45 protein-coding genes and 1 pseudogene are annotated in these 57,671 nt (G+C 74.3%); 21 read left to right on the top strand and 25 right to left on the bottom strand.

All coding sequences use genetic code 11. From position 1 onward, the window contains the following. Positions 1–73: 73 nt before the first annotated feature. Positions 74–637 (top strand): GPR1/FUN34/YaaH family transporter, encoded by a 564-nt coding sequence (locus tag ACZ7LB_RS06840; protein WP_471465776.1) that lies wholly within the window; start codon positions 74–76, stop codon positions 635–637. A 92-nt stretch (positions 638–729) separates the two neighbouring features. Here ACZ7LB_RS06840 and glmS read toward each other — a convergent pair whose 3' ends face one another. The 8 genes from glmS to ACZ7LB_RS06800 form a co-directional block, all read right to left on the bottom strand. Further along, positions 730–2,547: a glutamine--fructose-6-phosphate transaminase (isomerizing) gene (gene glmS, locus ACZ7LB_RS06835; RefSeq protein ID WP_471465774.1), complete on the bottom strand. Its 1,818-nt coding sequence runs from the start codon at positions 2,545–2,547 to the stop codon at positions 730–732. Between the two features lie 14 nt (positions 2,548–2,561). Next, a complete protein-coding gene (locus ACZ7LB_RS06830) occupies positions 2,562–2,819 on the bottom strand; it encodes a hypothetical protein (protein WP_471465772.1) in 258 nt (85 codons plus the stop codon). 362 nt (positions 2,820–3,181) lie between these two features. Next, positions 3,182–5,260 (bottom strand): transketolase, encoded by a 2,079-nt coding sequence (gene tkt / locus ACZ7LB_RS06825; protein ID WP_471465770.1) that lies wholly within the window; start codon positions 5,258–5,260, stop codon positions 3,182–3,184. Between the two features lie 23 nt (positions 5,261–5,283). Then, positions 5,284–6,051: an SDR family NAD(P)-dependent oxidoreductase gene (locus ACZ7LB_RS06820; RefSeq protein WP_471465768.1), complete on the bottom strand. Its 768-nt coding sequence runs from the start codon at positions 6,049–6,051 to the stop codon at positions 5,284–5,286. After that, positions 6,048–6,752: a nucleoside/nucleotide kinase family protein gene (locus tag ACZ7LB_RS06815; protein WP_471465766.1), complete on the bottom strand. Its 705-nt coding sequence runs from the start codon at positions 6,750–6,752 to the stop codon at positions 6,048–6,050. The genes ACZ7LB_RS06820 and ACZ7LB_RS06815 overlap by 4 nt, the downstream gene beginning before the upstream one ends. After that, positions 6,749–7,603, bottom strand: a complete 855-nt coding sequence (locus ACZ7LB_RS06810) for an ATP-binding cassette domain-containing protein (RefSeq protein WP_471465764.1) — start codon at positions 7,601–7,603, stop codon at positions 6,749–6,751. Before ACZ7LB_RS06810 ends, ACZ7LB_RS06815 begins: the two co-directional genes overlap by 4 nt. Next, positions 7,600–8,607: an ABC transporter permease gene (locus ACZ7LB_RS06805; RefSeq protein ID WP_471465762.1), complete on the bottom strand. Its 1,008-nt coding sequence runs from the start codon at positions 8,605–8,607 to the stop codon at positions 7,600–7,602. The genes ACZ7LB_RS06810 and ACZ7LB_RS06805 overlap by 4 nt, the downstream gene beginning before the upstream one ends. After that, complete coding sequence (locus ACZ7LB_RS06800) at positions 8,604–9,617, bottom strand: substrate-binding domain-containing protein (protein WP_471465760.1); 1,014 nt, start codon at positions 9,615–9,617, stop codon at positions 8,604–8,606. The genes ACZ7LB_RS06805 and ACZ7LB_RS06800 overlap by 4 nt, the downstream gene beginning before the upstream one ends. A 214-nt stretch (positions 9,618–9,831) precedes the next feature. Here ACZ7LB_RS06800 and ACZ7LB_RS06795 point away from each other — a divergent pair, with 214 nt between their 5' ends. Further along, a complete protein-coding gene (locus ACZ7LB_RS06795) occupies positions 9,832–11,064 on the top strand; it encodes an ROK family protein (RefSeq protein ID WP_471465758.1) in 1,233 nt (410 codons plus the stop codon). 86 nt (positions 11,065–11,150) lie between these two features. On the opposite strand, the gene ACZ7LB_RS06790 is transcribed toward ACZ7LB_RS06795, so the two are convergent. Next, entirely contained in the window at positions 11,151–12,077 is a 927-nt protein-coding gene (locus ACZ7LB_RS06790) for a DUF4429 domain-containing protein (protein WP_471465756.1), read from the bottom strand. A 312-nt stretch (positions 12,078–12,389) separates the two neighbouring features. On the opposite strand from ACZ7LB_RS06790, the gene ACZ7LB_RS06785 reads away from it, so the two are divergent. Next, positions 12,390–14,027 carry a beta-N-acetylhexosaminidase gene (locus ACZ7LB_RS06785; protein ID WP_471465755.1) on the top strand — a complete coding sequence of 546 codons (1,638 nt, stop codon included), beginning with the start codon at positions 12,390–12,392 and terminating at the stop codon, positions 14,025–14,027. Between the two features lie 142 nt (positions 14,028–14,169). Here the strand turns inward: ACZ7LB_RS06785 and ACZ7LB_RS06780 are convergent, their stop codons facing one another. Genes ACZ7LB_RS06780 through ACZ7LB_RS06765 form a run of 4 tightly spaced genes read right to left on the bottom strand, consistent with a single transcriptional unit; the run spans position 14,170 to position 20,090 of the window. Then, positions 14,170–15,330: an acyl-CoA dehydrogenase family protein gene (locus ACZ7LB_RS06780; protein ID WP_471465754.1), complete on the bottom strand. Its 1,161-nt coding sequence runs from the start codon at positions 15,328–15,330 to the stop codon at positions 14,170–14,172. Between the two features lie 4 nt (positions 15,331–15,334). After that, the gene (locus tag ACZ7LB_RS06775; protein ID WP_471465752.1) at positions 15,335–16,294 is read right to left on the bottom strand and encodes a hydroxymethylglutaryl-CoA lyase; all 960 of its coding nucleotides are present in this window, start codon (positions 16,292–16,294) and stop codon (positions 15,335–15,337) included. Beyond that, positions 16,291–18,441 (bottom strand): acetyl/propionyl/methylcrotonyl-CoA carboxylase subunit alpha, encoded by a 2,151-nt coding sequence (locus ACZ7LB_RS06770; RefSeq protein WP_471466059.1) that lies wholly within the window; start codon positions 18,439–18,441, stop codon positions 16,291–16,293. The genes ACZ7LB_RS06775 and ACZ7LB_RS06770 overlap by 4 nt, the downstream gene beginning before the upstream one ends. A 32-nt stretch (positions 18,442–18,473) precedes the next feature. After that, positions 18,474–20,090: a carboxyl transferase domain-containing protein gene (locus ACZ7LB_RS06765; RefSeq protein WP_471465750.1), complete on the bottom strand. Its 1,617-nt coding sequence runs from the start codon at positions 20,088–20,090 to the stop codon at positions 18,474–18,476. Between the two features lie 96 nt (positions 20,091–20,186). On the opposite strand from ACZ7LB_RS06765, the gene ACZ7LB_RS06760 reads away from it, so the two are divergent. From ACZ7LB_RS06760 to ACZ7LB_RS06750, 3 genes are all read left to right on the top strand, one after another. Further along, positions 20,187–20,816 carry an SACE_7040 family transcriptional regulator gene (locus ACZ7LB_RS06760; protein ID WP_471465748.1) on the top strand — a complete coding sequence of 210 codons (630 nt, stop codon included), beginning with the start codon at positions 20,187–20,189 and terminating at the stop codon, positions 20,814–20,816. Positions 20,817–21,078: 262 nt separating this feature from the next. Next, the gene (locus tag ACZ7LB_RS06755) at positions 21,079–22,236 is read left to right on the top strand and encodes an acyl-CoA dehydrogenase family protein (RefSeq protein ID WP_471465746.1); all 1,158 of its coding nucleotides are present in this window, start codon (positions 21,079–21,081) and stop codon (positions 22,234–22,236) included. A gap of 155 nt (positions 22,237–22,391) precedes the next feature. Continuing rightward, positions 22,392–23,390: a cation diffusion facilitator family transporter gene (locus tag ACZ7LB_RS06750; protein ID WP_471465744.1), complete on the top strand. Its 999-nt coding sequence runs from the start codon at positions 22,392–22,394 to the stop codon at positions 23,388–23,390. An 11-nt stretch (positions 23,391–23,401) separates the two neighbouring features. Here ACZ7LB_RS06750 and ACZ7LB_RS06745 read toward each other — a convergent pair whose 3' ends face one another. Beyond that, complete coding sequence (locus tag ACZ7LB_RS06745) at positions 23,402–24,193, bottom strand: phosphatase (RefSeq protein ID WP_471465743.1); 792 nt, start codon at positions 24,191–24,193, stop codon at positions 23,402–23,404. A gap of 83 nt (positions 24,194–24,276) precedes the next feature. Further along, entirely contained in the window at positions 24,277–26,223 is a 1,947-nt protein-coding gene (locus ACZ7LB_RS06740) for a helix-turn-helix domain-containing protein (protein ID WP_471465741.1), read from the bottom strand. Between the two features lie 162 nt (positions 26,224–26,385). Between ACZ7LB_RS06740 and speB the strand changes: the two genes are divergently transcribed. Further along, positions 26,386–27,357: an agmatinase gene (gene speB / locus ACZ7LB_RS06735; protein ID WP_471465740.1), complete on the top strand. Its 972-nt coding sequence runs from the start codon at positions 26,386–26,388 to the stop codon at positions 27,355–27,357. Beyond that, positions 27,354–29,057 carry a thiamine pyrophosphate-binding protein gene (locus ACZ7LB_RS06730; RefSeq protein WP_471465738.1) on the top strand — a complete coding sequence of 568 codons (1,704 nt, stop codon included), beginning with the start codon at positions 27,354–27,356 and terminating at the stop codon, positions 29,055–29,057. The genes speB and ACZ7LB_RS06730 overlap by 4 nt, the downstream gene beginning before the upstream one ends. Before the next feature lie 70 nt (positions 29,058–29,127). Here the strand turns inward: ACZ7LB_RS06730 and ACZ7LB_RS06725 are convergent, their stop codons facing one another. Both ACZ7LB_RS06725 and ACZ7LB_RS06720 read right to left on the bottom strand, forming a co-directional pair. After that, on the bottom strand, positions 29,128–29,976 hold the full coding sequence (locus tag ACZ7LB_RS06725) for an endonuclease I family protein (protein ID WP_471465737.1): 849 nt from the start codon (positions 29,974–29,976) through the stop codon (positions 29,128–29,130). 127 nt (positions 29,977–30,103) lie between these two features. Beyond that, the gene (locus ACZ7LB_RS06720) at positions 30,104–30,706 is read right to left on the bottom strand and encodes a hypothetical protein (protein WP_471465735.1); all 603 of its coding nucleotides are present in this window, start codon (positions 30,704–30,706) and stop codon (positions 30,104–30,106) included. A gap of 216 nt (positions 30,707–30,922) precedes the next feature. Between ACZ7LB_RS06720 and ACZ7LB_RS06715 the strand changes: the two genes are divergently transcribed. From ACZ7LB_RS06715 to ACZ7LB_RS06700, 4 genes are all read left to right on the top strand, one after another. Continuing rightward, positions 30,923–31,477: a GNAT family N-acetyltransferase gene (locus ACZ7LB_RS06715; RefSeq protein ID WP_471465733.1), complete on the top strand. Its 555-nt coding sequence runs from the start codon at positions 30,923–30,925 to the stop codon at positions 31,475–31,477. Positions 31,478–31,594: 117 nt separating this feature from the next. Beyond that, positions 31,595–35,314, top strand: coding sequence for an ABC transporter ATP-binding protein (locus ACZ7LB_RS06710; RefSeq protein WP_471465731.1), 3,720 nt, complete (start codon positions 31,595–31,597; stop codon positions 35,312–35,314). 95 nt (positions 35,315–35,409) lie between these two features. Continuing rightward, on the top strand, positions 35,410–35,799 hold the full coding sequence (locus ACZ7LB_RS06705) for a hypothetical protein (RefSeq protein WP_471466057.1): 390 nt from the start codon (positions 35,410–35,412) through the stop codon (positions 35,797–35,799). Positions 35,800–35,875: 76 nt separating this feature from the next. Further along, entirely contained in the window at positions 35,876–37,300 is a 1,425-nt protein-coding gene (locus ACZ7LB_RS06700) for a S28 family serine protease (protein WP_471465730.1), read from the top strand. Positions 37,301–37,469: 169 nt separating this feature from the next. Here ACZ7LB_RS06700 and ACZ7LB_RS06695 read toward each other — a convergent pair whose 3' ends face one another. Continuing rightward, on the bottom strand, positions 37,470–39,314 hold the full coding sequence (locus ACZ7LB_RS06695; RefSeq protein ID WP_471465728.1) for a glycoside hydrolase family 3 protein: 1,845 nt from the start codon (positions 39,312–39,314) through the stop codon (positions 37,470–37,472). 147 nt (positions 39,315–39,461) lie between these two features. Then, on the bottom strand, positions 39,462–40,379 hold the full coding sequence (locus ACZ7LB_RS06690; protein WP_471465727.1) for a LysR family transcriptional regulator: 918 nt from the start codon (positions 40,377–40,379) through the stop codon (positions 39,462–39,464). 93 nt (positions 40,380–40,472) lie between these two features. Here ACZ7LB_RS06690 and ACZ7LB_RS06685 point away from each other — a divergent pair, with 93 nt between their 5' ends. Together ACZ7LB_RS06685 and ACZ7LB_RS06680 are read left to right on the top strand one after the other, a co-directional pair. Further along, the gene (locus tag ACZ7LB_RS06685; protein WP_471465725.1) at positions 40,473–41,516 is read left to right on the top strand and encodes an EamA family transporter; all 1,044 of its coding nucleotides are present in this window, start codon (positions 40,473–40,475) and stop codon (positions 41,514–41,516) included. A gap of 175 nt (positions 41,517–41,691) precedes the next feature. Then, positions 41,692–42,786, top strand: coding sequence for a DUF2637 domain-containing protein (locus ACZ7LB_RS06680; protein WP_471465724.1), 1,095 nt, complete (start codon positions 41,692–41,694; stop codon positions 42,784–42,786). On the opposite strand, the gene ACZ7LB_RS06675 is transcribed toward ACZ7LB_RS06680, so the two are convergent. Both ACZ7LB_RS06675 and ACZ7LB_RS06670 read right to left on the bottom strand, forming a co-directional pair. Next, positions 42,770–43,567: a sugar phosphate isomerase/epimerase family protein gene (locus ACZ7LB_RS06675; RefSeq protein ID WP_471465722.1), complete on the bottom strand. Its 798-nt coding sequence runs from the start codon at positions 43,565–43,567 to the stop codon at positions 42,770–42,772. The genes ACZ7LB_RS06680 and ACZ7LB_RS06675 overlap by 17 nt on opposite strands. Before the next feature lie 11 nt (positions 43,568–43,578). Continuing rightward, positions 43,579–44,574, bottom strand: coding sequence for a ribokinase (locus ACZ7LB_RS06670; protein WP_471465720.1), 996 nt, complete (start codon positions 44,572–44,574; stop codon positions 43,579–43,581). 277 nt (positions 44,575–44,851) lie between these two features. Here ACZ7LB_RS06670 and recD2 point away from each other — a divergent pair, with 277 nt between their 5' ends. Both recD2 and ACZ7LB_RS06660 read left to right on the top strand, forming a co-directional pair. Further along, positions 44,852–47,101 (top strand): SF1B family DNA helicase RecD2, encoded by a 2,250-nt coding sequence (gene recD2 / locus ACZ7LB_RS06665; protein WP_471465718.1) that lies wholly within the window; start codon positions 44,852–44,854, stop codon positions 47,099–47,101. Between the two features lie 263 nt (positions 47,102–47,364). After that, positions 47,365–48,654, top strand: a complete 1,290-nt coding sequence (locus ACZ7LB_RS06660; RefSeq protein WP_161225861.1) for a citrate synthase — start codon at positions 47,365–47,367, stop codon at positions 48,652–48,654. A gap of 741 nt (positions 48,655–49,395) precedes the next feature. On the opposite strand, the gene ACZ7LB_RS06655 is transcribed toward ACZ7LB_RS06660, so the two are convergent. The 3 genes from ACZ7LB_RS06655 to ACZ7LB_RS06645 all read right to left on the bottom strand — a co-directional run bounded on the left by ACZ7LB_RS06655 (position 49,396) and on the right by ACZ7LB_RS06645 (position 52,567). Continuing rightward, on the bottom strand, positions 49,396–51,711 hold the full coding sequence (locus tag ACZ7LB_RS06655; protein ID WP_471465716.1) for a heavy metal translocating P-type ATPase: 2,316 nt from the start codon (positions 51,709–51,711) through the stop codon (positions 49,396–49,398). Positions 51,712–51,842: 131 nt separating this feature from the next. After that, positions 51,843–52,082, bottom strand: a complete 240-nt coding sequence (locus tag ACZ7LB_RS06650; protein ID WP_161225863.1) for a heavy-metal-associated domain-containing protein — start codon at positions 52,080–52,082, stop codon at positions 51,843–51,845. Positions 52,083–52,366: 284 nt separating this feature from the next. Then, positions 52,367–52,567, bottom strand: a complete 201-nt coding sequence (locus ACZ7LB_RS06645; protein ID WP_161225864.1) for a helix-turn-helix transcriptional regulator — start codon at positions 52,565–52,567, stop codon at positions 52,367–52,369. 613 nt (positions 52,568–53,180) lie between these two features. Here ACZ7LB_RS06645 and ACZ7LB_RS06640 point away from each other — a divergent pair. Then, positions 53,181–53,285, top strand: a pseudogene (locus tag ACZ7LB_RS06640) (5-deoxy-glucuronate isomerase); the annotation flags it as partial. A gap of 220 nt (positions 53,286–53,505) precedes the next feature. Further along, positions 53,506–55,008: a CoA-acylating methylmalonate-semialdehyde dehydrogenase gene (gene mmsA, locus ACZ7LB_RS06635; RefSeq protein ID WP_471465714.1), complete on the top strand. Its 1,503-nt coding sequence runs from the start codon at positions 53,506–53,508 to the stop codon at positions 55,006–55,008. 155 nt (positions 55,009–55,163) lie between these two features. On the opposite strand, the gene rdlB is transcribed toward mmsA, so the two are convergent. After that, complete coding sequence (gene rdlB, locus ACZ7LB_RS06630) at positions 55,164–55,556, bottom strand: rodlin RdlB (protein ID WP_161225866.1); 393 nt, start codon at positions 55,554–55,556, stop codon at positions 55,164–55,166. 261 nt (positions 55,557–55,817) lie between these two features. On the opposite strand from rdlB, the gene rdlA reads away from it, so the two are divergent. From rdlA to ACZ7LB_RS06615, 3 genes are all read left to right on the top strand, one after another. Beyond that, complete coding sequence (gene rdlA / locus ACZ7LB_RS06625; RefSeq protein WP_471465712.1) at positions 55,818–56,210, top strand: rodlin RdlA; 393 nt, start codon at positions 55,818–55,820, stop codon at positions 56,208–56,210. A gap of 288 nt (positions 56,211–56,498) precedes the next feature. Next, positions 56,499–56,726 (top strand): chaplin ChpD, encoded by a 228-nt coding sequence (chpD, locus tag ACZ7LB_RS06620; protein WP_471466055.1) that lies wholly within the window; start codon positions 56,499–56,501, stop codon positions 56,724–56,726. Positions 56,727–56,880: 154 nt separating this feature from the next. Next, a partial coding sequence (locus ACZ7LB_RS06615; RefSeq protein WP_471466054.1) for a chaplin occupies positions 56,881–57,671 on the top strand: 791 nt, incomplete at its 3' end.

The raw sequence follows: 57,671 nt of genomic DNA, 5'->3' as shown, positions 1-57,671 counted from the left end.
GTACAGGTGTTTGGTCCCTTGTAAGGGGCATATAAGGCTCACCACAACTGCACATGGACGAAGGGAGCCCGCCGTGGACCAGCACGTCTCCGCGGGAAGCACCACCACCATCGTCGGCCGACTCGCCCTGGGGGTCACCCTGTTGGCCTTCGGCCTCGGCCACACCGCCGTCATCGACGGCGTCACGGCGGGCGACGCCGTGACCCTCGCCCGCCATGTCGGCGGCATCGCGCTGTTCCTCGTCGGGCTGCTGGCCCTGCGCGACCGCGACACCGCCTCCGGCACGGCCTTCACCGCCTTCGGCGCGCTCTGGTTCACCTGGGCGTCCGCCGCGTCCGGGGGCGGGGTCTCCGCCAACGCGGTGGGGCTGTTCCTGCTCCTGTTCGCCCTCGTGGCCCTCTCCCTCGCCGCCGCCGGCGGGGACCCGCTGTCGCGGGGCGGCCACGGGCTGTTCGCCGTGTCCCTGCTGCTGATCGCCCTGGCGTTCTTCTCCGAGAGCACGGCCCTCGCCAAGGCCGGCGGCTGGTTCGCCGTCGCCGCCGGGGCGGTCGTCTGGTACTCCGCCACAGCCGCCCTCGCCCACTGGCCCACGGCGCTGCCGCGGGGCCGGGCGGGGCGCCGGGCGACGGCGGTGTAACCGGCCGCCGCCCCGGGCGGCCGCCCGCGGGCCCCGGGTGCCGGTGGCGCACCCGAGGCCCGCGCGCTCCGTGCCCGCCCGGCGCGGAACGGCTACTCCACCGTCACCGACTTGGCGAGGTTGCGCGGCTTGTCGATGTCCCGGCCCAGGGCCAGCGCCGTGTGGTAGGCGAGGAGCTGGAGCGGGATGCCCATGAGGATCGGGTCCAGCTCGTCCTCGTTCTTCGGGACCACGATGGTGTGGTCGGCCTTCTCCTGCTCCCGGTGCGCCACGGCGAGGATGCGGCCCTCGCGGGCCTTGATCTCCTCCATGGCCGCGCGGTTCTTCTCCAGCAGGTCGTCGTCCGGCACGATCGCGACCGTCGGCAGGGCGGGCTCGACCAGGGCCAGCGGGCCGTGCTTCAGCTCGGAGGCGGGATAGGCCTCGGCGTGGATGTAGGAGACCTCCTTGAGCTTCAGGGACGCCTCGCGGGCGACCGGGTAGCCCCGCACCCGGCCGATGAAGAGCATCGAGCGGGCGTCGGCGTAGAGCGCGGCCAGCTCCCTGATCTCGTCCTCGCGCTCCAGCATCTCCGCGATCTGCGCCGGGAGCCGGCGCAGGCCCTCGATGATCCGCCGGCCGTCGCGCACCGACAGGTCGCGGGTGCGGCCCAGGTGCAGGGCGAGCAGCGCGAAGGCGACCGTCGTGTTGGTGAAGCACTTGGTGGACACCACGCACACCTCGGGCCCGGCGTGCACGTACATGCCGCCGCCGGCCTCGCGGGCGATCGCCGAGCCGACCACGTTGACCACGCCGAGCACCCGGGCGCCCTTGCGCTTCAGCTCCTGCACGGCGGCCAGGACGTCGTAGGTCTCGCCGGACTGGGAGACCGCGACGTACAGCGTGTCCGGGTCGACGACCGCGTTGCGGTAGCGGAACTCCGAGGCGGGCTCGGCGTCGGCGGGGATGCGGGCCAGCTCCTCGATCATCTGGGCGCCGATCATGCCCGCGTGGTACGAGGTGCCGCAGCCGAGGATCTTGACCCGGCGCACCGCGCGGGCCTCGCGGGCGTCGAGGTTGAGGCCGCCCAGGCGCACGGTGGAGAAGCGGTCGTCGATCCGTCCGCGCAGCACCCGGTCCACGGCCTCGGCCTGCTCGTGGATCTCCTTGTGCATGTAGGTGTCGTGGCCGCCCATGTCGTAGGAGGCGGCCTCCCACTCCACGGTGGTCGGCTCGGCGGTGGTGCTGGTGCCCTCGGTGGTGTACGTGCGGAAGTCCTCCGCGGTGAGGGTGGCCATCTCGCCGTCGTCCAGGGTGACTATCTGCCGGGTGTGGGCCACCAGCGCGGCGATGTCCGAGGCGACGAACATCTCCTTCTCGCCGATGCCGAGGACGACCGGCGAGCCGTTGCGGGCGACGACGATCCGCTCGGGGAAACCGGCGTGCAGCACGGCGATGCCGTAGGTGCCCTCGATCAGCCGCAGCGTCTCGCGGACCTTGTCCTCCAGCCTCTCCGCCTCGGACCGGGCGATGAGGTGGACGAGGACCTCGGTGTCGGTCTCGGAGGCGAACACGACGCCTTCCGCCTCCAGCTTGCGGCGCAGCTCGGCGGCGTTGTCGATGATGCCGTTGTGCACCACCGCGACCCGGTTGTCGGCGGACATGTGCGGGTGGGCGTTGACGTCCGAGGGGGCGCCGTGGGTGGCCCAGCGGGTGTGGGCGATGCCGGTGGTGCCCTTGAAGCGGGCCGGGACCCGGGCCTCCAGGTCCCGCACCCGCCCCTTGGCCTTGACCATCTTCAGCCCGGCCGCCTTCGGCGAGGTGACGACGATGCCCGCGGAGTCGTAGCCGCGGTACTCCAGCCGCTGCAGACCCTCCAGGAGCAGGGGCGCGACGTCACGCCTGCCGATGTATCCCACGATTCCGCACATGTGCAGGTATTCCCTCAGCCGTAGACGATGCGGCGCAGTTGACGGAGCGACAGCTCCGGGGGCGCGACCGCGCGGTAGCGCAGTTCCGCCGCGACCCGTTCGAAGATCGTCGCGTTCACCAGGCCCTGCGCCTGCAGCTCGCGGTGACGGCGACGGACGTACTCCACGGTCGTCTCGTCGAAGTAGGCGAGCACGTCCTGGACCACCCGCAGCGCCTCGCCCCGGCTCAGGGGGGTGGACCGCGTCAGGTGATCTACGAGTTCGTCGTGCACCCGCTAGATCCTGGAGTAATGAAAGGTTCTTTCGCAAGAATCCTGCCCGATTTCGGGCAGAGGTGGGGGGCCGGACTGCGCCGAGGGCCTCCGCAGGGGTCCTCCTCGGACCTCCGGAGCCTCCCCGGTCCGTGGGAACACCCCCGGACCTCCGGGAATCCTCCGTCTCCTTCCGGGCCGGATCCGGAACCGGGGCCCCGCGCCCGGGAACCCCGGAAGGGGGCACACGGCGGTGTGCCCCCTCCCCGGTGCCGGACCCGTCGTCCGGGGCGGGCGGCCCCGGCGCGGCCCGGCACCGCTCCCCGACCGGGACCGGGACGGAACCACGCGCGCGACGCGCCGGGGGACGGCGCGTCACGCCCTCACAGGAGTGCGCGCGCGGCGTCCGCCACGGCCTCCGCGGTGATCCCGAAGTGCGCGAACAACTCGTCGGCCGAGGCGCTGGCCCCGAACTCCTCCACGCAGACCGCGCGTCCGTCCAGTCCCAGCAGGTCGTACCAGCCCTGGCTGACCCCCGCCTCGACGACGACCCGCCGCCGCACCGAGGGCGGCACGACCGCGTCGCGGTAGGCGGCGGGCTGCTCGGCGAACCACTCCCGGCACGGCATGGAGACCACACGGGCCCGGATGCCGTCCTCCGTCAGCGCGCGGGCCGCCTCGACGGCGACCGCCACCTCGGACCCGGTGGCGATGACGACGACGTCGGGATCGCCCTCCCCCCGTCCCGGGGTCTCGTAGCGCACATAGCCGCCGCGCACCGCCCCCTCCGTCGGCCGCAGCCCGTCCCCGTCGTCCGGCAGGACCGGCAGGTCCTGCCGGCTGAGGCTGAAGCCCACCGGGCGACGCCGCTCCCCGAGCGCCTTCCACAGGGTGAGGGCGGCCTCGTTGGCGTCCGCGGGTCGCACCACGTCCAGCCCCGGCACGGCCCGCAGCGAGGCGAGGTGCTCCACCGGCTGGTGCGTGGGTCCGTCCTCGCCGAGACCGATCGAGTCGTGCGTCCACACGTAGAGGGCCGGCAGCCCCATCAGCGCCGCCAGCCGGACGGCCGGCCGCATGTAGTCGCTGAAGACGAGGAACGTCCCGCCGTAGGGGCGGCTGACGCCGGAGAGGGCGATGCCGTTCATCGCCGCGGCCATGAAGTGCTCCCGGATGCCCCAGTGGATCGTCCTGCCCGCCGGATCGGCGCCGGGCAGCGGGCTGGCGGCGGGGAGGAACGAGGACGCCGCGTCGACGGTGGTGTGGTTGGAGTCGCCGAGGTCCGCGGAGCCGCCCCACAGCTCCGGCAGCCGGTCCGCGGCCTCGCGCAGCGCCCTGCCGAACGCCTTCCGGGTGGCGACGGGGGAGCCCGGGGCGAACACCGGGCGCGCTTCCCCGAAGCCGTCCGGGAGCCGCCCGCTCCTGACGCGGGTCAGCAGGGCGTCGAGGTCGGGACGGTCCCGGGCCCAGCGGCCGAAGGCGCCCTCCCACTCCTCCCGTGCCCTCCGGCCCCGCTCCCGTGCCGACCGGGAGGTCCACTCGGACACCTCCGCCGGCACGGCGAAGGCGGCTTCGGGATCGGCTCCCAGGAGCGACTTCGCCTCGCGGACCGCCCGCGCGCCGAGGGCGGAGCCGTGCGAGGCCGCGGTGTCCTTCGCGCCGGGGACGGGCCAGGCGATGGTGCTGCGCATCACGATGATCGACGGCCGGGAGGTCTCCGCCGTGGCGGCCTCCAGCGCCTCCGACAGCCCGCGGACATCGATGTCACCGTCCGCGGCCAGGGCCACGCTCCGGACGTGCCAGCCCTGGGCGGCGTAGCGGGCGGCCACGTCCTCGCTGGTCGCCAGTGCGGTGCTGCCCTCGATCGATATGCGGTTGTCGTCGTGGACCACCACGAGGTTGCCGAGCCCCTGGTGGCCCGCGAAGGCGGCGGCCTCGGCGCTGACGCCCTCCTGGATGTCGCCGTCGGAGCAGAGCACGAAGACGCGGTGGTCGAAGGGGCTGGTGCCCTCCGGGGCGTCGGGGTCGAACAGCCCGCGCTCCCGCCGGGCGGCCATGGCCATGCCCACGGCGGTGGCGATGCCCTGCCCGAGCGGCCCGGTCGTGGTCTCCACACCGGGTGTGTGCCCCCACTCCGGGTGGGCCGGGGTGAGGCTGCCCTTCTTCCGGTAGCGGCGGAGGTCGTCGAGGGTGAGGGGGTAGCCGGCCAGGTGGAGCTGTATGTAGAGGGTGAGGCTGGAGTGGCCGCAGGAGAGCACGAAGCGGTCCCGGCCCGGCCAGCCGGGGTCGGCCGGGTCGTGCCGGAGGAAGCGGTGGAAGAGGAGATGGGCAGCGGGGGCCAGGGAGACCGCCGTTCCCGGATGGCCGTGGCCCGCCTCCTCGACGGCGTCCATGGCGAGGACCCGGGCGGTGACGACGGCCCGCCGGTCCTCGTCGGTCCAGCGGAAGGGGGCGGGGGCGGTCACGGACCGCTCCCCGGCCGGGTTCTCTACCACAGCGTGTATCCGCCGTCCACGACCAGGACCTCGCCCGTGACGAAGGAGGAGGCGGGGCTGGCCAGGTACAGGGCCGCCGGGGCGATCTCGGAGGCCTGTGCGTACCTCCGCATCGGCACCTCGTCGATCCAGTAGTGCCGGTACTCGGGGCGGTCGATGTCGGAGATCTCGGTCTTGGTGTATCCCGGCGCGATCGCGTTCACCCGCACCGAGTGCGGCGCCCACTCGGCGGCGAGGGACTTGGTCATGTGGTGCACACCGGCCTTGGAGACCGCGTAGGGCGCGTGCCACTGGGGCCGGTTGATGATCATTCCGGACATGGAGCCGACGTTGACGATCGCCCCCGCGCCCCGCCCGACCATGGCGGCACCGAAGACCTGGCTCGCCTTCCACACCGCGTCCAGGTTGGTGGCGAGCACCCGGTCCCAGTCCTCGTCGCTGAGGGACAGGGACTCGCCGTGGACGCCGATCCCGGCGTTGTTGACGAGGATGTCGACCGGGCCGAGCCGCTCGGTGACCCCGTCGCGCAGGGCGGTCAGGTCGGCCCGGCTGGTGACGTCGGCCCTCATCGCCATGGCCTCGGCGCCGGCGGCGACGAGTTCGGCGACGGCGCGCTCGTTGCGCTCCTCGTCCCGGCCCGCGATCGCCACGGCGGCGCCCGCCTCGGCGAACGCCGTGGCGATCGCCCTGCCGATGCCCCGGTTCCCTCCCGTGACGACGGCGACCTTGCCGTCCAGGCGGAAGCTGTCCAGTACGTTCATGCGGTGCGCTCCTCGATGGGGTGGTCCGGGCCGGCCGCGGAGACGACGCGCAGGACGCGGTCGGCGCGGTGCCCGGTACGGCCGATCAGCTCGGCGTTGGTCTGGTCGGAACCGTGGGAACGGTCGTGCGCCTCCTCGGCGGACCGCCCGTACGCCATGTGCCGGGAGACGAGGCGCCGCAGGCGGGTCTCCTCCCCGGGCTCCAGGAACCAGCAGGTGTCGAGCAGTCCGCGCACCTGGCCCCACGGCCCGTCCTCCACCAGGAGGTAGTTGCCCTCGGTGATGACGAGGGGGACCTCGCGGGGGACCGGCACGGCACAGGCGATGGACTCCTCCAGGCTCCGGTCGAACTGGGAGGCGTAGACGACGTCCTCGTCCCCGGCCCGGAGCCGGCGCAGGAGGCTGACGTACCCGGCGGCGTCGAACGTGTCGACCGCGCCCTTGCGGGGCCGTCTGCCCAGCCGGTCCAGCTCGGCGTTGGACAGGTGGAAGCCGTCCAGGCCGACGAGGGCGGCCCGGTCGCCCAGTGCCGAGGCCAGGACCTGGCCCAGGGTGGACTTGCCCGAGCCCGGCGCGCCGACGATGCCCAGGAGGGTGCGCCGCCCGGGGACGATCAGCGAGCGCGCCGCGGCGACGAGGGCCTCGGTGCCGACCTCCTCCGCCTCGGGCGGGGTGCCGCCGGTACCTCTGTCGCGGCTCATCGCCGCTCTCCCTTCTGCTCCGCCGAGGTCCCCGCCGGACCGTCGGCCGGACGGGTGTGCGCGCCGCCGGTGTGGACGGGGTCGGGTTGTTTGGCCCCGGTCATGATCGCGACGGCCTCCTCCATGGAGATGTTCTGCGGCTCGACGAGCGCGATGCGGCGCCCCAGCCGGTGGATGTGGATGCGGTCGGAGACCTGGAACACGTTGGGCATGTTGTGGCTGATGAGCACGACCGGCAGGCCGCGGTCCCGCACGCGCAGGATGAGGTCGAGGACCTGGTTGGTCTCCCGCACGCCCAGGGCGGCCGTCGGCTCGTCCATCACCACCACCCGTCGCGCCCACGCGGCGACCCGGGCGACCGCGACGGCCTGGCGCTGCCCCCCGGAGAGGGTCTCCACCTTCTGGGCGATGGACTGCACCCGGATGCCGAGTTCCGCCATCTGCCGGGCGGACTCGTGCCGCATCCCGCGCCGGTCGAGCTGCCGGAACACGGTGCCCAGCACCCCCTTGCGGCGCTGCTCCCGGCCCAGGTAGAGGTTCTGCGCGATGTCGAGGGCCGGGGCGACGCCCAGCTCCTGGTAGACGGTCTCGATGCCGGCCCGCCGCGCGTCCAGCGGGTTGCGGAACTGCACGGGCTCCCCGTCGAGCCGCAGGGTGCCCGAGTCGGGGACGACCGCGCCGGTCAGCGACTTGATGAGGGTGGACTTGCCCGCCCCGTTGTCGCCGATCACCGAGAGGATCTCGCCGGGACGCAGGTCGAAGTCGCAGTCGTCCATGGCGACGACGTGCCCGTAGTGCTTGGTCAGCCCGCGTGCCTCCAGCACGTTGGCCGTGGGGTCGGTGGCCTTCACCGCACCTGCCTCCTTCGCACGAGGCGGTCCACGCCCACCGCGACGATCACCAGGACGCCGGTCGCGACCTGCTGGTAGAGCGAGTCGATGCCCGCCTGGGTGAGGCCGTTCTGGAGCACCGTCACGATCAGCGCGCCGATGAGCGTCCCCACGACGCCGCCCCGGCCCCCGAAGAGGCTGGTGCCGCCGATGACGACCGCGGTGATGCTGTCGAGGTTGCCGTTCACGTACCCGCTGGGATCGGCGGTCGGCGTGCGGCCCAGCGCCTGCCACGCCGCGAGGGCGTAGACCAGCCCGGCGACCACGTACACGCTCAGCAGGACCCGCCGGACCTTGATCCCGGCCAGCTCGGCCGACCTCGGGTTGTCGCCGACGGCGTAGACCCGCACCCCCCAGGAGGTCTGGCTGAGGGCGTATCCCAGCAGCGCGGTGAGCCCGATCCAGAGCATCACCCCGTAGGTGATGGTCACCCCGCCGATCACCGGTCCGTCGTTCAGCGCGGTGAGGAAGCCGGAGGTGATGGGGTAGCTCTGGGAGTTGGTGTAGAGGCGCGCCGCGGCCATGACCACCGACATGACGCCGAGCGTCACGATGAACGGCGGCAGCTTCAGCCAGGACACCAGCGCGCCGTTGACGGCACCGAGCGCCAGGCAGACCAGCACACCGAGCATGGCCGCGAGAACGGGGTCGTGGCCGACGGCCATCTTCCCGATGACCACGGAGCCCAGCACCATGATGGCGCCGTTGGCGAGGTCGATCCCCGAGGTCAGGATGATCAGGGTCTGGCCGAGCGCCAGGGTGCCGACCACGACGGACTGCTGGGCGATCAGCGCCAGGTTGTCGGGGTTGAAGAAGGTGGTGGTGGTGAGGCTGAAGACGACGACCGCGACCACGAGGGCCAGCAGCGGCCCGAAGATCTGGTGGGCGACCAGGCCGCGCAGGTCCCGCCGCGGGTGGAGGGGTGCCTCCAGCGCGGCGACGTCGGGTGCGGACGGGCCCGTCACTTCGGTCCCCAGCAGTGCTCAAGACCCCATTCCGAGGTCTCGGAGGGGAGACCCTCCACCGGGCTGTCGGTGATGAGCGCGGTCCCGGAGTCGATGACGCCGCCCTTCGGCTTCGTCCCGTCCTCCAGGAAGGCGGCGACGGCCTCGACCGCCTTCTCGCCCATGCGGTCCGGGAACTGCATGGCCGTGGCGCCGATCACGCCCTTCTTGACGTCCTGCACACCGCTGCACGCGCCGTCGACCGAGACCAGCACGGTCTTGCCGCTCAGGCCCTTGTTCCCGATGGCGGTGTGGGCGCCGCGGGCGGCCGGCTCGTTGATCGTGTACACCACGTTGATGTCCGGGTGCGCCGACAGCAGGTTCTCCATCTCCTGCTGCCCGGTGTCCTCGGTCCCCTTGGTCAGGGCGCTCCCGGCCAGGGCGGACTTGGAGATGCCGTAGCCGGCCAGGAAGCCCTCGTGCCGGTCCGCCGCCGGGCCGTCCGAGAGGTCGAAGTCGAGCATCGCGACGCGCGGCTTCGCCGGCGAGGAGGCCTTGGCCCACTGGCCGATGAGCTTTCCGGCGGCGACGTTGTCGGTGGCGAAGGTGGCGTCCGCGACGCTCTCGGGGCTGAGCGGCGCGTTGACCGCGAGGACCAGGATGCCCTGGTCCTTGGCGCGCTGGAGGACCCCGTTGAGGGCGGTGGCGCTGGCCGGGGTGACGACGATCGCCTTCACCTTGTTGGCGATCATGTTCTCGATGGCCGTGACCTGTGTCGCGGAGTCGCCCGGCGTCTTGGCCTCGGCCTTCATGACCTTCCAGCCCTTGGCCTTGGCGGCGTCCTCGGTCGCCTTCTCCAGCGTGCCGAAGAACGGGTTGCTGAGGTTCAGGGCGACCACGCCGATGGTGGGCTTCCCGTCGGAGCCGGCCCCGCCGTTCCCGCCGCAGGCGACGGCGGCGAAGGCGACGGCGAGGGTGAGGGCCGAAACCCTGAGCCCGGTGGAGCGAGGAGCACATCTGACGTTCTTCATTGACCCGGTCCTCATTGGTTGGCGCCGCCCGTCGTGCCCCATGGGCTCCCGATGTCCTGAGATCGGTCGGTACGACGGGATGTTGCGTTGATGCTGCGCATGATTAGGTTTTCTGTCAAGCATAAGTCTGGGATTTATGCGTGCTGACTGACATAATAAAGTCGTTGGCTGTGCTGATCGCTGATGGGCCGATCACTGAGGGAACGGGAGCACGATGACCGGTAGAACGCCTGCGGCCACGCCGGGGTCGGGGCCCTGGCACCCCGACGACGGACCGGGCCGCATTCTCGAACTGATCACGAGCGGCCGGGCGCGGACGCGCAGCGGCATCGCGCGGATCACCGGGCTCTCGCGGTCGACCGTGGGCCAGCGGCTCGACGCGCTGTTCGAAGCCGGTCTGGTGCGGGAGGGCGGGGCCAGCACATCGGCGCGGGGCCGTCCCTCGCGCGCGCTCCACCTGAACGAGACCGCGGGCATCGTCATCGCCGTCGACATCGGCGAATCGCGCACCCGCGTGGCGGTCACCGACCTGGAGGCGAGGGTCCTCGCCGACGCCGTGGAGCCGCTCGCCCTGAGCGAGGGCCCCGAGGCGCTGCTCGGCAGGATCACGGAGACGGTGCACGAGGTCGTCCGGGACGCCGGTGCCGGGGGGAGGCCGATCGCGGGCATCGGCTTCGGGCTGCCCGCCCCCGTCGACTACGAGGCCGGGCACGTGCTCGGCTGGTCCATCATGACCGGCTGGGACACCTATGACATCCGCGCCCACCTCCGCGCCGACTGGCCGGTCCCCATCCTCATCGACAACGACGTCAACCTGCTCACCCTCGCGGAGCACCGGCGCTTCTGGAGCGACCGGCGGAACCTGCTCTACATCAAGGCCGGGACCGGGGTCGGCAGCGGCATGGTGATCGACGGCCGCGTCCACCGGGGGAGCCAGGGCGCGGCCGGGGACATCGGGCACGCGCACGTGAGCGGATTCGGGGACCCCCAGTGCCGCTGCGGCAACCAGGGGTGCCTCGAATCACTCGTCGGCGGCTGGGCGCTGGCCCGCGACCTCGGCGGCGGCCGTCCCGGCGAGGAGGGGGACGCCCGCTCCGTCGTCGAGCACGTCAGACGTGGCGACAGCCGCGCGATCGCCGCGCTCAGGAAGGCCGGCCGGGTGCTGGGCGAGTCCGCCGCCTACGCCACCAGCCTCCTCAACCCGGACGTCATCGTCCTGGGCGGGCTGCTCGGCACCACGGGGGGCCATCTGATGGCCGGTGTCCGCGAGGTCGTGTACCAGCGCTCGCTGCCGCTGGCCACCCGGCAGTTGCAGATCGTTCCCACCCGGTACAAGTCCCATGCCGGGATCACCGGGGCGGCCTACCTCGTGCGCGACCACGTGCTGGCGCCCGCCACGCTGGACTCGGCGCTCGCCGCGGGCAGTTCGCCGTTCCCCGCGCCCTGACACCGGCGCGTCACCGCGCTGCGGCGGCACCCGGGGGCCGGCGGGGGTGAGCGGCGCGGAGGCGGGGCCCGGGGCCGCCTCCGCGGCTACATGCGCCGCAGCACCGCCCGCTTGGCCGCCGTGAACTCCTCGTCCGTCAGGACGCCCGAGCGGTGCAGGTCGCCCAGTTCGCGCAGGCGGCGCAGCAGGGCGTCGTGGTCGGCCTCGCCGGGCGGGGCCGCGGGAACCGCCGGGCCGGGGGCCGGGGTGCCGGGCCCGGTGGCGGCCGGGGCGGCGGTCCCGGTGGCCGGCGGGTCCGCGGGCGCCGGGCGGCGGGCGGGGTGGGGGAGGCGGGCCTGGACGGCGGCGGCCACCAGCGCCATCAGCGGGTCCTTGCGGAAGCCCCACAACTCCACCGCGTTCGGGTCGTACTTGGGCGGCACCTTCGCCGGCACGCCCCGCACGGTGAAGCGCAGGTGCCCGTTCTCCAGGCCCGCCGACGGCCGCCACTCCACGCCGGTGATGTCCGCCAGCGCCAGGGTCCGCGGGCCGCCCGCCGACTTGGCGTCCTCCGCCTGCCACTTCCACTCCAGGCGCACCACCTCGCCGTCGAAGCCCGCCGTCCCGTCACCGGCCGACACCGACAGGGGCACGGACGGCCCCGGCAGCAGATAGGAGTCGACCGGGTCCGGGGGGACGCCGTCCAGCAGCAGGGCGTTGCGGACCTCGTCCACCAGGTACTCCGCGACGCCGTGGCGGTCGGGCTCCACCGCCAGTTGGTACGGGTCGTGCGGCTCGGCCAGCCGGCCGCCGGTCGCCAGCAGCAGCGGGTCCGCGCCGTCCCGCAGCCGCAGCCGCAACCGGCCCGAGCGGCGGCCGTGTTCGAACGAGAGGCCCGCCAACGCGGCCAGTGGGACGGTCAGTTCCCCCAGCTCCCGGCGGAGCGGTCCGACCCCTCTCTCGCGGCCCGGCGTGAGCCGCAGCGCCTCGCCGTCGAAGACCCAGGTCCCGTCCCGCTGGATGATTTCCGCCATACGGAGATTGTTCCACCGCTTCCGCGCGGGGCCGTTGACGGGGGAGAGTGGTCCATACCAGTCGGGCCCCGCCGACGGTCCCGGCCGCCGCACCACGGCGGCGGGCCCCGCGGCCGGTCACCGCCCGCCGTGTCCGCTCGACCGAGCGCGCCCCGCCCGCACCCCTCTCCGACGCCCCCGACCCGTACCCGCACCCGGCCGCCCCGGCCCGTCCGCACCGGCCCCGCCCGCCACCGTCCGTCCCGTTCCACCCGTTCCACCGCTCCACCCCGTTCCGATCCATCCGTTCCCCCTCTCGTGAAGGGAGTGCGTGTGAGCCCGCTTCTCCGGCGCCGCGACACGACCCCCCGGACGTCCCGCCTCCTCGGCGCGCTGCTGCTCGTGGCCGCCGCCGGGGCGCTCGCCACCGGAGCGGTGCCCACCGGGGGCACCGCCGACGCCGCGTCCGCCCCCCGGGCACCGGGCCTGACCCCGCTGGACCGGGTGATACCCGCGCCCGCCGCCGTCCGCCCCGCGGGCGGCCCGTACACCGTCACCCCGGGCACCCACATCCGCGTCGACGGCGACCCGGAGACGCTCCGGATCGCCGAGTACCTCGCGGACGTCCTGCGCCCCTCCACCGGCTTCCGGCTCCCCATCACCGACCGGGGCTACGGCGGCATCCGGCTCCGCCTGGCCGACGGCCCCCACGGCGCCGAGGGGTACCGCCTCGACAGCGGACCCGACGGCGTCGTCGTCACCGCGGGCAAGCCCGCCGGGCTCTTCCACGGTGTCCAGACCCTGCGCCAGCTCCTGCCCGGCACCGTCGAGGCGGACACCGTCCAGCTCGGCCCCTGGAGGGTCGCCGGCGGCACCATCGAGGACACCCCGCGCTACGCCTGGCGCGGCGCCATGCTCGACGTCTCCCGGCACTTCTTCGGCGTCGACACCGTCAAGGAGTACATCGACCGGCTCGCCCTCTACAAGATCAACAAGCTGCACCTGCACCTCAGCGACGACCAGGGCTGGCGCATCGCCGTCGACTCCTGGCCCCGCCTGACCAGCCACGGCGGCTCCACCGCCGTCGGCGGCGGTGCCGGCGGCTTCTACACCAAGGCCGACTACCGGGAGATCGTCCGCTACGCCGCCTCCCGCCACCTGGAGGTCGTCCCCGAGATCGACCTGCCGGGCCACACCAACGCGGCCCTCGCCTCCTACGCCGAGCTGAACTGCGACGGCGTCGCCCCGCCGCTGTACACCGGCATCAAGGTCGGCTTCAGCTCGCTGTGCGCCGAGAAGGAGGTCACCTACGACTTCGCCGAGGACGTGGTGCGCGAGCTGGCCGCCCTCACCCCGGGCCGCTATCTGCACATCGGCGGCGACGAGGCGCACTCCACCAGCCACGACGACTACGTGACCTTCATGGACCGGGTGCAGCCCCTCGTCGCGAAGTACGGCAAGACCGTCGTCGCCTGGCACCAGTTGTCCGGTGCCACCCCGGCCAAGGGCGCCCTCATCCAGTACTGGGGGATGGACCGCACCGGCGACCCCGAGAAGGCGCGGGTCGCCGAGGCCGTGAAGAACGGCGCCGGGCTGATCCTGTCCCCGGCCGACCGGACCTACCTCGACATGAAGTACACCAAGGACACCCGGCTGGGTCTGTCCTGGGCCGCGCTGGTGGACGTCCGCCGCGCCTACGACTGGGACCCGGGGGACTACCTGCCGGACGTCCCCGCCTCCGCGGTCACCGGGGTGGAGGCGCCGCTGTGGACGGAGACCCTCTCCGAGCCGGACGAACTGGAGTACATGGCCTTCCCGAGGCTGCCCGGGATCGCGGAACTCGGCTGGTCCCCGGCCGCGACCCACGACTGGGACGCCTACAAGGTGCGGCTCGCCGCGCAGGGCCCCCGCTGGGAGGCCATGGGCATCGACTACCACGCCGCCCCGCAGGTGCCCTGGCCCCGCGACTGACGGCGGGCCGCCCGCCGACGGGACGGGGGCACCGGCGGTGTGCGCCGGTGCCCCCGCCCGGGGCGGGACCGCCCCGCGTGCGGTCCGCCGCCTCCCGGGTGCGCCAGGGGGGCGGTTCGGCCCGCGAGGGGGACGGGCCCTCCTAGCCGGTCAGGCCCAGTTCGCGGGCGATCAGCATGCGCTGGACCTCGCTGGTGCCCTCGCCGATCTCCAGGATCTTGGAGTCCCGCCACATGCGGGCGACCGGGTACTCGTTCATGAAGCCGTACCCGCCGTGGACCTGAGTGGCGTCCCGGGCGTTGTCCACCGCGACCGTCGAGGAGTACAGCTTCGCCAGGGCCGCCTCCTTCTTGAACGGCTCGCCCGCCACCAGCCGGGAGGCCGCGTCCCGCCAGGCCAGGCGGGACGTGTGGGCCTTCATCTCCATGTCCGCGATCTTGAACTGGATGGCCTGGTTGGCGCCGATCGGCCGCCCGAAGGCGTGACGCTCCTTCGCGTAGCGGACCGACTCGTCCACACATCCCTGCGCCAGCCCCGTGGCCAGCGCGGCGATGGCGATGCGGCCCTCGTCCAGGATGCGGAGGAACTGGGCGTAGCCCCGCCCCGTCTCGCCCACCAGGTTGGCCGCCGGGACCCGCACGTCGGCGAAGGACAGCTCCCGGGTGTCCGAGGCGTTCCAGCCGACCTTGGAGTACGGCGCCGCCACCGTGAAGCCCGGGGTGCCGGACGGCACCAGGATGGCGGAGATCAGCGGCCGCCCGTCGGGCTTGCGGCCGGTCACCGCCGTGACCGTCACCAGACCGGTGATGTCCGTGCCCGAGTTGGTGATGAAGCACTTGGTGCCGTTGATCACCCACTCGCCCGACGCCTCGTCCAGCCGGGCCGTCGTCCGGGTCGCGCCCGCGTCCGAACCGCCGTCCGGCTCGGTCAGGCCGAACGCGCCCAGGACCTCGCCGGAGCACAGCCGCGGCAGCCACTCCCGCTTCTGCTCCTCGGTGCCGAACAGGTACAGCGGCATCGCGCCCAGTGAGACCCCCGCCTCCAGGGTGATCGCCACCGACGAGTCGACCCGGGCCAGCTCCTCCAGGGCGATGCCGAGCGCCAGGTAGTCCCCGCCCATGCCGCCGTACTCCTCCGGGAACGGCAGCCCGAACAGCCCCATCCGGCCCATCTCGCGCACGATCTCGTACGGGAACTCGTGCCGCTCGTAGTAGTCACCGATCTTGGGCGCCACCACGTCGTGGGCGAACTCCTCCACCGTGCGGCGGAGTTCCTCCAGTTCGGGGGAGAGCTTGTGGTCCATGTCGTCACTGCTCCTTGTGGGAGTCGGCGCGGGCGAGGGCGCGAACGGTGCGGGACGGGCTCGGCCGTCCCAGGTGGGCGGCCATCCAGACGCTCGTGGCGACCAGACGGCCGAGGTCCACCCCGGTGTCGATGCCGAGGCCGCGCAGCATCCACACGAGGTCCTCGGTGGCGAGATTGCCGGTGGCGGACTTGGCGTAGGGGCAGCCGCCGAGGCCGCCCGCGGAGGCGTCGACGGTGGTGACGCCGTGCCGCAGCGCGGTCAGGGTGTTGGACAGCGCCTGCCCGTAGGTGTCGTGGAAGTGGACGGCGGTCCGCTCCACCGGGACCCCGGCCCCGGCGAGCGCCGTCAGCAGCGCGGAGACATGGCCCGGGGTGGCCACGCCGATGGTGTCGCCGAGGCTCAGCTCGTCGCACCCCATGTCCAGCAGGGCCCGGCACACCGTCACCACCTGCCCGACGGGGACGGGACCCTCCCAGGGGTCGCCGAAGCACATCGACAGATAGCCCCGGACATGGCCGCCGGCGTCCCTGGCGCGCGCCACCACCGGCGCGAACATGGCCAGCGCCTCGTCCACGGTGCGGTTGAGGTTGGCCTTGGCGAAGGACTCCGTGGCGCTGGCGAACACCGCGACCCGGCGGGCACCGAGCGCCAGGGCCCGGTCCAGGCCCCGCTCGTTGGGCACCAGCACCGGCAGCTCGACGGGCAGCTCCGCGATCTCGGGGAAGAGCTGCTCCGCGTCGGCGAGCTGGGGCACCCAGCGGGGGTGCACGAAGCTGGTCGCCTCCACGGTCGTCAGCCCCGTCGCCGCCAGGCGGCGGACGAACTCCGCCTTCACCGCCGTCGGCACCACCGCCTTCTCGTTCTGCAGGCCGTCGCGGGCGCCGACCTCGTGGATGCGGACGCGGGAGGGCAGGCCCTCGGCCGGCACGGCCATGGGCAGGCCAAGCCCGGGGGCGTTCACGCCGTCTCCTTCTCGGGGGTGCCGGGGGACGCCGCCTCCGGCGCCGGTGCCGCCTGCGCCACCGGTACGGCCCGTGCCGCCGGGTCCGCCTGCGCCGCCGGGCCCGCCGGGCCGTCGTCCGGGGCGGCCGCGGCCACCGGGGCGACGACCGCCAGCACCTGGTCCATCGCCACCGTCGTGCCCGGCGCCACGTCCAGCTCCGCGACCGTCCCGGCGTGCGGCGCGGAGATCACGTGCTCCATCTTCATCGCCTCCACCACCAGCAGGCTCTGCCCCGCCGCGACCTCGTCGCCGACGGCGACCTTCACCACCGTCACCGTGCCCGGCATCGGCGCGGTCAGCGAGTCGGCGCCCGCGTGGGCGGCCCGGCCGAGCGACGCGGCGACCGGATCGTGGTCGCGCACCTCCCAGGAGTCGCCGTCCCGGGCGAGCCAGGTGCCGTCCGGCAGCGCCGCGAAGGTGTGGGCCACGCCGTCGAGCCGGAAGACGTACTCGCCGCCGCCGGGCAGCGGGGTGATCTCCGACGCGCTCAGCGGCTCCGGCGCGCCGTCGGGCAGCACCTCCAGGCCCCCGTCCCGGGTCCGGCGCACCCGCACGGTGACCGGGTCGCGGCCCGGCACCCGCAGCGGGTGCGCCGTCCACGCCGGCTCCGCGCCCAGCCGCCAGCCGTCCCCGGCGGCGAACGGATCGGCCCAGCCGCCCGCCTCCCCGGCGCCCGCCGCCGCCCGCCGGCGCAGCAGGGCCGCCGCCGCGTACACCTCCTCGGGGACCCCGTCCGGCACCAGCGCGTCCACGTCCCGCTCGACGAGCCCCGTGTCCAGCTCGCCCGCCACCACCGCCGGATGGGCGAGCAGCCGCCGCAGGAACCCGGCGTTGGTCGGCACGCCCAGCGTCACCGTGTGCGCCAGCGCCGCCCGCAGCCTGCGCAGCGCGGTCGCCCGGTCGGGGCCGTGGGCGATCACCTTGGACAGCATCGGGTCGTAGAGGCTGCCGACCTCGGTGCCCTCGCTCAGTCCCGAGTCGGTGCGCACCCCCTCGCCCCGCGGCTCGCTCAGCCGCAGCACCGTGCCGCCGGACGGCAGGAAGCCGCGGGCGCCCTCGCGCACCGACACCGTCTCCGCGCACAGCCGCGCCTCGACCGCGTGCCCGGTCAGCCGGACGTCCTCCTGGGCGAACCCGAGCGGCTCGCCCGCCGCCACCCGGAGCTGCCACTCCACCAGGTCCAGGCCCGTGACCAGCTCCGTCACCGGGTGCTCGACCTGGAGGCGGGTGTTCATCTCCATGAAGTAGTACCGGGACGGGTCGCCGCCCGGCACGATGAACTCCACCGTGCCCGCGCCCCGGTAGCCGCAGGAGCGGGCCGCCTGCACCGCCGCCCCGCCCATCGCCTCCCGGGTCGCCGGGTCCAGGAGCACGCTGGGCGCCTCCTCGACGAGCTTCTGGTGCCGGCGCTGGAGCGAGCACTCGCGCTCGCCCAGGTGCACCACCCCGCCGTGGCCGTCCGCGAGGACCTGGATCTCGATGTGCCGGGGCCGGTCGATCCACCGCTCGACGAGCAGCGTGTCGTCGCCGAAGGAGGCGCGGGCCTCGCGGCGGGCCGCGGCGATCTCGTCGCCGAGCGCGGCGGCGTCCCGCACCAGCCGCATGCCCTTGCCGCCGCCGCCCGCCGACGGCTTCAGCAGCACCGGCATCCCGATCTCCCGGGCCGCGTCCGCCAGTTCGGCGTCGCTCAGGCCGCTGCCGCTGGAGCCGGGCACCACCGGCACCCCGGCCGCCCGCACCGTCTCCTTGGCCCGGATCTTGTCGCCCATCAGGGCGATGGCCGCGGCCGGCGGGCCGATGAAGGCGAGCCCCGCCTCCTCGCAGGCCCGCGCGAAGTCCGCGTTCTCCGCCAGGAAGCCGTACCCCGGGTGCACGGCCCGCGCCCCGGTCCGGGCGGCGGCCTCCAGCAGCCGGTCGGCGCGCAGATAGCTCTCCGCCGCCGCGGGCGGGCCGATCCGCACCGCGGTGTCGGCCTCCCGCACATGCCGGGCGTCCGCGTCGGCGTCGGAGAAGACCGCCACCGAGCGCACGCCCATCGCGCGCAGCGTCCTGATCACACGCACGGCGATCTCGCCGCGGTTGGCGACGAGCACCGTGTCGAACATCGGACCGCTCGGGTGTCCCATGGGTCCCCTCCTCACATCCGGAAGACGCCGAACTGGGGGTCGCCCAGCGGCGCGTTGGCACAGGCGGTCAGGGCCAGGCCCAGCACCCGGCGGGTGTCGGCGGGCTCGATGATCCCGTCGTCCCACAGCCGGGCGGTCGCGTAGTAGGCGCTGCCCTGGCGCTCGTACTGGGCGCGGACCGGCGCCCTGAACGCCTCCTCCGCCTCCGCGGGCCACTCCTCGCCCCGGCCCTCCAACTGGTCCCGCTTCACCGTGGCCAGCACGGACGCCGCCTGCTCGCCGCCCATCACGGAGATCTTGGCGTTGGGCCACATCCACAGGAACCGGGGCGAGTACGCCCGCCCGCACATCGAGTAGTTGCCCGCCCCGTACGACCCGCCGACCACCACCGTCAGCTTCGGCACCCGGGTGCAGGCCACCGCCGTCACCATCTTGGCGCCGTGCTTGGCGATGCCGCCCGCCTCGTAGTCCCGGCCCACCATGAAGCCCGAGATGTTCTGCAGGAACACCAGCGGGATGCCGCGCTGGTCGCACAGCTCCACGAAGTGCGCGCCCTTCTGGGCCGACTCGGAGAACAGGATGCCGTTGTTGGCGACGATGCCGACCGGATGGCCGTGGATCCGGGCGAAACCGGTGACGAGGGTCTGCCCGAACTCCGCCTTGAACTCCGCGAACCGCGAGCCGTCCACCACCCGCGCGATGACCTCCCGCACGTCGTAGGGGGTGCGCGAGTCCACCGGCACCACCCCGTACAGCCCCTGCGGGTCGGCCTTCGGCGGGGCGGCGGGCCGCACCTCCCAGGGCAGCGCCCCGCGCGCGGGCAGCGTGCCCACGATGTTCCGCACGATGCGCAGGGCGTGCGCGTCGTCCTCCGCGAGGTGGTCGGTGACGCCCGAGACCCGGGAGTGCACCTCGCCGCCGCCCAGCTCCTCGGCCGTCACCACCTCGCCGGTGGCCGCCTTCACCAGCGGCGGACCGCCCAGGAAGATCGTCCCCTGGCCGCGGACGATCACCGCCTCGTCGCTCATCGCCGGGACGTACGCGCCGCCCGCCGTGCAGGAGCCGAGGACCGCGGCGATCTGCGCGATCCCGGCGCCCGACATCCGGGCCTGGTTGTAGAAGATCCGCCCGAAGTGCTCCCGGTCCGGGAACACCTCGTCCTGCATCGGCAGGAACGCGCCCCCGGAGTCCACCAGGTAGAGGCACGGCAGCCGGTTCTCCAGCGCCACCTCCTGGGCCCGCAGGTGCTTCTTCACCGTCATCGGGTAGTAGGTGCCGCCCTTGACCGTGGCGTCGTTGGCGACGATCACGCACTCACGGCCGCCGACCCGCCCGATCCCGGCGATCACCCCCGCCGCCGGCGCCTGCCCGTCGTACAGCCCGTCGGCCGCGAGCGGCGCCAGCTCCAGGAAGGGCGAGCCCGGGTCGAGCAGGGTGTCGACGCGGTCGCGCGGCAGCAGCTTGCCGCGCGCGGTGTGCCGGGCCCGCGCCCGCTCCCCGCCGCCGAGCCGGGCCGTCGCGAGCCTGGCGCGCAGCTCCTCCACGAGGACGCGGTGCGCCTCCTCGTTGGCCCGAAAGGCCTCCGACGCGGGATCGGCCGCGCTCGTGAGCTCCGGTGCCTCGTGCATCCTGCGGTCCCCTCACCCAGTGGTCACCCGTTAATGAGCGTTAACCCCTTTCCCCCAGGTTAACGAGCGCTAACCTCCCTGTCTAGAATCGGACCCATGGCCACCAGAACCGACGCCCCGACCCGCCGCGAGCAGATCCTCAAGGAGGCCGCGCGGCTCTTCGCCGAGCGCGGGTTCCACGGGGTCGGGGTGGACGAGATAGGCGCCGCGGTCGGCATCAGCGGCCCCGGCCTGTACCGCCACTTCCCCGGCAAGGACGCGATGCTCGCCGAACTGCTGGTCGGCATCAGCGGTCAGCTCCTCACCGGCGCGAAGCGGCGCCTGGCCGAGGCCGAGGGGGCGGCCGGCTCCGGCCCGGGCGCCGGCGCCCGGCCGGGACCCGGGGAGGTCCTCGACTCGCTGATCGAGGGGCACATCGACTTCGCGCTCGACGACCGTCCGCTCATCACCCTGCACGACCGGGAGCTGGACCGCCTCCGGGACACCGACCGCAAGCTGGTGCGCCAGCTCCAGCGGCAGTACGTGGAGCTGTGGGTGGGGGTGGTCCGCGAGGTCTACCCGGAGGTCGCCGAGCCGTCCGCCCGGTCCGCCGTCCACTCCGTCTTCGGCCTGCTGAACTCCACCCCGCACCTGGGCGGCTCCGGGTCCCTGCCGGGGCGCGAGGCGACGGCGGCGCTGCTGCACCGGATGGCGCGGGGGGCGTTCGCGGCGGTGGCCGGGGACTGAGCCCGCGTCCGGCGTCCCCGCGTCCGGTTCTCGCGCCCGGTTCCTGCGCCCGGTTCCTGCGCCCGGTTCCCGCGCCGGGGTCCCACGCCGGGCGTCCCCGGTCCGGCGTCCCGCGTCCGGGGTTCCGGGTCCCGCGTCCGGCGTCCGGCGTCCGCCGGGGGGAGGGTGTCGTCGCGCCCCGTCCGCCCTGGACCTTTGGTGCTACCCGCCGGTACCGTGGGGTCTGAGCAAGCGCTTAGACACGTACCCGGGAGGTGGCGCCGTGCGCCGTACGGTGTTCAACGAGGACCACGAGGCGTTCCGGGAGACCCTCCGCGCCTTCATCGAGGCCGAGGTCGTCCCCGTCCACGACGCGTGGTTCGCCGCCGGCCAGGTCCCCCGCGAGTTCTACCGCCGGCTCGCCGGACTCGGCCTCTTCGGCATCAACGTGCCCGAGGAGTACGGCGGCGCCGGACTCGACTCCCACACCTTCGAGGCCGTCCAGTACGAGGAGACCGCCCGCGCGGGCGTCTCCTTCGGCGGCTCCGGCGTCCATGTGCTGCTCGGCCTGCCCTACCTCAAGTCCCTCGCCACCGACGAGCAGAAGCGGCGCTTCCTGCCCCGGTTCGTCACCGGCGAGGAGATGTGGGCCATCGCGATGACCGAGCCCGGCACCGGCTCCGACCTCGCCGGCATGAAGTCCACCGCCCGGCTCTCCGAGGACGGCACCCACTACGTCCTCAACGGCGCCAAGACCTTCATCACCGGCGGCGTCCACGCCGACCGGGTCATCGTCTGCGCCCGCACCGCCGCCCCCACCTCCCAGGACCGCCGCCACGGCATCTCCCTGCTCGCCGTGGACACCCGCTCCGAGGGCTACTCCGTCGGCCGCAAGCTCGACAAGCTGGGCCTGCGCACCTCCGACACCGCGGAACTGGCCTTCACCGACGTCAAGGTCCCCGTGGAGGACCTCCTCGGGGAGGAGAACCGGGGCTTCCACTACCTCGGCGCCAACCTCCCCTCCGAGCGCTGGGGCATCGCCTTCAACGCCTACGCCCAGGCCGCCGCCGCCGTCCGGTTCACCCAGGAGTACGTGCGGGAGCGCACCGTCTTCGGCCGGACCGTCGCCGACTTCCAGAACACCAAGTTCGAGCTCGCCGCCTGCAAGGCCGAGGTCGACGCCGCCCAGGCCGTCGCCGACCGGGCCCTGGAGGCCCTCGACGCCGGGGAACTGACCGCCGCCGAGGCCGCCGGGGCCAAGCTGTTCTGCACCGAGGTCGCCCACCGCGTCATCGACCGCTGCCTCCAGCTCCACGGCGGCTACGGCTACATGAACGAGTACCCCATCGCCCGTCTGTACGCCGACAACCGCGTCAACCGCATCTACGGCGGCACCAGCGAGGTCATGAAGATGATCATCGCCAAGGACATGGGGCTGTGACCGGCGGGGCGTGAGCGCCCACCCCGGCGGCTTCCCCGCCCGGGCGCCGTCCCGGACGGGGGAGCCCGCCCCGGGCCCCCGGCCGAACAGGCGCCGGCCGGCGCGGTCCGTCTCCGGGCGGGCGCCCCCCGCGGACCTCGGGAACACTGGGCGGCATGACCGAACCAGCGGCCGCGGCCGGGGACGGCGGGAGCGCCTCCGGCCGCGGGGACGGCGAGAGCGTCCGCACCGTGCTCGTCGCCGCCGCCGCCAACCTGGGCGTCGCCGCGGCCAAGGCCGTCGCCGGAGCCGTCGGCGGGTCCAGCGCCATGCTCGCCGAGGCCGCCCACTCGGTCGCCGACACCGTCACCGAGGTCCTCCTGCTGGCCTCCCTGCGGCGCGGCACCCGCCCGCCCGACGAGGAGCACCCCCTCGGCCACGGCCCCGAACGCTACGTCTGGGCCCTGCTCGCCGCCGTCGCCACCTTCGTCGGCGGCGCCGTCTTCGCCCTCTACGACGGGATCCACGCCCTCACCCACCGCCGGACCCCCGGCGACCCCCTCGCCTCCTACCTCGTCCTCGCCGCCGCCCTCCTCCTGGAGGGGCTCTCGCTGCGCACCGGGCTCCGGCAGGCGCGCGGCGAGGCCCGCCGCCACCGGCTGCCCGTCCGCGGCTATCTGCGGCGCACCCCCGACACCGCCGTCAAGGCCGTCGTCCTGGAGGACTCCGCCGCCCTCGCCGGACTGCTCCTCGCCGCCGGCGGCCTGCTCGGCGGGCAGCTCACCGGCTCCGGCACCTGGGACGGCGTCGCCTCCCTCTGCATCGGCGCCCTGCTCCTGCGCGTCGCCTGGGTGCTCGGCCGGTCCAACGCCGGGTTCCTCATCGGCCGCGCCCTGCCGCGCCCCGTACGGGACCGTGTCCGGGCCCTGCTGACCGCCACGGAGCACATCGAGGCCGTACTCGAACTCACCACGCTGGTGCAGGGCCCCCGGGAGGCGCTCGTCGCCGCCAAGGTCGACTTCCGCGACGCCTCCACCGCCGCCCAGATCGAATGGGCCTGCGAACGGGCGGAGCAGCGGCTGCGCGAGGAGTTCCCCTTCGTGCGCCGGGTCTACCTCGACCCGACGCCCGGCTTCGCGCAGCGCCGCTCGGAGGGGCTCAACCCCTGGCCCTGACCGGCCCGGGACTACGCCCCGAGCCCCGCCTCCGTCAGCAGGAACGCCGTCATCGGGTCGTAGTGGCGGGGGCTCACCACGTGGTCGTCCAGCGGCACCGCCACCTGGAGGGTGCCCTCCGACTCGGCCACGAACAGCGCCGGGTCGTTGCAGTCCGCGTAGCCGACGGAGTCGACGCCGTGCTGGGCCGCGTACCCGGCCCAGCCGTGGTCGGCGACCACCAGGTCCGGCAGCGGGCGCCCGGCCCGCTCAAGCCCCGTCAGCACGGCCTTCATCGGGCCGCCGGAGTGGGTGTGCCACAGCGAGGCGCCGTGCTCCAGCACCGCCACGTCCGCGAACTGCTGCACGTATCCCTCCTCCGTCGTCAGCCCCTCCGGGATCACCACGATCTCGCAGCCGGCCGCCCGCAGCGCCGCCGCCGTCGCCCGGTGCACGTCCAGCAGCCCGCCCGGGTGCCCGGTGGCGAACAGCACCCGCTGCCCGCCGTCCGCCGCCTTGCGCAGCCGCGCCGCCATCCGCTCCAGGGCGGCCACGGTCAGCTCCGGGTCGATGGTGTCCTGCCCGTACCGGTACTCCGGGTCGTCGTTGACACCGACCCGCTCCGCCATCACGGCGAGCACGTCCTGCTCGTCGCTCCAGCGCCCGCCCAGCTCCAGGCCGAACCAGAAGTTGCGGTCGCCGTTCGCCAGCCTGCGGTAATGGTCGAGGTTGTTCTCGCGGGGAGTGGCGACGTCGCCCGCGATACGTGTTCTGACGAGGTGCTCGGTGAGTTCGGCGCGGCTGGGTGTCCCGGGTATCGGCATGGCTCCATTGTGGGGCAGCGGGCCGCGCGAGTCCCGGGCATGCCACAGGCCGTGACGGGCGCCCGCCCGGCCCGGCGCCCCGCTCACCGCCGGCGCAGCGCGAACCACAGCTCCGTACGGACGTCCATGTCGTCCAGGTCCGCGCCGAGCAGCACCGCGCAGCGGGCCACGCGCTGCCGCACGGTGTTGCGGTGCACGGACAGGGCCACGGCCGTGCGGTCCCAGCTCCCGTGCAGCGACAGCCAGGCGCGCAGCGTCTCCACCAGCGTGGGGAACGCCTCCAGCGGGGCGAGCAGCGCGCGGGCGTACGCCTCCGCCTCGTCGTCCGGGACCAGCCCGGCCAGACCGGTCCGCCCGGTGTGCCGCACCACCGCCGTCCGCCCGGCCCTCGCCCGTGCCAGTGCCCGCCCGGCCTGCACGTCGCCCGCCGCCCAGTCCCGCGCCGCCACGGGCGCGCTGACGCCCAGCGTCCAGCCCGGCTGGGCGGACGGCCCCTCGGGAGCACCGTGAGCGGCGGCCGTGCCGGTGGTGCCGGTGGTGCCGGAGGGCGCGGGCGGCGTGCCGGGCGGCGGGGTGGTGCCGGAGGGGGCGGAGGTGCCGGACGGCGCGGAGGGGGCGGTGGTGCCGGAGGCCGCGGTGGTGCCGGACGGGTCGGGCTCCACGGTGTCCCCGGTGCCCCGGGCGGCGGCCGTGCCCTGCCGTCCGGACCCGCGGGCCGGGACCAGCAGCCGTACGACCTCACCGGCCCGGTCCACCAGCGACGTCCCCAGGGCGGCCCCCAGCGCCGCCGCCGGCACCGGGCCCGCGTCCCCCGCGTCGGAACGGGCGTGCACCACGTACCAGTCCCCGTCCGCCCCGCCGTCGAGCAGCGGCGCCACCTCCTCGGGCCGCGCCCCCAGCAGCAGCCGCACCAGCGCCGACGACGAGGCCCCGCCCGCCCCGCCGAACCGCTCGCCCGCCGGTCCGGTCAGCAGGGAGAGCAGGACGGCGGCGACCGAGGCGAGCGCGTGGTCCCCCGGCTCCCGCCGCGGAGCCGCCACGGACCCCGCCCCCCGCCCCGGCACCACGACCCCGAGCACGCCCCCCTGCCCCGCGCCGAGCCCGTACGCGGCGAGCCGCGCGCCCGCCGCCCCGTCGGCCGCGGTCGACACCGCCCCGTCGGCCACCCGCCGCACCAGCGCCGCCAGCGCGCGCCCCACGGCGTCCCCGCCGTCCCCGCCGTCCCCGTTTGCCCCGCCGCCTCCGTCCGCTCCGCCGTCCCGGGCCCCTTCGGACGCCGGGACGGAAGCCTCCGGGGGCCCGGACCGCCCGGCGGTCCGGCCCGCCGCGTCCCCCGTCCCGGACGTTTCCTCCGTCTCCGTCTCCGTCTCGTCCGCCGCCCGCCCGGGCCGCCGGGCGCCGCCCGCGCCGCCCGCCCCGGCCTCCGGACCCGGGCCGCGCCCCGCCGAGGCCAGCGGCACGCCGTCCGGGGAGTACAGGACGGTCCGGCCGTCCAGGAGCGACGCGAGACGCCGCAGTACCGCGGACACCGGATCCGGCCGCGACGCCGCGGCGGCCAGGCTCCGCTGCGCCTCCGCGACCCGGCGCACCTCCGCCAGCCCGGCCCGGGTCATCAGCCGTCCCACCGCGCGCGCCACCCCCGAGAACGTCGTCCCCGGCGGCACCTCCACCAGCGGCAGCCCCCGCTCCGCACAGGCCGCCACCAGCGCCTCCGGCACCCCGTCGTGCACCGGGGTCACCCCGAAGCCGAGCGCCGCCCCGCCCGCCGCGACCACCCGGGCCACGTACCGCGCGCAGGACGCCCCCGCGTCCCCCGCCGACGGCACCCAGGCACCGGCCGTCAGCAGCAGCTCCCCGCCCAGCAGGTACGGGCCGGGGTCGGCCATCTCGGAGGCGTGCGCCCCGTGCAGCGCCACCCCCGCGGCCGGCGGCCCGGCGAGCCGCCGCAGCCCCAGCTCGTCACGGGCCAGCAGGTCCGCCAGGGACACCGGGGAGGCGGGAGGACCCTGCGGCCCGGCCGATGCCGACATGATGGATGATTCCTCCCGTACGCTGGTGAATGGTGGAGGAAACATACATTTCGCGGCCCCCGCCCGGCCGCCTAGGGTCGGTCCGGAACCGCCGTTGCGGCCACCGCCGAGGCCGCACGGCAGCAGGACACACACGGCGAAGCGTCAGAAGGAAGGCAGCGCATGACCCCCCACGAGACCCCCCGCGGCCCCGTCGACTCCTCCCGCGTCCCGCGCTACGCCGGCCCCGCCACCTTCGCCCGGCTGCCCCGCCTGGACGAGGTCGGCACCGCCGACATCGCCGTCGTGGGCGTCCCCTTCGACTCCGGCGTCTCCTACCGGCCCGGCGCCCGCTTCGGCGGCAACGCCGTCCGCGAGGCCTCCCGCCTCCTGCGCCCCTACAACCCGGCCCAGGACGCCTCCCCCTTCGCCCTCGCCCAGGTCGCGGACGGCGGCGACATCGCCGTCAACCCCTTCGACATCCACGAGGCCGTCGAGACCGTCGAGGCCGCCGCCGACGACCTCCTCGGCACCGGCGCCCGCCTGATGACCCTCGGCGGCGACCACACCATCGCCCTGCCGCTGCTGCGCTCCGTCGCCAGGAAGCACGGCCCCGTCGCCCTGCTCCACTTCGACGCCCACCTCGACACCTGGGACACCTACTTCGGCGCCGAGTACACCCACGGCACGCCCTTCCGCCGCGCGGTCGAGGAGGGCATCCTCGACACCTCCGCCCTCTCCCACGTCGGCACCCGCGGTCCCCTCTACGGCAAGCAGGACCTCACCGACGACGAGAAGATGGGCTTCGGCATCGTCACCTCCGCCGACGTCTACCGGCGCGGCGCCGACGAGGTCGCCGACCAGCTCCGCCAGCGCGTCGGCGACCGCCCCCTCTACATCTCCATCGACATCGACTGCCTCGACCCCGCCCACGCCCCCGGCACCGGCACCCCCGAGGCGGGCGGCATGACCTCCCGCGAACTGCTGGAGATCCTGCGCGGACTCTCCTCCTGCAACGTGGTCTCCGCCGACATCGTCGAGGTGGCCCCCGCCTACGACCACGCCGAGATCACCGCGGTGGCCGCCTCCCACACCGCCTACGAACTGACCACCCTCATGTCCCGCCGCGTCGCCCTGGAGAAGAGCGCGCGGTGACCCACCACCACGACCGGGTCCCGCGCCCCACCGCCGCCCGGACCGGGGCCGCGCCCGCCCCGCCCCCCGGCCGCACCGGCGCGGACCTCGTCGTGGAGACCCTGGCCGCGCTCGGCGCCACCACCGTCTTCGGCGCGCCCGGCCGCGACGAGCCGGCCACGGCCGATGCCCTGCGCCGCTGCGGACTGCGCCTCGTCGCCCTGCGCACGGAGTACGGCGCCGGGTTCGCCGCCGGCGCCCACGGCCGTCTCACCGGCGAGGCGGCGCCCCTGCTGCTCCCCGCCGGGCCCGGCGCGCTGATGTCCCTCCCCGCGCTCCAGGAGGCCGCGGCGGCCTCGGCGCCGGTGCTCGCGATCAGCGTCCGGACCCCCTCCGGCGCGGGCGGCGGACACCACGGTGTGCCGCGCACCCCGCCCGGCGGGGACACCTCCTTCCACGGCGTCGTGAAGTCCGTCCACACCGTCCGCGCCGCCTCCCAGATCCCGTCCGCCGTCACCGACGCCTGGCGCTCCGCGCTCACCGCCCCGCACGGCCCCGTCCGGGTGGAGATCCCGCCGGACGTCCTGCTCGCCCCGACGACCCTGCCCGTGATGACGGCGGCCGACGCGACCCCCGGCGAACTGCCCCCGCGCGGGGAACTCGTCGCGGCCGCCGCCCACCTGCTCACCCACGCCGCCCGCCCCGCGATCATCGCCGGGGGCGGCGTCCTGCGGGCCGACGCCTCCGGCAAGCTGCGGCGGCTGGCCGAGCGCCTCCGCGCCCCCGTCGTCACCACCCCGGGCGGCGCGGGCGCCTTCCCGTGGACCCACCCCCTGTCCCTGCGGTCATGGGCGGACGACCGCCCCACCGCGGAGTTCCTGGAGGACGCCGACGTCCTTCTGGTCGTCGGCTCCGGCCTCGGCGGACCCTTCCGCGGCCACCACGGGTTCACCCCGTGCGGGCGCCTCGTCCAGATCGAGGCCGACCCCGGCAAGCTGGAGTCCCACCATCCCGCCCTCGGCATCCACGCCGACGCCCGGCTCGCCCTCCAGGCCCTCCTGGAGGCCGTCGGCGAACGCGACGATCCCGCGGCCCCCGACCGTGTGCGCGCCGTGCTCGACGCGGTCCGCGTCCTCCCGGCCGCCCAGGACCCCGCCCCGGAGCGGGAGGTGCTCGCGGCCGTCCGCGACGCCCTCCCGTCCGGTGCCCCCTCCTTCTGGGACGTGACGCCGCTGACCGACCGGGCCCGCTCCGGCTTCGACCCCCGCGGCGCCGACACCCTGCACACGGCCCAGGGCGCCGGCGGCCCCGGTCACGCCCTCCCCGCCGCCCTCGGCGCCGCCGCGGCCGACCCCACCCGCCCCGTCCTGGCCGTCTCCGGCGACGACGGCGCCCTGTACTCCGTCGCCGAACTCGCCACCGCGCGCCGGTACGGCCTCGACGTCACCTGGCTCATCGTCGACGACGGTCCGGACGCCCCCCGCCCCGGGGCGGCGGACGCCCCCGGCCCCGGGGCGGCGGACGCCGGCGGACACCCGGCCGCGCCGGAACCCCCCGGCCCCGACTTCGCGGCGCTGGCGGAGTCCTTCGGCGTGCCCGCGGTGCGCACGGCACCCGAGCGCCTGGGAGCCGACCTCGCGACCGCCCTGGCGGCACCGGGCCCCTCGGTGGTCGTGCTGCCCGTCGCCCTGCGGACGCCGGTTCCCGCGCGCCGGGAGTGACCTCCCGGGCCGTGCCGGTGGCGGAGCCGCCCGGGCGGGACGCGTGGCACGGGCGGCAGCGTCCCCGCCGCTACCAGATCGCCCCCACCCACTCGGGGTGGTCGACGAACGGGTTGCGGTTGTGCTGGTAGGAGTCGTAGATGACCTGGTTGCGGCGCTTCTCGAAGGCGTCCGGCGGGTCCAGCTCGTTCCACGCCCTGAGCACGTCCAGCCGCCCCATGTACGGGTTGCTGCCGTTGCCGACCTGCCCGTTGACCTCCAGGTCGGGCCTGCCGTCGTCCCCCTCGTAGCGGACCGCCATGTAGAAGATCATGCGGGCCACGTCCCCCTTCACGGCGTCACGGGGCTCGAAGGAGTCGGCGTCGGTACGGCTGCCCCCGCCGTTCGCCACGGCGCTGCCGCCGTTGTCGAAGTCCTTGTTCCCGCGGGCGCCGTTGACCTGGACGTCCTCGGGACGCAGATGGTGCAGGTCGGTGCCCGGGCCCGTGGAGGTGCCGAAGTCGCCGTGGGACTTGGCCCACACGTGCTCGCGGTTCCAGTCCCCGCTCGCTCCGCCGTTGAGGGACTTGCTGCGCGAGACGCCCGAGTAGAGGAGGATCACGTTGCCGCTGTTGGCCGGGTCCTGGTCGGTGTCCTTGAGGGCGTTCCAGACCGCCGCGTACGACAGCTTCGTCTGGGAGCCGATGATCGTGTGGAGCGAGGACCTGAGACCGGCGCCGGTCTTTCCGATCGCGTCCTTGTAGTACGTGTCGTCGTAGGACGCCGTGGTGGTCGTCGTGGCGGCCGGTGCGGTCGGGGCGGCGGCCGTGGCGGGAGCGGTGGCCAGGGGAGTGGCGAGGAGACCGGCGAGCACGGCCGCCGTGCCGAACGCCCTGACCGGCCGGCGGTGCGAGCCCTTGACTGTGCGTATCGCGAGCATGTGGGGTGTCCGATCTACGCGAGTTGACTGCGATATCGGGATCGTGACATGGACATGCTGGCACGGTGATGTACGGACGGTGATGATTGCGTGACGACTTGGCCGATGTCCGGCGGTGCGTGCCGGACTACTCCCGGCCGGCCCAGGGGGCGAGCAGGTCGAGCGCCAGTTCCCCGAAGAGGCCGTCGAGCGCCTCCTCCCGCGCGGGGTCGCCGACGGCCCCGGGGCACAGGGCCGCGGGCCGGGCGATCCACAGCAGCTTCCACGGCCTGGAGTCCAGCCGGGGGTCGCTCCAGACACCGCCGTGCGGCGCGAGGGGGTGCAGCAGGTCGCCGATCAGCCCGGCCGCGGTCCGCAGGACGGGGCCGTCGAGCGCCGTGTGGGAGGACAGGAGCGCCGCGGGGTCGCTGCGGGCGATCGCCGCCGTCGTCGGATGGCGGCGGACCAGCCGCACGGCCTCCGTCAGATGGGAGACGATCCCCGGCACGGTGCCGTCGGAGGGGCGGGTGCGGCGCGCGGTGTCGAAGACCTGGTCGAGTTCGGCCCGGAGCGCCCGGACGTGCAGCGCGGAGGCCGACGTCCAGTTGGCGTAGAGGAACCCGCGCGAGGTCCCGGAGGCGCGGGCGACGGCCGCCAGGGACACCCGCAGGCCCTCGGCGCGCATCAGCGCGCGCACCGTACCGATCACGTGGCCGGTGCCATGGGGGTTCCGGAGGTCTCCAGGGGTCATGGGCCCATGCTGGACAAAAATGCGTGAGCAAATGGAGGCGAAATGCCCATGCGTCACTCAAATGAGCGGCTGATGAACGAATGTGCCACGAGTGTCCACCGAAAAATCACCACCCATGGGGGACCCGGCCCACGCGGACACCGCGGGGATCCCCCCGCCGTGCCCCGGACGCCGGGCACGGCTCCGAGGGGACCGGCGTCCCGGAACGGCGGCGGTGTGAGCGCCTTCCCGGCACGGGCCATCGCCACCGGCCGACTGGACCTCCTGCCCCTGCGGGTCGACCACGCCGAGGAGATGGCCGAGGTGCTGTCCGATCCGGACCTGCACACCTTCATCGGCGGCACCCCCGCCACCCCGGAGGCCCTGCGCTCGCGCTTCCGGCGCCTCACCGCGGGCTCTCCCGACCCGGACGTCTCCTGGCTGAACTGGGTGATCCGGCTCCGTGACGAGTCCTGCCTGGTGGGCACCGTCCAGGCGACGGTCACCCCCTCGGGCCACGGCTCCGCGGCGGAGATCGCCTGGGTGGTGGGGACCCCGTGGCAGGGCCGGGGCATCGCCACCGAGGCGGCCGGGGCGCTCGTCGCCCGGCTCGGCACCCGGTCCGCGCACACCGACCGGTCCGCGCACACCGACCGGCTCGTGCACACCGTCGTCGCCCACATCCACCCCGGACACCACGCCTCCGCCGCCGTCGCCACGGCCGCCGGGCTCACCCCCACCGGCGAACTGCACGACGGCGAGACACGATGGCGGCGGAGCCTCCTGCCCTGACGCCCCGGCCCCCGTCACACCGCCGCGAATTGTTACAGCGGGATGAAACGGCCGGTCGCGGGTGTTGCAGCCTTGCGGAAGAGCAGCGGGACAGGACGACCGACCGGAGGGCACGGCGTGGAAGCGCAACGGGGCTGGGCACGACGACTGGCCGCCTACGCATGGCGGCACCCCAGGGACGTCGTCCTCGCGCTCGGGTCCTCCCTGGCCGGCATGGCCGTCATGGCGCTGGTCCCGCTGATCACCAAGGTCATCATCGACGACGTGATCGACGCCAGGACCCGGGACATGTCCGTCTGGGCAGGTCTCCTCATCGGCGCCGCGCTCGTCGTCTACGTCCTGACGTACGTCCGCCGCTACTACGGCGGACGGCTCGCCCTGGACGTCCAGCACGACCTGCGCACCGAGATGTACGGCACGATCACCCGCCTCGACGGGCGACGGCAGGACGAACTCTCCACGGGGCAGGTCGTCGGGCGGGCCACCAGTGACCTCCAGCTCATCCAGAGCCTGCTGTTCATGCTGCCCATGACCATCGGGAACATCCTGCTCTTCCTGATATCCCTGGTCATCATGGCCTGGCTGTCGCCGGTGCTGACCCTCGTCGCCCTCGCCGTCGCCCCCGCCCTCTGGATCATCGCCCGCCGCAGCCGCACCCGTCTGCACCCCGCCACCTGGTACGCGCAGGCCCAGGCGGCGGCCGTCGCGGGCGTCGTGGACGGCTCCGTCAGCGGCGTGCGCGTGGTGAAGGGCTTCGGGCAGGAGGACCAGGAGACGGGCAAGCTCCGCGAGGTGGGCCGCAGGCTCTTCGCCGGACGGCTGCGCACCATCCGGCTGAACGCCACCTACACCCCGGCCCTCCAGGCCGTGCCGGCCCTCGGCCAGGTCGCCATGCTCGCCCTCGGCGGCTGGCTCGCGGTGCGCGGACACATCACCCTCGGCACCTTCGTCGCCTTCTCCACCTACCTCGCGCAACTGGTCGGCCCGGTGCGGATGCTCGCCATGGTCCTCACCGTCGGCCAGCAGGCCCGCGCCGGCACCGAACGCGTCCTGGAACTGATCGACACCGAGCCGTCGATCGAGGACGGCGCCAAGGACCTCCCCGGCGACGCCCCCGCCACCGTCGAGTTCGACGACGTGTCCTTCGGCTACTCCCCCGACCGGCCCGTCCTGGACGGCCTGTCCCTGGAGATCCGGGCCGGTGAGACCCTCGCCGTCGTCGGCGCCTCCGGCTCCGGCAAGTCCACGGTCTCCCTGCTCCTGCCGCGCTTCTACGACGTCAACCGGGGCGCGGTGCTCATCGGCGGCCACGACGTGCGCGAACTGACCCAGGACTCGCTGCGCGCCGCGATCGGCCTGGTGCCCGAGGACTCCTTCCTCTTCTCCGACACCGTGCGCAGCAACATCGCCTACGGCCGCCCCGGGGCGGGCGACGAGGAGATCGAGGCCGCCGCGCGGGCCGCCCGGGCCCACGGCTTCATCAGCGAACTGCCCCAGGGCTACGACACCCGGGTCGGAGAGCACGGGCTCACCCTCTCCGGCGGCCAGCGCCAGCGGGTCGCGCTTGCCCGCGCCCTGCTCACCGACCCCAGGCTGCTGGTCCTCGACGACGCCACCTCCGCCGTGGACGCCCGGGTCGAGCACGAGATCCACGAGGTGCTCCGCGAGGTCATGCGGGACCGCACCACCCTGCTCATCGCGCACCGCCGCTCCACCCTGAACCTCGCGGACCGCATCGCCGTCCTCGACCGGGGCCGTCTCGCGGCCCTCGGCACCCACGAGGAACTCCAGGAGCACTCCGCGCTCTACCGGCGGCTGCTCACCGACCCCGAGGAACTGGGCGCCGTGTCGCCCGGCCACCCCCGGCCCGCCGCGCCCACCGAGGACACCTCGGTGAGGGACGAACTGGAGGCGGAGTTCGACGCCGAGCGCGGGGTCACCCCCCGGCTGTGGACCGGTGAACGGCAGCCCAGGGACCCGGCCCTCGCCGGCACCCCGGCCACGCCCGCGCTGCTCGCCCAGGTGGAGGCCCTGCCCCCGGCGGACGACACCCCCGAGGTGGACGAGGCGCAGGCGGTGCGGCCGGAGATCTCCTACGGACTGCGGCGCCTGCTGCGCGGCTTCGGCGCCCCCCTGCTGATCAGCCTCGCCCTGGTCGCCGTCGACGCGGGCGCCGGGCTGCTGCTGCCGGTGCTGATCCGGCACGGCATCGACCAGGGCGTCAGCCGGCTCGCGCTCGGCGCGGTCTGGGCCGCCTCGCTGCTGGCCCTGTTCGCCGTGCTCGCCCAGTGGGTCGCGCAGACCGGCGAGATCCGGATGACCGGCCGCACCGGCGAACGCATCCTGTACGCCCTGCGCCTGAAGATCTTCGCGCAGCTCCAGCGGCTCGGCCTGGACTACTACGAGCGCGAGCTGACCGGCCGCATCATGACCCGGATGACGACGGACGTGGACGCCCTGTCGACGTTCCTCCAGACGGGCCTGGTCACGGCCTTCGTCTCGGTGGTCACCTTCTTCGGCATCCTGGTCGCGCTGCTGGTCATCGACGTGCAGCTCGCCCTGGTGGTCTTCGTGACCCTGCCGCCGCTGATCGTCGCCACGTACTACTTCCGCCGGGCCAGCGTGAAGGCGTACGAGCTGGCCCGGGAGCGGGTCTCGGTGGTCAACGCCGACCTCCAGGAGTCGGTGGCCGGGCTGCGGATCGTGCAGGCCTTCCGGCGCGAGCGGGACGGTGCGGACCGCTTCACCGAGCGCAGCGACGGCTACCGCCGGGCCCGTATCCGCGGCCAGTGGCTCATCTCGGTCTATTTCCCGTTCGTGCAGCTCCTGGCGTCGGCCGCGGCGGCGGCCGTGCTGATCGTGGGCGCCCGGCGGATCGACGACGCGACGCTGACGACCGGCGCGCTGGTGGCGTACCTGCTCTACATCGACCTGTTCTTCGCGCCGGTCCAGCAGCTCTCCCAGGTCTTCGACGGCTACCAGCAGGCCTCCGTCTCGCTGGGCCGCATCCAGGAACTCCTGCGCGAACCGGCCTCCACCCGGGTCCCCGGGAAGCCGCTCGGCGTGCCGGAGCTGCGCGGGGACATCGCCTTCGAGAACGTGAGCTTCAGCTACGGCGACGAGGAGGAGGCCCTCAGCGGGGTCGACCTGCGCATACCGGCCGGGCAGACCGTGGCGTTCGTCGGGGAGACCGGCGCGGGCAAGTCGACCCTGGTCAAGCTGGTCGCCCGGTTCTACGACCCGACCGGCGGCCGGGTCACCGCCGACGGCCGGGACCTGCGCACCCTCGACCTGACCGCCTACCGGCACCGGCTGGGCGTCGTCCCGCAGGAGGCCTACCTCTTCCCGGGCACGCTGCGCGACGCCATCGCCTACGGCCGTCCCGAGGCAACCGACGCCGAGGTGGAGGCGGCGGCCCGGGCGGTCGGCGCGCACGAGATGATCGCCACCCTGGAGGGCGGCTACCTGCACGAGGTCGCCGAACGCGGACGCAACCTGTCCGCCGGGCAGCGGCAGCTCATCGCGCTGGCCCGCGCCGAGCTGGTCGACCCGGACGTGCTGCTCCTGGACGAGGCGACGGCCGCCCTCGACCTGGCCACCGAGGCCCAGGTCAACCAGGCCACCGACCGGCTCGCGGGCCGCCGCACCACCCTGGTCGTCGCCCACCGGCTGACCACCGCGGCCCGCGCCGACCGGGTCGTCGTGATGGACCGCGGGCGGGTCGCCGAGGACGGCACCCACGACGAGCTGCTCGCCCTCGACGGACGGTACGCCCGGCTGTGGCGGACCTTCACCGGAGCGTCCGGACCGGGGGAGACGGTCGGCGCGGTCCGGTAGCCCCCGGGGGACCGGGGGCAACCATGCGGCCGGGCCGCGCGTCCGTACAGGCGTACGCCGGGGAACGTCGTCGCGCGTACGGAGGGGCGGTCGTGGTGGGAGGGACCGGCATACGCGGGCTGCTGGTGTTCGGCACGGCGGTGCTGACGGCGGCCGGGCTGCTCACCGTCGCCGCGCCGGGGGAGGCGCGGGCACGGGGGGCGGTCTGCGCGGGGCGCACGGTCCGCACCCTGCCGTTCGGCACCGGAACGGTCGTGGTGCACCGGCGCGGCGGCTATGTGTGCGCCTTCACCGTCCCGAAGCGGCCCGGGGCGGCGCGGTGGATGACGGTCGGCGTGCAGGCGCGCGGCGGGCGCCCCGTGGTCGACGCGGGACGGTACGCACACCGGGCCGGGCCGGTGACCGTGCACGCGGGGCAGCGCTGCGTGCGGCTGAGGGGGAGCGTCGGCGCGGGATCGGTCGATTCCGGCTGGATCCTGTGCTGAACCGCCGCCGGTCTCCCTGGTGCGGGGGCACCCGGCTCCGATAGCTTCCGGCGCACATCCCTACACAGGAGGATGCATGCGCAAGGCGCTCAGATGGCTGCTGGCCCTGGCGATGCTCATGGGCACCGTCGGCACGGCGGGGGCGGCGACCGCCGCCGAGCCGGAGGCCACCGACATCAAGGACCGGCTCCTCGCCGTACCGGGCATGAGCCTGATCGAGGAGAAGCCCTACCCGGGCTACCGCTTCTTCGTACTGAACTACACCCAGCCCGTCGACCACCGGAACCCGTCCCGGGGCACCTTCCAGCAGCGGATCACCGTGCTGCACAAGGACACCGCCCGCCCGACGGTCTTCTACACCAGCGGCTACGACGTCTCCACCGCGCCCCGCCGCAGCGAGCCGGCGCAGATCGTGGACGGCAACCAGATCTCCCTGGAGTACCGCTTCTTCACCCCGTCCCGGCCCTCGCCGGCCGACTGGACCACGCTGGACATCCGGCAGGCCGCCGACGACCAGCACCGCGTGTTCGCCGCCCTGAAACCGCTCTACCCCCGCAACTGGATCGCCACCGGCGGCTCCAAGGGCGGCATGACCGCGACCTACTACGAGCGCTTCCACCCCGGGGACATGGACGGCGTCGTCGCCTACGTCGCCCCCAACGACGTGGTGAACAGGGAGGACTCGGCCTACGACCGCTTCCTCGCCCGGGTCGGCACCGTGGAGTGCCGCGACCGGCTGAACGCCGTGCAGCGCGAGGCGCTGGTGCGCAGGGCGCCGCTGGAGAAGAAGTACGCCGAGGTGGCCGCCGCGAAGGGGTACACCTTCGGGACCACCGGCAGCCTGGACCGCTCCTACGAGGCCGTCGTCCTGGACTACGTCTGGAGCTTCTGGCAGTACAGCACCCCGCAGGACTGCGCCGCCGTCCCGGCCGACGCCCGCACCGCCGGCGACGACGAGATCTGGGCGACCCTCGACGCGGTCTCCGGCTTCTCCGCCTACACCGACCAGAGCCTCGCCACCTACACGCCGTACTACTACCAGGCGGGCACCCAACTCGGGTCGCCGACGATCCGCTTCCCGCACATCGAGAAGAGGTACGTGCGCTACGGCTACCAGCCGCCGCGCACCTTCGTGCCCCGGTCGATCCCGATGCGGTTCCAGCCGTCGGCGATGCGGGACGTCGACACCTGGGTCCGGCACCACGCCCGGGGGATGCTGTTCGTGTACGGCGAGAACGACCCCTGGGGCGCCGAGCCGTTCCGCCTCGGCGCCGGGGCGCGCGACGCGTACGTCATGACCGCGCCCGGCATGAACCACGGCGCCCGGGTCGCGGGACTGACGCCGGACGAGCGGACGCTCGCCACCGCGCGGATCCTGGACTGGGCGGGTGTCGCCCCCGCCGCCGTCCGGGCCGACCCGTCGGCCGCGAGGCCGCTGGCGTCCTTCGACGCGAAGCTGGACCGGCCCGACCCGCGGCGCGGACCGGGGCCGCGCCTGTAGCGGCCCGCCGTGCCCGGCCGCCGCGGCCTTGCCGCGCCGGCCGGGCACGGCCCGCGACGGCCGGCGCGGGAAGGCCGCGACGGCCGTCCGGTCCTCCGCGTCCGGCCGGTCCGGGCGCCGCTCCCGGCCGCCCGGCTCCGCGTCCGGTCCGCGCCGCGGCCGCCGGAGGCTATCCCCGGTAGGACAGGCCGTGTCCGACGGGGAGGAGCACCGCCGACGGATCGTCCGCCCGCACCACCGGCACGGGCAGCCGCCCGCGCGGCCGGACCCGCCCGGCGATCACCCGGGCCGCCGCCCGGACCTCGACGTCCGTCCAGGAGTAGGCGGCCAGCACGGCCGGAACGCCCGGCAGATGGGCCACGTCGTAGGGGTTGCGGACGGCGACCGCGATCACCGGCCGCCCGGTGGCGAGAAGCCGCTCGACCAGGGTCCGCTGGGCGCTGCCCGCGGTGACGTTGTAGGTGGTGACGACCACCGCGTCCGCGTCGCCCGCCGCCGCGGCCGCCCGCTCGACGAGGGCGGTGGTGGGGGCGGTGCCGGTGGACAAAGCGGTGGTGGTGAACCCGAGGTCCGCCAGCGCCCCGGCGAGGACGGCGGTGGGCGGGCCGGTGGTGCCCGACGGGGAGGCCGGATCGGCGCCGACGACGAGCAGCCGCCGGTGCTCGCGGCGGGACAGCGGCAGCAGGCCCCGCTCGTTGACGAGCAGCGTGGTGGTCCGCTCCGCGATCCGGTCGGCCGCCGCCAGGTGCGCGCGGGTGCCCACGACACGGTCCACCTCGCGGTCGCTGGTGTACGGGTCGTCGAAGAGGCCGAGCCCGGCCTTGAGCCGCAGGATGCGCAGGATCGATTCGTCGAGCCGTTCCTCCGTCAGTTCGCCGTCGTGCACCGCCTGGAGCACCGCGTTCCAGGCGAGGTCCAGGTCCGGCGGGTTGAGGAGCTGGTCGACGCCCGCCTTCAGGGCCAGCACGGGCACCCGCCGGTCGCCGTACTTGGTCCGTACGCCCTCCATGCCGAGGGAGTCGGTGACGACGACACCGTCGTAGCCCAGTTCCCCGCGCAGGATGCCGGTGAGGATGGGGTGGGAGAGGGTGGCCGGGTCGCCGGAGCCGTCGAGCGCCGGGACCATCAGATGGGCCGTCATGACGGAGCCGATGCCGGCCGCGACGGCCGCGCGGAACGGCGGCGCGTCCAGCCGCTCCCACTCCTCGCGGCTGTGGGTGATGACGGGGAAGCCGGTGTGGCTGTCGGTGGCGGTGTCCCCGTGCCCGGGGAAGTGCTTGGCGCAGGCGGCGACGCCGGAGCCCTGGTAGCCCCTCACCTCGGCGGCCACCAGGCCGGAGACGGCCTCCGGGTCGGAGCCGAGGGAGCGGACGCCGATGACGGGGTTGGCCGGGTTGACGTTCACGTCGGCGACCGGGGCGTAGTCCTGGCGGATGCCCAGCGCGCGCAGCTCGGCACCGGCGAGCCGGCCGAGGGTACGGGCGTCGGACCGCGAGCCCCCGGCGCCGACGGCCATGGCGCCGGGGAAGAGCGTGGCGGGCCGTCCCACGCGGGCCACGATCCCGTGTTCCTGGTCGGTGGAGATCAGCACCGGCAGACCGCGCGGCAGGCCGAGCGAGGCCCGCTGGATCCCGTTGGACAGGTCGGCGGTCTGGTGCGGGTCGCGGGTGTTGTGCGCCCAGGCGAAGTAGATGATGCCGCCGACCCGGTACCTGGCGATCAGTTCGGCGGCGGTGCGGACGCCGGTCTCCCTGAGGTTGGCGTCGATGTCGGCCTGGTCGGGGGCGGTGGCGGAGTGGCCGTAGACCCGCGTCACGAAGAGCTGGCCGACCTTCTCCTCCGGCGTCATGCGGGAGACGAGCGCGCGCAGCGCCCGGTCGTCGGGGCGCCGGGGCCCGGCGTGGGCGGTGCCGCCGGCGGCGAGGACCGCGGCGGCGCCCGCGGTGGCGGCGAGGACGGTGCGTCTGGAGGGCGGGGCGGTGCTTCCCGGGCCGGCCGTGCTGCTGTGGTGCACGTGCGCTCCTTCCGGAGTGATCCGTGGGGGAATCGCTGGAGCTGCTGAAGGAAACTGCCGAGGTGTCACCAATATCCGGGAAGTTTTCGCCAGTCAAGGGACCGCACGGCGCGCGGCGCGGGCCTCCGGACGGCCCGGCGCGCCCGCTCAGCCGGCGGGGCGGCCGGCCGCGCGGGGCCAGTGGGCGCGCAGGGTGCGGACGGTCTCCGCGATGGCCGGACGGCGGGCGGCGCCCTCGCGCCAGAGGGCGTACAGGTGCCGCTGGGGCATCGGGTCGAGCGGCACCTCCACCACCCCGGCGGGCAGCGGGCCCCGGCCCAGCCGGGGGATGAGGGCGATCCCCAGCCCGGCGGCGACCAGCGCGACCAGGGTCGGGTTCTCGTCCGCCCGGTGGACGATGTCCGGCTCGCACCCGGCCTCCCGCAGGGTCCGCACCAGCCAGTCGTGGCACACCCGGCCGGGCGGCTGGCAGATCCACCGCTCCCCGGCCAGTTCCTCCCGCCGCACCGGGCCCCGTCCCGCGAAGCGGTGCCCCTCGGGGACCAGGAGGTCGCAGAGGTCGTCGCCGATCCACGCCTGTTCCACCCCGGCCGGGGCGGGCAGCGGGGCGATGTCCCAGCCGTGCGCCACGACCAGGTCGACGGCGCCCTTCGCCACCAGGTCCACCGAGAGGTGGGGGTCGACCTCGGTGAGCCGGGTGTCCAGCGCCGGATGACGGGCCGCCAGCTCGGCCAGCACCCCCGGCATCAGCCCGCGCGCCGCCGACGGGAACGCGGCGACGGCCAGCCGCCCCTCCGGCACCCCGCGGCCCGCCTCCAACTCGGTCTCGGCGCGCTCCACGATGGCCAGCAGTTCGCGCGCCGTGCGGGCCAGCCGCCACGCCTCGTCGGTGAGCCGGACCCCGCGGCCCTCCCGCTCCAGCAGGACGGTCCGGGTCTCCCGCTCCAGCTTGGCGATCTGCTGGGAGACGGCGGACGGGGTGAAGCCCAGCGCGGCGGCCGCGGCGCCGACGCTGCCGTGCACGGACACCGCGTGCAGGGCGCGCAGCCGTTGCAGATCGAGCATGCCGTTCCTCCTCGCCACCGGTTAGCGCCGCTTCATCCAACCATGCAGCAATCTTCGCTGGTGCTTCACGGTCGGGGCGGTGATCCTCGACGTATGCGACCCTCCCACCTGCTCCTCGGCGTGCTCGTCGCCGTCCTCTGGGGCGTGAACTTCACCGTCATCGAGATCGGCCTCGACCACTTCCCCCCGCTGCTCTTCTCCGCGCTGCGCTTCCTGGTGGCGGCCGTCCCCGCGGTGTTCCTGGTGGGCCGCCCGAGGGTGGCGTGGAAGTGGATCGCGGGGGTGGGGCTGGCGCTGGGGGTGGCCAAGTTCGGCCTGCTGTTCGTCGGCATGGACATGGGTATGCCGGCCGGGCTGTCCTCGCTGGTGCTCCAGGTGCAGGCCGTGTTCACGGCGGTGTTCGCCGCCGGGTTCCTGGGCGAGCGGCCCTCCCCGGTGCGGGCGGCGGGCATGGTGGTCGCACTGGCCGGGATCGGGGTGGCGGCGGTCGACGAGGGCGCCTCGGGTCCCCTGGGCGGCTTCCTGATGGTGGTCGCGGCGGCGGCCGCCTGGGGGGTGTCCAACGTCCTCACCCGCCGGGCCGCGCCACCCGACGCGCTGAACTTCATGGTGTGGGTCTCCACCGTCCCCGTGCTGCCGCTGCTGGTCCTCTCGCTGCTGGCCGAGGGCCCCGCCGAGGACCTCGCGGCCCTGCGCGCCCTGGATCCGGCGGGTGTCGGCGCGCTGCTCTACGTGGCCTGGGGCGCCACCGTCCTCGGCTTCGGCGCCTGGGGCTGGCTGCTGCGCCGTCACCCCGCCTCCACGGTCGCGCCGTTCTCGCTGCTCGTCCCCGTCTTCGGCATGCTCTCGGCGGCCGTGTTCCTCGACGAGGCGGTGACGCCGCTGCGGTGGTGCGCCGCGGCCCTGCTGGTGGGCGGCGTGGCGCTGACGTCGGTGGTCCCCGGGCGGCGCGGCGGACGCGCGGCGGCGCCATCCGGCGCGGCCCCGCGGTCCGGACCGGCCCCGCAGCCCGCCGTGGCCCCGCAGCCCGCGGCGGCGCCGTCCGCTGCGGCCCCGCGGCCCGGACCGGCCGGGTCGCCCGCGCCCCCGTCCGCACACTCGTCGGACATGACCGATATAGGTGAATCACGCATATAACAACCTACTAGTGTGCATAAAACGTTCACTCTTTTGCCGCGCATCCGTATGAGGCGGCCCGGCGTTAGGGGGAGCATGACCACACACACAGGGGGAGAGCGGCAGGGCGAGCCAGCCCGCGCGCGGGCCACCGACAGGGAACGGTCCGTCTCCTCGCAAGCCGAGTGACGAGCTCGTGCACAGCGAAGAACCGGACTACGGCCCCGGCTTCCACGCCTCCCACCCCGAGCCGTATCCGGGCCCGTACACCCGCCCCCAGCCCGACCCCTACTCCAGCCCCTACGCCCGCCCGTACGCCCCCGACACCGGTCCCGGCCGCCATCGCGCCCCCGCCGGCGACTTCGGTCCGCCACTGGACCCGGGCCTGTCCTGGGACCCGGCGGAGGAACTGGCGTTCATGCTCCAGGACGCCATGGGGGAGCGGGCCCCGAAGGCCGCCCCCCACCCGGAGCCCCCGCCCGCCCCGGCGCCCCCGCCGCCGCGTCGCGGCACCCCGCTGGAGAACCTCCAGGAGATCACCGCCAGCCTGCCCCGCCTGCGCGCCGGAACCGCCCGCGGCGCCGCCCGGAGCAGCGGACACCGCAAGGTCCGGGAGCGCCGCCGCCCCCGGGGGCGGGACGCGGCCAGCTATCTCATCGCCGCCGCCATCGCCGTCATCACCTCGGCGGTGAGCCTCTTCGGGGGACTCGTCGCCTACGGCCCCCTCCGCTTCATCGCCCTGACCCGGCTCCAGACCGACGCCGTCTCCTGGTGGCCGCTGCTGGTCTACGGGCCCTGGCTGGCGGCCTCGCTCTCCGTGCTGCGGGCGGCGCTGCACCACCGGCGGGCCGTGCACTCGTGGTGCGCGGTGCTGGCCTTCTCGCTGATCGCGATGTTCCTGTGCGTGGCCGCCCAGACGCCCACCACCGTCATGGACGTCACCGCCGCCGCCCTGCCCGGCCTCGCCTCCCTGACCTGCTTCCAGCAACTGGTCCGGCAGATCACGCTGACCCGCCCGCCCCGCCGCCCCAAGCGCCGCCACCGGGTCCGCGCGGCGCGCCCGCAGCCCCCCGGCCCGGCACCGAGGACGACCGGCGGCACCCGGATCGGCCGGCCGGGTGCCGGCGGGTCCGCGGGGTCCGGCGGGTCCGGCGGCGGGCCGGACCGGCGGAACCCGGGGGCGGCCTCCCTCACCTACGCGATCAGCGACACCCGCCCGCTGCGCACCCCCCGCCCGACCGGCCCGTTCCCGCAGCCCCGAGGCTCCGGCTCCCTCAGGCCGACTCGGTGAGCAGCCGGGCCAGATGACGGCGGCCCCCGTCCAGCAGACCGGACAGCGGGGCCGCCGACCCGTACCACCGCTTCTCGTACTCCCAGCACAGCCAGCCGTCCCACTCCTGACGGGACAGCACCTCCACGCACTCGGCCAGCGGCAGCACCCCCGCCCCGAGCGGCAGCGGGGCCGTGTCCTCGGCGGAGGCGATGTCCTTGACCCGCACGTAGCCGAGGTACGGGGAGAGGGCCGCGAAGGACTCGACCGGCTGCTCACCGCCCAGCCAGGTGTGCATCACGTCCCACAGCGCGCCGACCTGCCGGTGCCCGACCAGCCCCAGGACGCGCATCGCGTCGGCGCCGGTGGGGTGCGAGTCATGGGTCTCCAGCAGGATGCGCACCCCCGCGTCGGTGGCGTGCCCGGCGGCGGTGCCCAGCCGCCGGGCGGCCGTCGCGTCCGCCTCCCCGGGCGGCAGACCGGCCCCGCCGGGCAGCACCCGGACGTACGGGGCGCCCAGGTCGTGGGCCAGGTCGACCAGGGCGCGGACCTCGTCGATCACGGCACCGTCGGCGCCCGGCGCGGCGACCCGCGCGTACCCCGTCAGACCGGGCACCTCCAGGCCCGCCGCACCGAACGCGGCCACCACGCCGGCCCGTTCGCCGGGGGTGAGGCCGGGGTGGACCGGCTCCTCGGGGTGGGCGCGCAGTTCGACGCCGTGGTACCCGTGGGCCGTCGCGAGCGACAGCACATCGGTGAGCGGCAGTCCGGGCAGTCCGAGGGTGGAGAACGCCAGCTTCATGCCGGGGGACCCTACCCGCCGTACGCCCGCTCACTCCGTACGCCACTCAGGGCGCCCCGGTGAGCCGCCACCGGACGGGGCGGCTCACCGGGGCGCGCCGCCCCGTCCGGCCCCAGTTCGGCCGCCGTCGGGTAGGACGCCTGCGCGCCCGCGCGGGTGACGGCGACCGCCCCGACCCGGGCCGCGTGGGCCGCCGCGACGGGGAGCGGGTCGCCGGCGCCGAGCCGCCAGGCCAGCGCCGCCGTGAACGCGTCGCCCGCGCCGGTGGTGTCCACCGCGTCCACCCGCACGGCGGGGATCCGGTGCACCTCCCCGGCCGCCGACGCCGTCAGCGCGCCCTCGGCCCCGAGCGTGACGACCACCGAGCGCGGCCCCGTGGCCAGCAGGCCCCGGGCCCACTCCTGCGGCCCGCCGCCCGCCCGGCCCGCGCCGAGGAGGACCCGCGCCTCGTGCTCGTTGACGACCAGTGGGTCGCAGGCCGCCAGGACCTCCGGCGGCAGCGGCCGGGGCGGCGACGGGTTCAGCACGAAGCGGCCGCCCGGCGCCAGCCCCCGGACCACCTCCGCGACGGTCTCCGGCGGGATCTCCAGCTGCGCCGACACCACCCGGGAGGCCCGCAGGAGGCCCCCGGCGGCCCGGACGTCCTCGGGGGCCAGCCGCCCGTTGGCGCCCGGCGACACCACGATGCTGTTGTCCCCGGACGGATCGACGGTGATCAGCGCGACACCGGTCGGCGCCCCGCCCGTCAGCACCCCGGACGTGTCCACCCCGGCCGCCCGCAGGGAGCCGAGCAGCAGCCGCCCGTGGCCGTCGTCGCCCACCCGGGCCAGCAGCGCGGTGCGCGCGCCGAGCCGGGCGGCGGCCACGGCCTGGTTGGCGCCCTTGCCGCCCGGGTGGACCGCCAGGTCGGAGCCGAGCACCGTCTCCCCGGCGCCCGGCCGCCGTTCGACGCCGATCACCAGATCGGCGTTGGCCGACCCCACGACCAGCAGGTCGTAGTCGTACATGAGCCCCTCCTCGTCCCCGCGGTCCCCGCGCGGTCCGGCCGCGCGCCTCCCGCCCACCGCGATCCTGCCCCGTCCGGGCCCGCCGATCCGGGGGAACGCGCGGCCCGGGGGACCTCCGGTCCCCCGGGACCCTCTCGTGACGCGTGAACACTTCGGCCCGAAGTGTTCACGCATTTTCCGACCGCCCTCCCCGCCGACGTCCGGGCCCCGCCGCCTCCGGGCGGGGAAAGCACCGGTCCCCGCCCGTGATGTCACCGGCCACCGGTACCGTCGGGCCATGTCCAACCAGCCCGCAGCGGCCCCGGGCGAGCGCCGGCTCGCCGTCCTCGAAGGCGTCCTGGAGCGCGTCACCTACGCCAACGAGGAGAACGGCTACACCGTCGCCCGGGTGGACACCGGCCGGGGCGCGGGCGACCTGCTCACGGTCGTCGGGGCGCTGCTCGGGGCTCAGGTGGGGGAGTCCCTGCGGATGGAGGGCCGCTGGGGCTCGCACCCGCAATACGGCAAGCAGTTCCACGTGGAGAACTACACGACCGTCCTGCCGGCCACCGTCCAGGGCATCCGCCGCTACCTCGGCTCCGGTCTGGTCAAGGGCATCGGGCCGGTCTTCGCGGACCGCATCACCCAGCACTTCGGGGTGGACACGCTCACCGTGATCGAGGAGGAGCCCAAGCGGCTCATCGAGGTCCCCGGGCTCGGCCCCAAGCGGACGAGGCGGATCGCGGAGGCGTGGGAGGAGCAGAAGGCGATCAAGGAGGTGATGCTGTTCCTCCAGACCGTCGAGGTGTCGACGTCGATCGCGGTGCGGATCTACAAGAAGTACGGGGACGCCTCCATCTCCGTGGTCCGGGACCAGCCCTACCGCCTCGCCGCCGACGTCTGGGGCATCGGCTTCCTCACCGCCGACCGGATCGCCCGGTCCGTCGGCATCCCGCACGACAGCCCGGACCGGGTGCGGGCCGGGCTCCAGTACGCGCTCTCGCAGGCCACCGACCAGGGCCACTGCTACCTCCCCGAGGAACGGCTGATCTCGGACGCGGTGAAGCTGCTCCAGGTGGACACCGGCCTGGTCATCGAGTGCCTGGCCGACCTGGCCGCCGCCCCGGAGGGGGAGGATCCCGGGGCGGTGCGGGAGCGGGTGCCCGGCCCGGACGGCGGGGACCCGGTCACCGCCGTCTACCTCGTCCCCTTCCACCGCGCCGAACTCTCCCTGTCCGCCCAGCTCACCCGGCTGCTGCGGACCGAGGAGGACCGGCTGCCCGCCTTCCGCGACGTGGACTGGGACAAGGCGCTCGCCTGGCTGAAGGTCCGTACCGGCACCGATCTCGCCCCCGAGCAGGAGGCCGCCGTACGGCTGGCGCTGACCCGGAAGGTCGCCGTCCTCACCGGCGGTCCCGGCTGCGGCAAGTCCTTCACGGTGCGCTCGATCGTGGAGCTGGCCCGCGCCAGGAGGGCCAAGGTCGTGCTCGCCGCACCGACCGGCCGTGCCGCCAAGCGGCTCGCGGAGCTGACCGGGGCCGAGGCGTCCACCGTGCACCGGCTGCTGGAGCTGAAGCCGGGCGGTGACGCCGCCTACGACCGGGACCGGCCGCTCGACGCCGACCTCGTGGTCGTCGACGAGGCGTCCATGCTCGACCTGCTGCTCGCCAACAAGCTGGTCAAAGCGGTGCCCCCGGGCGCCCATCTCCTCTTCGTCGGGGACGTCGACCAACTCCCCAGCGTCGGGGCGGGCGAGGTGCTCCGGGACCTGCTGGCCGAGGGCGGCCCCGTCCCGGCGGTCCGGCTCACCCGGGTGTTCCGCCAGGCCCAGCAGTCCGGGGTGGTGACCAACGCCCACCGGATCAACGCGGGACAGCATCCGCTCACCGACGGCATGAAGGACTTCTTCCTCTTCGTCGAGGACGACACGGAGGAGGCCGGGCGGCTCACCGTGGACGTGGTGGCCCGTCGCATTCCGGCCAGGTTCGGGCTCGACCCCCGGCGCGACATCCAGGTGCTCGCGCCCATGCACCGGGGCCCGGCCGGGGCCGGCACGCTGAACGGCCTGCTCCAGCAGGCGGTCACCCCGGGCCGCCCCGACCTGCCCGAGAAGCGGTTCGGCGGGCGGGTGTTCCGGGTCGGCGACAAGGTGACCCAGATCCGCAACAACTACGACAAGGGTGAGAACGGCGTCTTCAACGGCACCGTCGGCGTCGTCACCTCCCTCGACCCGGTCGAGCAGCGCCTCACCGTCCGCACCGACGAGGACGAGGAGGTGCCGTACGACTTCGACGAACTGGACGAACTGGCCCACGCCTACGCGGTCACCATCCACCGCTCCCAGGGCAGCGAGTACCCGGCGGTGGTCATCCCCGTGACCACCGGCGCCTGGATGATGCTCCAGCGGAACCTGCTGTACACGGCGGTCACCCGGGCCAAGCGGCTGGTGGTCCTGGTCGGCTCGCGGCGCGCCCTCGGACAGGCGGTGCGCACGGTCTCCGCGGGCCGCCGCTGCACGGCGCTGGACTTCCGGCTCCGCGGCCACTGAACCGGTCCGCGACCGGCCGCCGCACCGCCCTCCGCGACCTCCGTCGCATCGTTCGGGGGGAAATGATCGATCAAATGAGTCGTAAAGGTCACAGTGCCCTTCCAGAAGCAGGAAGGAACGGGCAGGATGGGCAAGTTGGCGGCACTCAGTGCCGCCAATAGGCCCTATGGTCGACCCCGAGTGCACTCTCCTGAGCCAAGTGGGGGATGGTAGAGACAGTCAGGGCACCTCGAAGATGAGGCACTACGTCGGTGAGGGAAGACGTGAGCGACAACTCTGTAGTACTGCGGTACGGCGACGACGAGTACACCTACCCGGTGATCGACAGCACCGTCGGCGACAAGGGCTTCGACATCGGGAAGCTCCGCGCCCAGACCGGTCTGGTGACGCTGGACAGCGGATACGGGAACACCGCCGCCTACAAATCCGCGATTACGTACCTGGACGGCGAGGGCGGCATCCTCCGCTACCGCGGCTACCCGATCGAGCAGCTCGCCGAGCGCTCCTCCTTCGTGGAGGTCGCCTACCTGCTGATCAACGGTGAGCTGCCGACCGTCGACGAGCTCGCCGCGTTCAAGGGCGAGATCACGCAGCACACCCTGCTGCACGAGGACGTCAAGAACTTCTACACGGGCTTCCCGCGCGACGCCCACCCGATGGCGATGCTGTCGTCGGTCGTCTCCGCCCTGTCCACGTTCTACCAGGACAGCCACAACCCGTTCGACGAGCGCCAGCGCAACCTCTCCACCATCCGGCTGCTCGCCAAGCTTCCGACGATCGCGGCCTACGCCTACAAGAAGTCGATCGGCCACCCGTTCGTCTACCCGCGCAACGACCTCGGCTACGTCGAGAACTTCCTGCGCATGACGTTCTCGGTGCCGGCGCAGGAGTACGAGCCCGACCCGATCGTCGTCGCGGCGCTGGACAAGCTGCTCATCCTGCACGCGGACCACGAGCAGAACTGCTCGACCTCCACGGTCCGTCTGGTGGGCTCCTCCCAGGCGAACATGTTCGCCTCGATCTCCGCCGGCATCAACGCGCTGTGGGGCCCGCTGCACGGCGGCGCCAACCAGTCGGTGCTGGAGATGCTGGAGGGCATCCGCGACGCGGGCGGCGACGTCGACTCCTTCATCCGCAAGGTGAAGAACAAGGAGGACGGCGTCCGGCTGATGGGCTTCGGCCACCGGGTCTACAAGAACTTCGACCCGCGCGCCAAGATCATCAAGGCCGCCGCCCACGATGTGCTCTCCGCCCTCGGCAAGTCCGACGAGCTGCTGGACATCGCCCTGAAGCTGGAGGAGCACGCGCTCTCCGACGACTACTTCGTCTCGCGCAGCCTCTACCCGAACGTCGACTTCTACACGGGCCTGATCTACCGGGCCATGGGCTTCCCGACCGAGATGTTCACGGTCCTGTTCGCCCTCGGCCGGCTGCCGGGCTGGATCGCCCAGTGGCACGAGATGATCAAGGAGCCGGGCTCCCGCATCGGCCGCCCGCGCCAGATCTACACGGGGGTCGTCGAGCGCGACTTCCTCCCCGTCGAGGAGCGCTGAGCCCCGCCGCTCACCTCACCGGCGAACCGGGGTCCCGTACCGCACCGCGCGGTACGGGACCTTTCGTCGTGTACGGGGCAGGGGGCGGGCGCGATGGCCGGAACGGAGCGGTGGGCGGTGGGCGCGGGACGCGCGGCGGCGGCACGTCGCGGGACGGTCGCGCGTCCGCGGGGCGGCGGAGGCGCGACGGTGGGCGCGGGCGTACCGGACGCGGACAGCAGAAGGCGCCCCGGCGCCGGTCCCCCCACGGGCCGACGACCAGGGCGCCTTCCCATGTCCCGGTGCGGATTCCCCCCACGGGATCCGGCCGGGCGTCTGTGAGGACAGCGCCTGAATCGCTGTGTCGAGTACGGCGGGCGAACCCGCCGTACTCTTGTGTGCTGCGCGCGTACGGCGATGGTGCGGTCTGCCGGGACAGCGCACCCGGGAGGGCCGCTCAAAGCTTCCCGGTGTACGTGTCCCGGCAACGCAACTCTGGAAGACGTCCCCCAAGACATCTCCAGATGCCGGTTCGCGCCCCCCAAGACGCTCCCCGACATCGCCAACTTAGACCTTCGAACCCCTTCGATGGTTACGTTCGCATCACTGTGATCTGCGTCTCTTGCATATGTCCGTTAAATTCGCAAGACCCCAATACGTCGATCGGGGCCCAGCGTAAGGAAGATGCGCGAGCCTTGTGAAGAGCTTATGTGAGGTCGGTTCCGGACTCCAGGGGTCCCAGGCCACGGATCGGCCTCGGTCTCAGCGGAACGCGCGGAGCCGCAGGCTGTTGGTGACCACGAAGACGGACGAGAACGCCATGGCCGCCCCGGCGATCATCGGGTTCAGCAGCCCCGCCGCGGCCAGCGGCAGCGCGGCCACGTTGTAGCCGAAGGCCCAGACGAGGTTGCCCTTGATCGTGGCGAGGGTCCGCCGGGAGAGCCGGATCGCGTCGGCGGCCACCCGCAGATCGCCCCGGACCAGGGTCAGGTCGCTCGCCTCGATCGCGGCGTCCGTCCCGGTGCCCATGGCCAGGCCCAGGTCGGCGGTGGCGAGCGCGGCGGCGTCGTTGACCCCGTCACCGACCATGGCGACGGTGCGCCCCTCGGCCCGCAGTCGCCGCACGACCTCGACCTTCTCCTCGGGCAGCACCTCCGCGATCACCTCGTCGATGCCGACCTCGGCCGCCACCGCCTCGGCGACGCGCCGGTTGTCACCGGTCAGCAGCACCGGGGTGAGGCCCAGGCGGCGCAGTTCGGCCACCGCCTCGGCGCTGGTCTCCTTGACGGCGTCCGCGACGGCCACGACACCGCGTGCCACCCCGTCCCAGCCGACCACGACGGCCGTACGGCCGTCCCGCTCGGCCCGGTCCGCCGCGCGGGCCACCTCGGGCGGCACCGCCTCGTGCAGCCGTCCCACGGTCACCTCGTGACCCTCCACGCGCCCGCGCACGCCCCGGCCGGGCACGTTGGCGAAGTCCTCGACGGCGGGCAGCGCGCCGACCCGCTCCTCGGCGCCGGCGGCGACCGCGCGGGCCACCGGGTGCTCGGAGGCGTGCTCGACGGCGCCCGCGAACCGCAGCACCTCGCGCTCGTCGGTGCCGTCGGCGGCGTACACCTCGTGCAGGGTCATCCGGCCGGTGGTGACGGTGCCGGTCTTGTCCAGGACGACGGTGTCGGCCCGGCGGGTGGACTCCAGCACCTCGGGGCCCTTGATGAGGATGCCGAGCTGGGCGCCGCGCCCCGTGCCGACCAGCAGCGCCGTGGGCGTCGCGAGGCCCAGGGCGCAGGGGCAGGCGATGATCAGGACGGCGACGGCCGCGGTGAACGCGGCGGCGGTGTCGCCCGTGACGCCCAGCCAGGTGCCGAAGGTGCCGGCGGCGATGAGCAGCACGACGGGCACGAAGATCCCGGAGATCCGGTCGGCGAGCCGCTGCACCTCGGCCTTGCCGCTCTGCGCGTCCTCGACCAGCTTCGCCATCCGGGCGAGCTGGGTGTCGGAGCCGACCCGGGTCGCCTCGACGACCAGCCGGCCCCCGGCGTTGACGGTGGCGCCGGTGACGGTGTCCCCGACGGCCACGTCCACCGGCACCGATTCGCCGGTCAGCAGCGCGGAGTCCACGGCCGAGCGGCCCTCGACGACGGTGCCGTCGGTGGCGATCTTCTCACCGGGCCGGACGACGAAGCGGTCGCCGACGGCCAGCGCGGAGACGGGGACGCGCACTTCCCGCCCGTCCCGCAGGACGGCCACGTCCTTGGCGCCCAGTTCCATCAGCGCCCGCAGCGCGGCACCGGCGCGGCGCTTGGAGCGGGCCTCCATCCAGCGGCCGAGCAGCAGGAAGGCGGTGACACCGGCGGCGGCCTCCAGGTAGATCAGGGAGGAGCCGTCGGTACGGGAGACGGTGAGGTCGAAGCCGTGGCGCATGCCGGGCATCCCGGCGTCCCCGAAGAACAGCGCCCACAGCGACCAGCCGAACGCCGCCAGGGTGCCCAGCGAGATCAGCGTGTCCATGGTGGCCGCGCCGTGCCGGGCGTTGGCCCAGGCGGCACGGTGGAAGGGCAGTCCGCCCCAGACGACCACGGGCGCGGTCAGGGTCAGCGAGAGCCACTGCCAGTTGTCGAACTGGAGCGGCGGGACCATCGCCAGCAGGATGACGGGCAGGGCCAGCAGCCCGGAGACGGTCAGCCGCTGACGCAGGCCGGCCAGCTCGCGGTCGGCCTCCCCGGCCCCGGACCCGGCACCGGGCCCGGACGCCTCCCCGTCGGTGTCCCCGGCGGAGGGGGCGGGCGGGGGAGCGGGCGCGGGCGGCGGTTCGGCCGAGTACCCGGTGCGGACGACGGTGGCGATCAGGTCGTCGACGCCGGTCGACGCCGGGTAGGAGACGCGGGCCTTCTCCGTCGCGTAGTTCACGGTGGCGGTGACGCCGTCCATGCGGTTGAGCTTCTTCTCCACCCGGGCCGCGCAGGAGGCGCAGGTCATGCCCCCGATGCGCAGCTCGACCTCGGCGCGCTCCGGCCCGTCGGCCGGGTCGGTGCCGGGGGTGGCGGGGCCGGCCGGTTTACCTGTGGTGGTCGTCATGCTCACTGCTCCAGACGGCCGACCGGACCGGGGGCGGTGTCCGCGGCCCGGTCGGCGGGGAATGCCGGGTGCGCCGAGGGGCCGGTGCGCCCGGGACGTGCAAGGGGTGCGGGAGGTGCGGTGCCCGCCGCTCAGGCCCGGCCGACCAGCTCGAAGCCGGCCTCGTCCACGGCGGCGCGCACGGACTCGTCGTCGAGCGCGGTCCGCGAGACGACGGTGACCTCGCCCGCGGCGGCGACGGCCTTCACCGAGTCGACGCCGGTGATCTGCGAGATCTCACCGGACACCGCGCCCTCGCAGTGGCCGCAGCTCATGCCGCTCACCTTGTAGACGGTGGTGATGGAGCCCGGGGTGTCGGTCTGGGCGGTCATGTCGTCGCTCCTCGTCGGTGGCGTGCGGGACGGGTACCCCTGGGGCAGGAGGGTCCTGCGGGGGCCCGCACATCTCCACTGTACCCCTAGGGGGTATGGATGCGTGCCCGCCGTACCCCCCGGATTCACGGGTCCCCCGCGAGCCGCCGATGAGGCCCGGACCCCCGGACCCGCGGGACTCCCGCCCCGGCCCGGCCCCGCCTCCCTCGGGCCCGGCCCCGCCCGGCCCCGGCCTGCCCCGTTCGACCCCGGCCCGCCCGGCCCCGGCTCCGCCCGCCCCGCCCTCAGTCGGTCCGCCGCCCCCGGTTGCCCGGCCGCGCCGCCACCCAGGCCCGCACGGTGTCGGCGTACCAGTACGGCTTGCCGGCCTCCACGTGGTCGGGCGCGGGCAGCAGCCCGTGCTTGCGGTACGAGCGCACGGTGTCCGGCTGCACCCGGATGTGGGCCGCGATGTCCTTGTAGCTCCAGAGCCGTCGGTCGGTCACGGGACGCACCTCCCCGCGCGCGCCGCGGCGGCGACCGGGACGGCCGCCGGTGGGAGCCGGGCGCTGCGCTGGCGGTCACCAAGCCTGTGCCGGGCGGGCCGCCGCGCACCGCGGACGGCGCGGACGGTTCCCGGGTGTGACACGGAAACCGCGCGCACGTGACATGTGTGACGCAAAGGGGTTCTTTGTGACACGAGTACCGCAAAGCCGGACGCTCCCTTCCGGGCGCGGCGGGTTGACCCGGCGCCCCCGGGCACCCGACCGGGCGGTACTCGCACCGCCCCGGCACCGCCCCGGCGCCGCGCCGGACGCGCCGGCACCGGTCGTCGCCCCGACCGGCGGCACCCTCCGGCACATGTCCCGGACATGTCCGGCGGATGGCGGCATCATGTCGTCCGAATGTCCGGACAAAACGTTGACAGAGGAGGTGAGCGCCGCTAGAAACCGGGGAAGACCCAAGGACGGGTACGAAGGGGAACGCGATGGCGCACGACCTGAACGCCGCGGTGCCGCCGCGCGCCGCGGGCGCGCCACTCGCCCCGCCCCCTCCGCCACCCGTCGTCCCGGGCCGTCCCGACGGGACCCGGCGGCGCCGCCGGTCCGCCGGTGCGCCGAGGCCCGGACCCGGAACGCCTCCGGTGCGGGAGGCCGCTTCGCCCTGGCAGGAGCGAAGTGCGAGCGCCGACTCCCCGCCCGCCCCGGCCCCGCGCCGGAGGTCTCGGGTCCGACCCGACCGGATACGCACGGCCGGCACCCCCGCACCTGTCTACGCGGCGGCCCGAACCGCGGACACCGTGTCGGGCCCGCGCCGGGGCCGACGGCTGCCGGGATGGACCCCCGGCCCCCGCCGCGGCCCGGCGCCCGCCGGCCCCGGCGGGTGAGCCGTGCGAACGGCACGTCCCGTCCCGTCGCCGCCCTCTGCGAAGGAGTTCTCGGTCATGACGAAGATCGTCAACCACTGGATCGGCGGCAGGACCGTCGAAGGCGCCTCGGGCAGATTCGGACCGGTGACCGATCCGGCGACCGGTGAGGTCACCACCGAGGTCGCGTTGGCCTCGGTGGACGAGGTGGACGCGGCGGTCGCCGCCGCGAAGGCGGCCTTCCCGGCCTGGGGCGGCTCCTCGCTGGCCCGCCGGACCGCCGTCCTCTTCAGGTTCCGCGCGCTGCTGGACGCCCACCGCGACGAGATCGCCGCCCTGATCACCGCCGAGCACGGCAAGGTGCACTCCGACGCGCTCGGCGAGGTGGCGCGCGGCCTGGAGGTCGTCGACCTGGCCTGCGGCATCGGCGTCCAGCTCAAGGGCGAGGTGTCCACCGAGGTGGCCGGCCGCGTCGACGTGGCCTCGATCCGGCAGCCGCTCGGCGTCGTCGCGGGCATCACCCCGTTCAACTTCCCGGCCATGGTGCCGATGTGGATGTTCCCGCTGGCCATCGCCTGCGGCAACACCTTCGTCCTCAAGCCCAGCGAGAAGGACCCGTCGGCCGCCAACCGGATCGCGGAGCTGCTCCGCGAGGCCGGGCTGCCGGACGGCGTCCTCAACGTCGTCCACGGCGACCGGACGGCCGTGGACCGCCTGCTGGAGCACCCCGACGTGCGGGCCGTCTCGTTCGTCGGCTCGACCCCCGTCGCCCGCCACATCCACACCACCGCCGCCGCCCACGGCAAGCGGGTGCAGGCCCTCGGCGGCGCCAAGAACCACATGCTGGTGCTGCCGGACGCCGACCTGGACGCGGCGGCGGACGCCGCCGTCTCGGCGGCCTACGGCTCGGCGGGCGAGCGCTGCATGGCCGTCTCGGTGGTCGTCGCCGTCGGCTCCGTCGGGGACGAACTGGTGGAGCGCATCCGCGAGCGCGCCGAGAAGATCGTCATCGGCCCCGGCGACGACCCGGCCTCCGAGATGGGCCCGCTGATCACCCGGGCCCACCGCGACCGGGTCGCCTCCTACGTGGCGGGCGCGGCGGCCGAGGGCTGCGAGGTCGTCCTGGACGGCACCGGCCACACCGTCGAGGGCCGCGAGGGCGGCCACTGGATCGGCGTCTCCCTGCTCGACCGGGTGCCGACGACCGCGAGCGCGTACCGGGACGAGATCTTCGGCCCGGTCCTGTGCGTGCTGCGCGCGGAGACGTACGAGGAGGGGCTGGCGCTCATCAACGCCTCGCCGTACGGCAACGGCACGGCGGTCTTCACCCGGGACGGCGGCGCGGCCCGCCGCTTCCAGCTGGAGGTGGAGGCCGGGATGGTCGGGGTGAACGTGCCGATCCCGGTACCGGTGGGCTACCACTCCTTCGGCGGCTGGAAGGACTCGCTGTTCGGCGCCCACCACGTCTACGGCAACGACGGCACGCACTTCTACACCCGCGGGAAGGTCGTCACCACCCGCTGGCCGGACCCGGCCGACGCCCCGGCCGGTGTCGACCTGGGCTTCCCCCGCAACCACTGACGCGCCGCCCGGCGCCCCGTCCCGCCCGAGCGCGGCGGGGCACCGCCGTGCCCGGGCGCCCCGCGCGGGCCCCGGCCGCCCGCCGGGATCCCCCGGCACGGCGAAGGGGCGGCCCCGCCGGGAGATCCCGGCGGAACCGCCCCCGGCGGTGTCCGTCAGCCCTGGCCGTTGGTCGACAGGATCGAGACGTCCTCCAGCAGGTGCGCCAGCGCGCCGTCGCGCTTGGCCTGCGTGGAGTTCTCGGTGCACTGCTGGTTCAGGTCGTCCGACAGGATCGGGATGTCCTGGATCGGAACCAGTCCCACGACGCTGACCGGGATGTCGCTCACCGCGATGCAGGGCTTGTTGAACGAGCCCTGGATGAGCGCCATCTGCGGGCTCATGTTGCCGTACGTCGCGGAGTTGCCGAAGTACTGCGCCGCGGCGTTGCCGTTGGCCACGTTCGGGCCGCTGTCGTCGCCGATCGCCATAGCCTGCGGGGCCGCGGCAGCGGAGGCACCCATGACGGAGGCGGCGATCGCGGCGTAGGCGACAACCTTCTTGATCATTTGGCCGGTCCTTTCTGAAGAAACCCCGTCCACCGGAGCCCCCTGGTCAACTCCGCGGGGCCGTACGGGTTTCTCCCGTTCACTCCGTCGGTCGACAACGGGAAATCTGTGCGGGTCGCCGCGGGTGCCCGGATTCCCCCGGAATTCCAGGATTTCTGTGCGCCCGTACAGGGCCAACCGGGTGAACGCCCGCAACCATTCACCCCGCGCCCTGTTGATCTGGCCGTAGGACAGTGCGTCGCTACGAGGAAAGGAACCGAAGTGCTCAAGAAGGCTATGGTCGCCGCGGCGGCCGCCGCTTCTGTGATCGGCATGTCGGCGGCAGCCGCCCCCCAGGCGTTCGCCATCGGGGACGACAGCGGACCGAACGTGGCCAACGGCAACGGCGCCGTGTCGTCGTTCGGCAACGCGTCCACCGAGGGTGACATGAGCCCCCAGCTCTCCCTGGTCGAGGGCTCGCTGAACAAGCCGTGCCTGGGCGTCGAGGAAGTCAACGCCGCCGTCATCAACCTGGTCCCGATCCAGGACGTCAACCTCCTGTCGGACGACCTGAACCAGCAGTGCTCGGACAACTCCACGCAGGCCAAGCGGGACGGTGCGCTGTCGCACATCCTCGAGGACCTGTCGGTGCTGTCGGCGAACGGCCAGGCCTGAGCCGTATCCGGACCGGTCCGGACGGCCCGCTGACTTCCGCGCGGGCCGTCCGGTCGTCTCCGGGGCGGGTCCCCGCTGGGTGAGCGGGGCGCCCCCGTCGCTCTTCTGGTCGTACGGTCATACCGGTTCATGAGGCATCCGAGTGAATTCAGGGGCGTCCCACGTTCCGGAGTTTCTCCGGCCGTCAATTCCTCGTTTGCAGGCTGCTGGTCATGGTGCGAGCCGTCAATGCTGTGCTCGCGCGGTTTCGGCCGTCAATCAGGCATGACCGCAGAGAAGGGAAAGTTCATGAAGAAGAGCGCTGCTGTCGTCGCGGGCGCGATCATGGCCCTCGGCATGGCCACCCCGGCCTTCGCCGACGCGGGTGCCGAAGGTGCTGCCGTCGGTTCCCCGGGTGTTCTGTCGGGCAACGTCATCCAGGTTCCCGTGCACGTTCCCATCAACGTGTGCGGCAACAGCATCAGCGTGATCGGTCTGCTCAACCCGGCCTTCGGCAACGTGTGCGTGAACGACTGACGTCGTTCCCCACCGGCCGCCGGGCTGGACCACGGCCGGCCCCTGGCCAACTCGCTTGGTGAGGGGCCGGCCTTTTCCCCTTTTCGCAGCCTGCCCGTCACCCACCTCATCAAGCAGGAAGACAACTAGAGTGCGACAAACCCTGAGCAGGGGGATGATCGCGGCGGCCGCCGCGACGACTGTCCTGTCCCTGTGCGGCAACCCCGCCTTCGCCGACTCCGGTGCGGAGGGGGCGGCCATCAACTCGCCGGGCGTGCTGTCCGGCAACACCATCCAGGTGCCGGTCCACATCCCGGTCAACGTCTGCGGCAACACGGTCGACGTGGCCGCCGCGCTGAACCCGGCCTTCGGCAACGCCTGCGCCAACGTCTCCGACGGGCGGTCCGAGGACAAGGGCTCCGCCGCCCACGGCGAGGAGCACGGCTCCGAGGGCGAGGGCTACGGTTCGGACGACGAGGGCTCCGAGGAGGGGGCCCGCGGCTCCGCCGACCGGGGCGCGACCGCCGCCGCCGGTGACGACGACCGAAGCGGCGGCGCAACGGCCGAGGGCGCCGCCGCCGGGTCGCCCGGGGTCGCCTCCGGGAACACCGCTCAGGTACCGGTCGAGGTCCCGGTGAACGTCTGCGGCAACACGGTCGACGTGATCGCCGCGCTGAACCCGGCCTTCGGCAACTCCTGCGAGAACGAGTCCGGTTACGGCGAGGAGAAGCCGTCGTACGGCGAGGAGAAGCCGTCGTACGGGGAGGAGGAGCCGCCCTCCTACGGCGAGGACAAGCCCTCGTACGGAGAGAAGGAGAAGCCCTCGTACGGTGAGGAGGAGCCGCCTTCCTACGGGGAGGAGCCGCCGTCCTACGGGGAGAAGGAGCCGTCCTCGTACGGCGAGGAGCCGCCTTCCTACGGTGAGGAGGAGCCTCCGTCCTACGGTGAGGAGGAGCCTCCTTCGTA

The organism is Streptomyces sp. NPDC107521 (assembly GCF_055598485.1).
This window is presented reverse-complemented; position numbering and strand designations above follow the sequence as displayed.

Coding starts and splice junctions, on each gene's coding strand:
- glmS (WP_471465774.1), bottom strand. CDS start 2,547: ATGTGCGGAATCGTGGGATACATCGGCAGGCGTGACGTCGCGCCCCTG.
- ACZ7LB_RS06820 (WP_471465768.1), bottom strand. CDS start 6,051: ATGAACGTACTGGACAGCTTCCGCCTGGACGGCAAGGTCGCCGTCGTC.
- ACZ7LB_RS06815 (WP_471465766.1), bottom strand. CDS start 6,752: ATGAGCCGCGACAGAGGTACCGGCGGCACCCCGCCCGAGGCGGAGGAG.
- ACZ7LB_RS06800 (WP_471465760.1), bottom strand. CDS start 9,617: ATGAAGAACGTCAGATGTGCTCCTCGCTCCACCGGGCTCAGGGTTTCG.
- ACZ7LB_RS06795 (WP_471465758.1), top strand. CDS start 9,832: ATGACCGGTAGAACGCCTGCGGCCACGCCGGGGTCGGGGCCCTGGCAC.
- ACZ7LB_RS06790 (WP_471465756.1), bottom strand. CDS start 12,077: ATGGCGGAAATCATCCAGCGGGACGGGACCTGGGTCTTCGACGGCGAG.
- ACZ7LB_RS06780 (WP_471465754.1), bottom strand. CDS start 15,330: ATGGACCACAAGCTCTCCCCCGAACTGGAGGAACTCCGCCGCACGGTG.
- ACZ7LB_RS06770 (WP_471466059.1), bottom strand. CDS start 18,441: ATGTTCGACACGGTGCTCGTCGCCAACCGCGGCGAGATCGCCGTGCGT.
- ACZ7LB_RS06765 (WP_471465750.1), bottom strand. CDS start 20,090: ATGCACGAGGCACCGGAGCTCACGAGCGCGGCCGATCCCGCGTCGGAG.
- ACZ7LB_RS06760 (WP_471465748.1), top strand. CDS start 20,187: ATGGCCACCAGAACCGACGCCCCGACCCGCCGCGAGCAGATCCTCAAG.
- ACZ7LB_RS06750 (WP_471465744.1), top strand. CDS start 22,392: ATGACCGAACCAGCGGCCGCGGCCGGGGACGGCGGGAGCGCCTCCGGC.
- ACZ7LB_RS06745 (WP_471465743.1), bottom strand. CDS start 24,193: ATGCCGATACCCGGGACACCCAGCCGCGCCGAACTCACCGAGCACCTC.
- ACZ7LB_RS06740 (WP_471465741.1), bottom strand. CDS start 26,223: ATGTCGGCATCGGCCGGGCCGCAGGGTCCTCCCGCCTCCCCGGTGTCC.
- speB (WP_471465740.1), top strand. CDS start 26,386: ATGACCCCCCACGAGACCCCCCGCGGCCCCGTCGACTCCTCCCGCGTC.
- ACZ7LB_RS06725 (WP_471465737.1), bottom strand. CDS start 29,976: ATGCTCGCGATACGCACAGTCAAGGGCTCGCACCGCCGGCCGGTCAGG.
- ACZ7LB_RS06720 (WP_471465735.1), bottom strand. CDS start 30,706: ATGACCCCTGGAGACCTCCGGAACCCCCATGGCACCGGCCACGTGATC.
- ACZ7LB_RS06700 (WP_471465730.1), top strand. CDS start 35,876: ATGCGCAAGGCGCTCAGATGGCTGCTGGCCCTGGCGATGCTCATGGGC.
- ACZ7LB_RS06690 (WP_471465727.1), bottom strand. CDS start 40,379: ATGCTCGATCTGCAACGGCTGCGCGCCCTGCACGCGGTGTCCGTGCAC.
- ACZ7LB_RS06685 (WP_471465725.1), top strand. CDS start 40,473: ATGCGACCCTCCCACCTGCTCCTCGGCGTGCTCGTCGCCGTCCTCTGG.
- ACZ7LB_RS06675 (WP_471465722.1), bottom strand. CDS start 43,567: ATGAAGCTGGCGTTCTCCACCCTCGGACTGCCCGGACTGCCGCTCACC.
- ACZ7LB_RS06670 (WP_471465720.1), bottom strand. CDS start 44,574: ATGTACGACTACGACCTGCTGGTCGTGGGGTCGGCCAACGCCGATCTG.
- recD2 (WP_471465718.1), top strand. CDS start 44,852: ATGTCCAACCAGCCCGCAGCGGCCCCGGGCGAGCGCCGGCTCGCCGTC.
- ACZ7LB_RS06655 (WP_471465716.1), bottom strand. CDS start 51,711: ATGACGACCACCACAGGTAAACCGGCCGGCCCCGCCACCCCCGGCACC.
- ACZ7LB_RS06650 (WP_161225863.1), bottom strand. CDS start 52,082: ATGACCGCCCAGACCGACACCCCGGGCTCCATCACCACCGTCTACAAG.
- mmsA (WP_471465714.1), top strand. CDS start 53,506: ATGACGAAGATCGTCAACCACTGGATCGGCGGCAGGACCGTCGAAGGC.
- rdlB (WP_161225866.1), bottom strand. CDS start 55,556: ATGATCAAGAAGGTTGTCGCCTACGCCGCGATCGCCGCCTCCGTCATG.
- chpD (WP_471466055.1), top strand. CDS start 56,499: ATGAAGAAGAGCGCTGCTGTCGTCGCGGGCGCGATCATGGCCCTCGGC.